We start from the raw sequence: 57,671 nt of genomic DNA, 5'->3' as shown, positions 1-57,671 counted from the left end.
ATGGTTTGGGTTCGATCAGTGTTGCCGGCCAAACGATTACGGCTGCCGCTCTTAACAATGCCTCAACCACAAACATCACGGTCAGTAATGGTAACGGCGCTTTAACCATCACTGATTACAACTCGGCAACGGGCGTGGTGACGTATAACTACGATCCGGCGGGTACCTCGCAAGATCACAGCGGTGCCGAAGTTGTTCACAACTTTGCTATTGTTGTCACCGACAGTGACGGCACGACGGCCAACGACAGTCTCGATATTTTAATCACCGACACCGCTCCGGTTGCCAACGCGGATACCGATTCCACCGATGCAGACAGCAACGCAACGGGTAATGTGAGAACGGATGTTGGCGGTGCTGATGTGGATGGTGCCGACGCGGCTGAAATTAGCGGTGTTGCGGCAGGCACACAAACGGGCGATATCTCCGGCGGTGTAAACACAGCCATTGCTGGTACCTTGGGTTCGCTCACGATTCAAGCCGATGGTTCTTATACCTACACCCCAGGTGCGGGCGCCGCAGCATTGGCTGAAGGCGCCACCGCTACCGATACGTTCAGCTATACGCTTAAAGATGACGACGGCAGTTTCTCAACCACAACGGTATCGATTACTGTCACGGGAACAACCGATGGTTTACCAACCGTCACTATTACCGACAACAACGCCGGTGCAACGGGTGATGAAAGTGTTGCTGAAGATGAAACCGCGACAGGAAATACGTTTACGATCACAGCACCGGACGGTTTAGGCTCATTGAGCATTGCTGGTCAAACAATTACTGCGGCAGCACTCAATAATGCGTCAACCACGAACATCACCGTAAATACCCCTGAAGGGGTGATGACAATTACTGGTTATAACTCTTCGACCGGTGTGGTCACCTACAACTATGATCCAAGTGGTACCGCTAAAGATCATAGCGGTGGTGAAATTGTCGATAGCTTGGCGGTTGTCGTAACCGATAGTGATGGAACCACAGCCAACGGCACTTTGGATATTTTAATCACCGATACCGCACCGGTTGCTAACGCCGATACGGATTCTACGGATGCGGACAGCAATGCTACGGGTAATGTTCGTACCGACGCCGGCGGTGCCGATGTGGATGGTGCTGATGCTGCAAGTATCACCGGCGTAGTTGCGGGCACACAGACGGGCGATATTTCCGGAGGTGTGGGAACCGCTATCGCGGGCAGCTTGGGTTCGTTAACACTCCAGGCTGATGGCTCTTACACCTACACCCCGGGCGCAGCTGCAGCTGCACTGGCCTTGGGGGCAAGCGCTACGGATACTTTCAGCTATACCTTGAAAGATGCGGACGGCAGTTTCTCAACAACAACCGTCACCATTACCGTAACTGGCACCAATCAGGGGCCGCAAGCGGTTGCGAGTTCCAAGTCGGGTAACGAAGATGTTGCGATACCGTTAGGCAGTTCCGACTTTGGTTTTTCTGATATCGATACGGGCGATCAATTGACCTCAGTGCGGATTGATTCATTGCCTGCTGATGGCACCTTGATGTTAAACGGCGTGGCGGTAACCGCCGGTCAGGTGATTACCGTTGCGGAATTAAATAACACAACGGCGCCAAATACGGGGCTTCAGTTTGTACCCGATCAACATGAGTCGGGTTCCGATGCTTATGGTGGAAGTGGAACTGGCGATCAGCAAGCGGACTATGCATCGTTTACCTTCAGCGTAAATGATGGCAATGCCTGGAGTTCAACACCAGCAAGCTTTACGCTCGATGTCACACCGGATGCCGATCCCGCATTGATCGACACATCTCTGGTGAACTACAACAATGGCAATAACCAGCATATCGACTTGGTTGAAATTCCAAGCTCCGACCGTTTCACTCGTGAGGTATACAACAACGCAGCGACCGGTCCTCAGGCGGGGAATCAGCTGGAAAATATCAGCGCGGGATTAAGCGGAACCGTCAGCACACCAACGCAACCTTATAATGCCTCGGGCAACAATGGTGCAACCAACATTGGTGCGCGACAGCTGCAAAAAGTAACGTCTTTAATTTATCTTGAGGAAGGGCAAACTGTTTCCTTCTCGGGGTATATGGATGATGCAGCTAAGATCGAACTCGGCGGCAATGTCTTGTTCCATACCAGCGGCAATACCTGGGGATCTTACAGTACAGCAACGGCTCAAACCGTTTCCCAAGGTGCGGGATCTTATACGGCAGCGGGTACTTACACGGTTCCAGCGACGGGCTATTACACCTTGGAAACCTACGTCTATAACCATTCGGGGCCGGGCGACTTTTCCATTCGAATTCATCTTGATGGTGGTGGACCGCAAGCTTTGAGCAGCAGCAACGTTGTTGTGTTCAGGGATGTCGATACGTTGGAAGCAACCGGTGCTCAGTACTCTGAGTTTGTGCCTGGTCCAACAGCGGGTAACTCAAACCATAACAGTAATGTCGGCGGTTATTATCCGATTGAACTGAACAAGGGTGGCGAGGGTGCGAAGATCAAACTTTCGGGCATTTCAGTTCAGTTGCAGGATACCGATGGATCAGAATCGATCGCCTCCATTACACTGGGTAATATTCCTGATGGATGGGAAGTGTATGACGGGAATACCTTGTTGTTCACCGCCGGCGGCGGAAACAACAGTGTTGATATTACCAGTGCGGATCTGAATAACCTGTTTGTACGAAGCACGAATAACGCTGCGAATGGTTCAACGGTAGACTATGATTTGCAGGTCACAGCGGTTGTAAATGAAACTGCTAATGGTTCTGTAGTGGATTCAGAAAGCAGCACCGGAACACTGACCGTTTCAATCTTTGATACGCAAAATGTATCTGCCTCGCCGCTAAGAAAAGCACCGGAGCAGTCGCAACAAGATACCATTGATGATGCTCAGGAAAGCTCTCAGAGCACGCCGAAGAAGAAATCTACCGTAGGGGGCTTGTTGGCTGAGCAAGACGATCTGCTGTTTAACGAACCGACGGATGTTGATTCAAAGGCTGAGTTTAATTTCGCCTCAAGCGATGGAGCTTCCTACGCCGTTGAACTGCAGGATGTTCTGGCTCTCGATAAGATCGAGCAAAATCTGGATGTCTTGCTACCAAAAGCTCTGGAGGCAGAATCGATGGAACCGAAGTCTCTGGCTGCGGGCTCTCCAGGCGCTAACGAAAGCCCTGAGATTCTGGTCTGGAATGATGCCATGGCTGAGCTGCCGGATATCAAATCTGAAAGTGATTTGGTGGATCTTATCTGAATCCTATCAAGCGGGTGATTGGGGATGGCCTAATTACCCGCTTGATACAGCCGGGTGTCTGCCCCGGTTTGCTTCATTCTTCATATCTCCCCTCCTTGACAGGAGCTGGGCATACGGTCTTTGCTGTGCTCTGAAATCACACTCAAACGAGGTTGGCAGGGCATGGCGCCGCTAGGGCAAACACCGTACAATGCCGCCTTTTTCGCCAACAGGCAGGGCGACAACTCGAAACACTATGAGTAGAGCATGAGTACAGCACAAAACGATGGGCGTCAGGCCCGGGTAGAATTCAATAAACTGCAGAAGCGTCTGCGCCGCAATGTGGGTAATGCCATCATTGACTTCAATATGATTGAAGAAGGCGACAAGATTATGGTGTGCTTGTCGGGCGGTAAAGATTCCTACGCAATGTTGGACATTCTGATGAACCTCCAGCGTACCGCTCCAGTGAACTTTGAGCTGATTGCCGTGAATATGGATCAGAAGCAGCCGGGTTTCCCGGAAGAGGTTCTGCCCAACTATCTGGAACAGCTTGGGGTGCCGTACCACATTATTGAAAAAGATACCTATAGCGTGGTCAAAGAGGTTATTCCTGAGGGGAAAACCACCTGCAGCCTCTGTTCCCGTTTGCGTCGAGGCACCTTATATGGATTTGCGGAAGAGATTGGCGCGACCAAAATTGCATTGGGTCATCACAAGGACGATATTGTCGAAACCCTGTTTTTGAATATGTTCTACGGCGGCCGCCTGAAGGCCATGCCGCCAAAGCTGTTAGCCGATGATAAGCGCAACATCATTATTCGTCCGTTGGCTTACTGCCGTGAAAGTGATATTGCGACCTATGCGGAATACCGTGAATTTCCGATCATTCCCTGTAATCTCTGTGGGTCCCAGGAAAATCTCCAGCGTCAGGCTATCAAGCACATGCTGCAAGATTGGGATCAGAAACAGCCAGGTAGAACGGATACCATTTTCGCGGCCATACAGCGTGTTTCGCCCAGCCAGCTGGCGGATAGAGATCTGTTTGACTTTGTGTCACTTGAGCTGGATCGCACTGGAGAGCCTCGAGCAGAACGAGACGATAGTGATCTATTCGGCACACGGATTGAAGAATCTGATAAGAAAGACCCAGGTGTTCAGATCATGGAAATAATGCCTTCTTCTTAATTTTACCCAGCGGCAAGTATTATGTGATGCGCTTCACAATGATTGTGTTAGCTTAGGCCCAATTTCCCGACATCGGGCATTGGAGCCATCAAGCTAACTCATCTGAAGCCATGAATGCGAAAGAATTTGAATACGCTGTAATCTTCCATAATACCTGTCCTCAGAATCGTGAATCTGAATTGGTTTTAGAGCGTATTCGCATGCGCTTTGGCCTTAATGGTGAGAATTTATCCATATTGGCACAGGGCGCGCCGGTTATCGTTAAGCGACACGCTGATTTGGTGGTTGCAAAAAACCTTCAGAAATTACTTGCTTGCCTGGGGGCGGTATCCTGGATTCAAAAGGTTCGCAGGGGCACGGAATACCGTGATCGGCGGGCTCAGAAACGCCGCCAGATTCCCGATCGCCGCACCGCCTATCGCCACACTTTGTCCATTCCTGAGCGTCGTTTTGGCGGTGGTCGCCGTCGCACCGACATTGGCATCACCGGCCGGGAATATTGGCGCGGCTTGGTCGTATAAGCGCTGTTTACCGCGTCGGCCTGGTGCTTGTAACGGTCCTAGCGGTTGTAGTGCACGGGAATCTCCAGAGTTTCCTTTACCTGTTCCATCACCACATAACTTGTGCATTCCTGAACGCCCGGCAGGGTTAGCAGGGTTTCTCCATAAAACTTTCTGTAGGCATTCATATCAGCCACTCGGGCTTTGATCAGGTAGTCGAAATTGCCTGAAACCAGATAACACTCTTGAACCTCGGGCAGGGCGGCGGCTGCGGACCTGAATTCTTCAAAGATATCCTGTGCGGAGCGCAGCAGGCGGATTTGCACAAAGACCACCAGGGCGGCGTCCAGATACTCAGGGTTAATAATCGCGCTGTAACCCTGGATCACATTGTCTTTTTCAAGCTTCTTAACCCGTTCCATACAGGGTGTGGCGCTTAGGCCAACTTGCCGGGACAATTCGGCATAGGTACAGCGCCCGTTTCTTTGCAATACACGCAAAATATTACGGTCAATCGTGTTGAGTTCTCGACTTCGTTTGGTCATATCAACCTCGGCGTCATTTTATAGTTGAATTCGCTGACTATAACCCAAAAACAGATGAAAACACTAATTTTACGGATTTAGAATAGCGGCATCCTCTATTGAGGCCGAGCTGACTAGGTCTGTTTCCCCTCGAGCAGACCACTAAATAATTTTGGAGAAGCGATATGTTGATCGGTGTACCTAAAGAGATTAAAAACCACGAGTACCGCGTAGGTCTGACACCAGCCTCTGTTAAAGAGCTGATAAACAACGGCCACGACGTAATTATTGAAACCGAAGCCGGCAGCGCGATCGGTTTCGACAATGAGCAGTACATTGCTGCCGGTGCTTCCATTTTGGATACCGCCGAAGAAGTCTTTGCCAAAGCGGAAATGATCGTGAAGGTAAAAGAGCCTCAGCCAAACGAGTGTGAGATGCTGCGCCCAGACCAGATTTTGTACACTTATCTACATTTGGCTCCAGACCCACGTCAAACCGAGCTGCTGGTTAAGTCCGGCGCTATCTGTGTGGCCTATGAAACCGTAACGGCTCCAGACGGCACCTTGCCTCTGCTGGCCCCAATGAGTGAAGTTGCTGGTCGTATGTCTGTTCAGGCTGGCGCCCACCACCTGGAAAAAGCCCAGGGCGGTCGTGGTGTTCTGTTGGGTGGTGTACCGGGTGTTGCTCCAGCTAAAGTTCTGGTTATTGGTGGTGGTGTTGTTGGTGATAACGCCGCAGCAATGGCTGTTGGTATGGGTGCTGATGTAACCATTATGGATCGTTCACTGCCGCGTTTGCGCCAGCTGGATACCGAGTATGAAGGCCATGTGAAGTGTGTTTACTCTACCGGTTCTGCTATTGAAGAATATGCGCTGGAAGCTGATTTGGTGATCGGTGCGGTATTGATTCCAGGCGCAGCTGCACCGAAACTGCTGACCCGTGACATTATCAGCCGCATGAAGACGGGTTCAGTGGTTGTTGACGTTGCGATTGATCAGGGTGGTTGCTTCGAAACTTCTAAAGCGACTACCCATCAAGAACCCACTTACGTTGTTGATGGTGTGGTTCACTACTGTGTTGCCAACATGCCGGGTGGTGTTGCTCGTACCTCAACAATGGCACTGAACAATGCGACTCTGCCATACGCTTTGGAGATTGCCAATCGTGGTGTGAAAGAAGCACTGGAACGTGATCCTGGCTTGATGGCTGGCTTGAACGTATGTCGCGGTAAAGTGACTTACAAAGCCGTCGCTGACGTTTTGGGCTACGACTATGTAGAACCAAGCGCCGCTTTATAAGCAAGTCGTCGCAAAGCTTTGAAAAAACCGCCATTTTGGGCGGTTTTTTTCGTTCTGGGATGTTCTTTTTATAAAAAGGGCGTTATGTTCTGTGGTCGCCAGTCGACATAGTTAGTAAGGAATAGCTTTACTCCCTTTGTTGTGCGACAGCGCCTATAATTACAATCGACAGCGGACAAGCAAGTAGCTGGTAACTTAGTACTATATTTTGCAGGGTTTTTGTGCCATTTTTTTTCTCCAGTATCTCATTTCGAATGATGCGCATCAGCGTACTGTTAGCGATGGTCCTAGGCCTGCTAACAGCGATGCTGCAATTCTATTTGGATTACAAAGAAGAAGCGGAAGGGCTTGATGATCTGGTTGAGCGCATCATGGAAGCGTCTCGCCCGCCCACGGCCAAAGCCATTCACACTCTGGATCACGAACTTGCCACGGAAGTGGTCAACGGCATACTGAGTTACGACTTTGTTCAACGTGTTGTGATTCGCGATGAAATGGGAATGATCCTGGCTCAGGGGGAGCGTCCGCCCCGTCAAAGTAATACCCGCTGGTTGACGGCTCAAATTGCAGAGCCAAGCAAAAATTATGAAAAGCTGATTCGTTTCCCCGTTTTTGACAAGCAAAGCCATGGCAAAATGGAGCTGAGTGTCGATGTTGATTTGGCACTGGCTGGTTTCTATCGCCGTTCCGGTTTGGTGGCCGGCGCCGGCTTTTTACGCAACTTGGTTTTGATTCTTTTACTGTTCAGCGTTTTCTATCAGATTCTCGCAAAACCTTTGGCGAAACTGGCCCGGGAAATTAAATCCATCAATCCGGATCACCCCGGGGAAAAACGCCTTACGCCCATCAAATTCAGTGGTGAACATGAACTCGCCCAAGTGATTGACAGCTCCAATAGTTTATTGGATGCGGTGGACTTGTCACTGGCCAAGCGCAGGGCGGTGGAACTGGCGCTGCGCAAAAGTGAAGAACACGTCCGTCAGATTATCGACAGCTTGCCCGTGCTGGTAGGCGCCCGCAATCGCGAAGGTGTTTATATTTTTGCCAACCATGCTCTGGCGAAATTTCTTGGCAGCACTGTGGAAGACATGCAGGGGCGCAGCGTCCACGATTTTTCCGAATACTACTTGTCTGATGTGTCTCGTGTGCAGGCTTTGGATTTGAAGGTGATCGAGTCTGGCAATGGGCTGGAAGTGATCGAAGAAATTTACGTAATCAATGGTCGGCAGAGACACTATTTGCAAACCCATATCATGCCGCTGGATTTCTACGACGAGGTAGTTTCTCTAGCGGTGTCGACCGATGTGACCGAACAACGCCGGGCTCAGGCCAAGATGGAGCATATGGCCTATCATGATTCGCTAACCAATCTGCCGAACCGCTTGCATCTGGTTGAACGCCTTGAACATGAATTGCGCCGAGCCCAGCGTCATCATTATTTTGGTGCGGTACTGTTTATCGATCTGGATCAGTTTAAGAATATTAATGATTCTCTTGGACATCCGGTGGGCGATGCTGTACTCAAAGAGATGGCCGCTCGTCTGTTGGATTCCGTACGCCAGGAAGATCTGGTTGCCCGCCAGGGCGGCGATGAATTCGTTGTAATTCTGACTGTGCTCGACACGGATTCTGGCACCGCGGCGATCAAGGCTGGAGAGGTGGCCGAGAAAATTCGCCAGCAGCTTTCTGCACCGTTTTACTATGGTGATATGGAATTGCGTGTCACCTGCAGTGTGGGTGTAGTGGTGTATCCGGACTTTAAATCTTCGGTACATGAGTTGCTGAGTTTTGCCGATACCGCTATGTATCAAGTGAAAGACAAGGGCCGTGATGCGGTCGAGTTCTTTAATGAAGATATGGCCGACCAGGTCAGCCGCCAGCTGACTATGGAAGGGGATCTGCATCGTGCGATTGAAACCCAGCAGTTTGAATTGTATTTCCAGCCCAAGGTGGATACGGAAACCAATCGCATCGTTGGTGCTGAAGCTTTGATTCGCTGGCATCACCCCAGTGATGGCATGGTTTCGCCTGCGGTATTTATTCCGGTACTGGAAACCTCAGGGCAGATTATCGATGTCGGTAACTGGGTTATCGAACAGGCCTGCGTGAAATTGCGTGATTGGTTTGATCGAGGATTGTGGGATAAGGATATGATCCTCAGTGTGAATATCAGCCCGCGCCAATTCCGTCATCAGGGTTTTGTGGATGATGTTTGCCAGATTCTGGAAGATGTACAAATCCCTCGCGGTGTTTTAAGTATGGAAATCACTGAAGGGGTGGTGATCCAGGGTGTTGAAGAAACCATCAGTACAATGAAGTCCTTATCGGTATTGGGGGTAAGCTTTTCCCTTGACGATTTTGGAACCGGTTATTCCTCAATCAGCTATTTGAAACGTTTGCCGGTTGCGACGCTGAAAATTGATCAGAGCTTTGTGAGAGACATTCCAGAAGATCGCAGTGACCGGGTGCTGGTTGAAACCATTGTCGCCATGGCCCGTTTGTTGGGTTTGAATGTGGTTGCGGAAGGCGTAGAGACACGTGAACAATTGGATTTGTTGCGTCAGTACGGTTGTCACCAGTATCAGGGTTTTTACATCAGTCCTCCGGTGCCGGAAGCGGAGTTTCTCAAGCTTTTGAGCGAAAGCCAAAATCGGGTTGAAGATGAAGAAATGAATCTGGGATCTTCCTGAGTATCTGCTTCTGAATCCTTGTACCGAGCTCTTATTCTCTCCCTGTTATTCTCTCGACTTTCTACGGCTAACTGAGCTTGGCCAGTAAAACCGGCACTGCGGTTTCTACTCGCAAGATCCGGGGCCCCAAAGACAAAGGCTGCATGCCCGCATCCTGCAACTTTTCTACCTCATATTCGGTAAAACCGCCTTCAGGGCCAATAGCAAGATAACATTCTTCTTGTTGGCATTGAGCGGTATCGGCATCCGGACTGGGGTGAGCGACAAAAGCCTTTTTGCCATCAACCAGGCCCGGCAGAATGTCTTCTGCAAAAGGGCGAAAACGCTGATGTTTATGAATGTGTGGCAGAACAGTGTCTACGCCTTGTTCAAGGCCCAATAATAGCTGTTCGTGCAGCTCTTCATCATTTAGCTGAGGCGATTGCCAATAGCTTTTTTCCACCTTATTGCTGTGAATCAGGTGGATGTCCTTTACCCCCAAGCTGGTGGCGGTCTGCAGAACACGCTTGAGCATCAGGGGGCGTGGCAGCGCGAGTACCAGTGTAATCGGATTGGGCTTGGGAGGGGCCAGGGTCAAGCAGACTTCAATGTGGGTACTGCTTTCATCCTGTGCGCTGATAGTTGCTCGGCCCATATTTCCGTTGATGAGGCCCACTTGCAGCTCGCGGCCCGGACCCAGTTTCTGAATATTGACGATATGCTCATGCTGGCGGCCGGTCAAAGAGGCCAACAGCACGTCACCCGACGCATCGCTTGAACGGGAGACAATGTCAGTATCTTGAATCAGAGCGAGGTTCATAGTGCTGCTTAAACTGGGGAGATAAGTTGGCTTAGGGGCCTAATTTGGCGCCCCCGGCTGGAATCGAACCAACAACTAAGTCTTAGGAGGACCCTATTATATCCATTTAACTACGGGGGCAACGGGGCGCTATTCTAACAACTGTATCCCCAGATTTGAAACCTCTGTGAGGATTTGGCGATTACGGCCTATACAATAAATGGGTGATGATGAAAAAACAGAAAACCTGAATACAAGAAGCGAAGCAGTGGCGTTACAATGCTATCGCCTAATCAAATAAGTATTAACAGGCCTGACCCTGACGAGGACGATTTTGAAAGATTCCCGTGAATTATTACTCCCCAGCGATTTTCCGGCCATTCGGCGTGCGGAACTCAACACTCTGCAGCTGAACCTGGGGTACTTGTGCAATCTGAGTTGCACCCATTGCCATGTAAACGCAGGGCCTAAACGTACCGAGTTGATGAGTACGGAAACCATCGATCTGGTGATTGAACTGCTTGAGAAGGGCGAAATCCAATGCCTGGATTTAACCGGTGGTGCGCCCGAGATGAACCCTGAGTTCCGGCGCCTGGTTCGCGCGGCGAGAGCCTTGGAGGTCACTGTCATCGACCGCTGTAATCTTACGATTTTACTGGAGCCCGGTTATGAAGATTTGGCCGAATTTCTCGCCGAACAGAAGGTGGAAGTTTGCGCTTCCCTGCCTTGTTACTCGGAACAAAATGTGGATGCCCAGCGGGGAAAGGGTGTTTTCGAGGAATCCATCGAAGCGCTACAAAAACTGAATCAGCTGGGCTACGGCAACGGTTTACCCCTGAGCCTGGTATACAACCCGGGTGGTGCGTTCTTGCCGCCGCCTCAAGGTGATCTGGAACGCGATTATAAACGTGAGCTTAAAGAGCAGTACGGCATTGTGTTCGATCATCTGCTGACCATAACCAATATGCCAATCAGCCGCTTTGGTGCAGTTCTGCACGCGAAAGGTGAATTCCAGAATTATCTGCAGCTCCTGAAAGACAACTTCAGCCAGGACAACCTCGCAGGGGTTATGTGTCGCCAACTGGTGAGCGTAGACTGGCAGGGCAATTTATACGATTGCGATTTTAATCAGATGCTCGAGATGCCGATTCACGCTTCACGTAAACAGGATGCTTTGATTGCCAGCGACCAGCCCATGCATATACGCGATCTTCTTGGACTGTCCCTGCAACATATCCCCATCAAAGTGGCTGAACACTGTTACGGTTGTACCGCCGGACAGGGCAGCAGTTGCAGCGGAGCGTTGTAAGCGGGTCACAGTGAAGCAGTTCAACGGTCCGGAAAAAAATAGCGATCAGAAAATGGATGCGGAGAAAGCCGGGAACAGGCCGCTTCTGTCGGTTGTGATTCCTGTCTATCAGGAAGCCGGAAATTTATTGGCTTCACTGGAGCATTTTCAAACGCTACGGCACAATGGCGCAGAGTTGATTGTGGTTGATGGCTATAGTCGTGACGACAGCCATCAGCTGCTGCAAACTCATTCTGAACTCTGGGATGTTTGTGTATTAGCGGGACCAGGGCGGGCGAGACAAATGAACGCGGGCGCTCACTGTGCCCGTGCAGATAAGCTGTTATTTCTGCATCTCGATTCCCGATTTCGCTCAGATTTTCCAGTCCATCAGTTAAGTGCCCTGACTGATGAAAACAATTGGGCCTATTTTCAGCTGGCCTTGTGCCGCAAGGACTTTCCCTACAATGTCATCGGGCGCTCAATTAATTGGCGTTCAAAAGTCAGTGGCAGCGTAACAGGGGATCAGGGTATCTGCCTTTCAAAGTCCTTGTTTGAGCGAATGGGTGGCTATCCCGATATTCCCCTGATGGAAGATATTGCGCTGAGTGATGCCTTGCGCAAACATAAAGCACCGTTGCCTTTCAATTACGAGCTGGAGACTTCCAGCCGGCGCTGGCAAAAGCACGGTGTTTTTAAAACCGTGTTATTGATGTGGTGGCTGCGTGCTCAGTATCGTTTGGGTGTCAGTCCCTATAAACTCGCAAAAAAATACTATCCGCATTTTTCGTTCAGTAAAGTGCAGGATAAACCGTCGCAGCCATTAGAGAAGTATCTTAAGGACACCGGCGCATGACTAAGACAACAACATCAGCGCGCTCATCTACACGGGTGGTGGTGCAGTTCGCGAAGTGGCCTGAGTTGGGTAAGGTGAAAACACGGATGCAGCCGCATTTGAGCGAGGCCCAGAGCGTCGATTTGCATCAGCAGCTACTGAGCCATTGTTGCAACACACTGTATGACATCAAACGTTGGGATTATCAATTATGGTTGGCGGGCAGTGAGCACCTTTGGTGCCCTGAAAATGCACGCGATGCTTTGTCTTCTCTGGGCATTCGACAGGCACCGAAACTGCATGGTCAATGTGGCGGTGATCTCGGTGATAAAATGGCCGACGCCGCGAGGCAATCCTTTGCGCATTATCAAAATGTGGTGATCATTGGCAGCGACTGTCCATTTATTTCCATGTTATATCTTGAGCAAGCCTTTGCTTGTTTGGAAGCGGGCAGTGATATTGTGCTTGGGCCGGCCAATGATGGAGGTTATGTGCTATTGGGATTAAAAGCCGGATTGGGTGATGCGGGTTTCTCTGCCTTGTTTGAAAACATGCCATGGAGCCAAGCCGAGTTACTGGAAGTAACGCTGGAAAAAATACATCATTCCAAACTCTCGGTTCAGCTTTTGGAAACCCTAAGCGATATTGACCGGCCCGAGGACCTGGACCTGCTCGACACCTTGTCTACTGAGCAGGTCTGGTTCAAGTAAACCTGATCAAGCTTGAATGGCTGAGCTGTTTATTGACCCGGAGCTATTGGTCTGGCCACTGGCCGTATAGAGGTTTTGATTGGCATCCTGACCGCGCAACAGCTGCATTAAACTCTGAACCGTTTGCTGACTGCGGGCAATAATTTTGCCGTTGATTTCGTTGAGCTGCTGGCACTGGGCAATGGTATCTTTCAAAGACTGCCAATGATCTTTCAAATCGGCATCGCCCATCGCATCGATCAAACTTTCCCAGGCATACTGATCATTCGGCTGTTGTAACTCGCGAAGGATTTCGGCTCTTTGTACCGAGCCGGCGTCCAAAGTATTCAACAGAGACGTCTTTTCTTCCAGCAACTCACGCAGATACTCGTGATCGCGTTCTTGCAGGGCTTCCTGTTCCTTTTCCAGCAAATGGAGCAGGGCAAGGCTGCTGGTCAGATCTTGATCCACCAGATCAGCAATAGCCAAAGTAGAAGCACTCGCAGCGCGCTTGTTCTGATTTTCTCGGGCGAGCGGGTTTGACATGGTAAGTCTCCTATAGAGCATTTTCTTATGCGCTTGGCGCAACACTATCCTTTATGTCTGGCCGGCCGAGCGAAGCCGGACCAGTTTGAACGAGGTAACACGAATTGTTTACGGAGTCTTAGCCGAACAAATCTTCCTGTTGCAGCATTTTGGCTGCAATACGCTCAGGGTTTACCTCAAATTTGCCTTCTGCAATGGCCTTCTTGATATTGGCCACTTTCTCGCTATCAACTTCAGGGGCTTTTGCAACTGCTGCTGACAGCTTGCCAAAGGATTTTGCCTCTGGGCTCAGCATGACTTTGTCTCCCACGTTGCCCAATTTGCTCTCCTGTGCGGGAGCCGGGGCCTTGGCGTTACTTTCTGCATTGCGTTCTACGCCATTACGTTCTCGTGCGGTATTGGTCTGATTGGCATTGTTAACGCCGTTGTTTGAGTTGATGACCATAGTAATAAGCCTCTGATATATATCGTGTTTTTCGCTCGTTAAGGTGTTACTTAAAGGACTCAGCTGCTCTACTGAGAGTTTTCCTTACCTGTGTTGTCGGCCGCTCTAGAGCAATCTTTAGCTTTTTTTTGCAAATAATTTGCGGGCCGGTAAACAGGGGAAAATCGCTCCTTATAGTACGACCTCCACCCGACCCGGTGCCACGACGCGTGCTTTCACGATTTGCTCAGATCGGTTGTTTTTTACTCGAATTTGTTCGCCCACTTTGCCGTCTGCCAGGGCCGTCGCTGAGGTGCTTACACTGGCACTGCCCAATCGCGCCGCCAGGATCAAATTGTCGCCTCGGCGAATGACCCTTGGCGGTGTCAGGAAATTTGCCCGTATGGCTTCACCTTGGGGAAGGGCGCGTTTTAGTTGCTGTCCAATCAACTGATGCTCTTGCAACAGAGTGTGATTGGGGCTGACCGCCTTACTTTGCCGAATAATATCGTCTTTTTCGAGGATTTGGCCCCTGACCAACGGCTGCGCAGCTACCAGAATTTTGGCATAAGCTGAAATACGGGCACTTATAAAGATGGCCCAGGGCTTAGGTGCAGAGCAACTGACACGCACGCTGGCCTGATTGCGCAGGGTGCTCGGATTGCTCTGTTCGAAATTAAGCGGTGCAGAGCAGGGGGTGAGTCGTAGGCGGCGATCAACGGCGTTTACCCGCACATCGACGCGTTCATAACCCCGTTGTAACAGCTCAGTGTACTGCTTCTTTAAGTAATGCTCGGTTTCTTGTTTAAGCACCGAGTTGTAATCCGGTTGTGCCGCTGTCAGTCCACTGAACAGGAGTGTACTGCCAAGTGCAAAGGGATATAGAAGCTGACGGAATGTCATGGCATTAATCCGAATCAATTTTTACGTTAAAGAGTTGCTCCACGCCGCCGTTATCTTTGCTAATCGCTGTACCACTCCAGCGCGGTATTAACGGCGTTGGAAAATTGACACTTTCGGCTTTAGAGAGCGATTTTCCATAGTAAAAGCAATAAGTGTGCCCATATGGCGCTAATGATTGAACCGATAACCTGAACCCAGAGTTTCCGAAGGAATACAAAATGACGAGATCTACAGCAGCTTATAAAGAAGCAATTAGTGCAGTTGGCAACACTATCGAGGTTCTGCTGTTTAAGCTTACCGGCGATCAGCTGTATGGGATTAATGTATTTAAGGTGAAAGAGGTTTTGCCTTGTCCTCCTTTAAACAGTATTCCCAACAGTGACGACAGTGTTCCCGGTTGTGCTCACATTCGTGGGCAGACGATTCCGGTGATCGATTTAGCCCAGGCGGCTGGAATGGGTGAATTGACCGATCTGGAAGACCGTTTTTTGATTGTGACCGAATACAGCCGTTCGATTCAGGGCTTTTTGGTTTACTCGGTCGATCGCATCGTGACGTTGCAGTGGAGTGACCTTTCAAAAGCACCTGCCGGTGTGGGTGAGGACAATTATTTGACAGCCGTTGCGAAAATCGACGAGAAGTTGGTTGAGATTATGGATGTCGAAAAAGTGCTGGATGAAGTCAATCCAGTCGACGAAGAAATTCAGGAAGACATTGTGCCTGATGAGATCATGCATGAGGAGCACGACCGCAAACTGATGATCATTGACGACTCGGCAGTGGCTCGCAAACAAATCAAGCGCGTTGCTGACAAGATGAATATCGAATCGGTACAGGCAATTAATGGCCAAGACGCGCTGGATTACCTCACTAAGCAAGCGGCGGATGGCCATAATCTGAATCAGGAAATTTATGCCGTTGTCTGTGATATCGAAATGCCAGGTATGGACGGTTATACCTTTGCGACCAAGGCGAAGGCCGATGAACGTTTTAATCAAATTCCAATCCTGTTGCACAGCTCACTTGGGGGTGTGTTAAACGAGGAGTTGGTGAAAAAATCGGGAGCGAATCAGTTTTTGGCGAAATTCGAGCCAAACGAACTTGCGAAATGGATCAGTACGCAGGTGGTCGCTCGCGGAGGTACTGTAGAAGAAGCTTAATCAAGGATGACATCCAATGTGGGCATTGCGGACGACAACAATGCCCCTTACACGGCTGTAGTAGCCAGTACTGATAGGGTATATGGGGATGGAGGAAGCATTGGCGATAGCACCGGGAGATACGCTCGTATTTGAGCGGTTCCGAGAATTTCTTAAAACAGAATGCGGAATTCATCTGGCTGAGAATAAGCAGTATCTGGTGCAAACGCGAGTCAAACAAATTCTAGAGCACAATAAGCTGTCCAGTTTGTCTGATCTGATCAGCCGAGCCAGCTTATCGCCGCAATTGCGTCTGGAAGTTGTGGATGCCATGACGACCAATGAGACCTATTGGTTGCGGGACAGTTATCCGTTTGATTTGTTGCGAGAGAGATTGCTCTCGGAGATTCAGACAAAAAAAGGCACCTCGCAAGGACGGATACGAATCTGGTCGGCGGCTTGTTCTTCCGGGCAGGAACCGTATTCGATCAGCATGTCGGTTCAGGAAACCCAGGGCATTCATATGCCGGTGGAGATTGTCGCGGGTGATATATCCCCAACCATGCTGAAAGCCGCACAGCGCGCAGAATATGACAGCCTGGCGATGTCTCGCGGGCTAAGCGCGGAGTATAAACAGCGTTATTTCACCCAAGTGGGTGAAGACAGCTGGCGGGTGAACCCTGATATCAGCCGACGTGTAAGCTTCCAGACCTTAAACCTTATGAGCAGTTACACAGCTTTGGGTAAGTTCGACATTATCTTTTGTCGCAATGTGCTGATTTATTTTGATCAGGCCCTGAAGCAGGATATTTTACGACGCTTTCACAGCTGCCTGAATCCTGGAGGCACTCTGTTCCTGGGGGCTTCGGAGGGTATCACCGGGGTTGAGGATTACTATGAAATGATCAACTGCCGTCCCGGGATCTGTTACATCGCAAAAGATCTCAAGGCTTAATTCCTCCAGCGGCAAGCAACTGTGCCTCTCCCTGATTCTCAGGGGAAACCTCTTGCCGCTTTGCTTTTCTTTCCGCTCATTGCTGTGTTCTTCAAGGTATTGCTCAGGGTACTAAAGTCTTTAATTCCTATAAAAATCAATACCTTATGTAAATTTTCTGTAGTTGGCCCAGCTCTTGCAATCTTTACTGGCAAATGAATAGCAACGCCCAATGGTGGGCAACGCTAAGCAGGAGAGACCCAGGTGGCCATCAGCTTTCAAAACGCATTAGGCATTCACGATTCCGCACTGCGCATTCGCGCTCAGCGTGCCGAAGTGATCGCGGAGAATCTGGCAAATGCCGATACCCCGAATTACAAAGCTCGCGATGTGGATTTTCAGGACATGCTCCAAAATGCCCACCAGCGTCAGAGTCGTGGTCTGGAAATGAACGTGAGCAATAACAAACACGTTTCCGGCGGCGCAACCATGTTCCCCAGTGATGAACTGATGTATCGCAATCCACTGGCGCCTTCGGTGGATGGCAATACGGTGGAAGCGCATGTGGAACATGCAAAGTACATGGAAAACTCCCTGGCATTCCAGAGCAGCTTCACGTTTCTCAATGGCAAATTTAAAGGCCTGATGTCGGCCATCCGCGGCGAATAGGATTAATAATCATGTCTCTGAATAATGTATTTAACATCTCCGGTTCCGGCATGAATGCCCAGAGTGTTCGTTTGAACACCACCGCCAGTAACTTGGCTAATGCTCAATCGGCAAGCGCCAGCATTGATCAGGTATATCGCGGTCGTCACCCGGTATTTGCAGCGGCGCAGCGCGATGCCATGAACATTGATTTCGATACGCTGGACGACGGTTTACCCGCCGCGGCTGGTGTACAGGTGATGGGGGTTGTTGAAAGTGATGCGCCGTTACAGCGTCGCTACGAGCCGCATCACCCTGAATCCGACGAAGAAGGTTATGTGTACTACCCCAACGTCAATGTGGTGGAAGAGATGAGCAATATGATTTCGGCCTCACGTTCTTTCCAGGTCAACGTCGAAGTCATGAACTCGGCCAAACAAATGGTGCAACGCGTTCTGACCCTCGGTCAGTAAGCGGATTTGTAACGTAGTTGGACACAGGAAAATACCATGAGTACGGTAAACAACAGCATCCAGGACAATCCCTACTTAAAGAATCTGGTGATTGGGAACACTTCCCAAACGACGCAAAGTACGGGTGCAGCGGAACCTAATAATGAATTAGGGAAGGATGCGTTCTTGGAATTGATGGTTGCGCAGTTAAAAAACCAAAGTCCGTTGAACCCGACGGAAAATGGCGAATTTGTGGCTCAGCTAGCGCAGTTCAGTAGCGTGGAATCTCTGGATAATTTGAACAATCGCTTTGACAGTTTTGCGACCAGCTTCCAATCCAATCAAGCCTTGCAGGCATCGTCACTCGTGGGTCGATCGGTAACCGTACCAGCGTCGCAAACTCAGTTACCAGCCAACGGCGTGGTGTCGGGTGTTGCCAAGATGCAGACCGCTGCCAGTGAAGTCCATCTAACCATTTCTAATCCATCCGGTGCCGTAGTAGACCAGATTCCGTTGGGTAGCCTGCCGGCGGGAGACCATAACTTCCGCTGGGACGGCAAACAGCTTGAACTTAACGGTCAGTTGCTAGATTGGCAGTCCAGTAACGAGAGTGTTCCACCGGGTGAGTATACCTTCCGTGTGAACGGCACCAGTGGTGATGGCAGTGAGCAATTTGATACCTCTCTGAGTGCTCAGGTCAGCAGCGTAACCATGGGTGCCGACAATAAACTGACTTTAAATTTGAAAGGAATGGGCTCGGTCGATTTCGATCAAATTGAACAAATAAACCAGTAATCGGGCACGTTTTTTGAAACCCGATTACACAACAACGTGTTTAAAAAAGAATTTGGATCAGAGCGGCAATGTTTGTCCTCTGTCAGAGCGAGACGGCTAAAGCGGCCGTTTCGCGAAATTTCAGGAGTGTATTATGTCATCGTCATTCAATATTGGTCTCAGTGGTATTCGTGCAGCGAACTCGGACTTGTCGATTACCGGTAATAATATTGCTAACGCCAGTACGGTGGGTTTTAAAAACTCCCGGGCCGAATTTGGCGATGTGTATTCCAATCAATTATTTGGTTCGGCTTTGAACCGCCCGGGCTCCGGTGTGAGCTTGCAGTCTGCCGCCCAGCAGTTTAATCAGGGCAGCATTAACAGCACCTCGAATGTACTTGATATGGCGATCAGTGGTGACGGCTTCTTCGTGGTCAATCAGGGGGGCGAGCAATTGTACACGCGTGCGGGTACCTTTGGTTTGGATAACGAAGGGAATGTGATCACCAATTCCGGCGCGCGTTTGCAGGGTTTCGGCGTTGATGAAAGCGGCAAGCCTAACGGTATTTTGAGTGATCTCACCATTGATGCCAGTTTGCAACAGCCCAAACAAACCAGCTCTGTTGAATCCGGTGTAAACCTCGATGCGAATGAAGAGGTACTGGAGCGTATCGGTAAAAAATTCTCCACCGATGGTAACTCTGTTGCTGTAACCCAGGTAGGTATTGCAAACCCGACCCGAACCCAGGTGGATGGTGCATCTACTGCCTTTCCTGCAGCGGGCTTTGATTTTTCTACGGATGATATTACCTTCGATATTACCTTGGCTAATGCTGAATCCGGCAATAACGGTACGGTGAGTATTAACTTGAGCACGGCCCAGGGCTTACCCGCGAACGTCGATAACTACAACGATGTGCGCACTTTGGTGAACGTGATTAACGCGCAGATTTCTTCACCGACATTGCCGCAAACAGCTATTGACGTGCAAGCGGTGGCGGTGAATGACGGCGGCGGTGATTTCCATATCGAGTTCCGTGCACTGCGCGATGGTGAACCTTCCCAGATTACCATCGACAATGGTAACGGTAATGAAACCCAAATTGGTCTGGCAACCTTGCCAGCGACGGATAACTCCGGTGCACCCGCGGTCAATAATGGTTATCCCGCCCAGTCTATTGATGTAGTCGGGCCAGACGGCAGCACGATTACCTACAACAGCACCAAGTGGGCGACCGCTGCGGCCACTTCGTCCGAGTTGAATGCGTTGGCAGGGGTTACCGCCAAGGCGTCAACAGAAGCAAGAATTACGGCAACCAACTTTAACAACCCCGGTAATAACATGGTGTTGGAGTTGAACGATGTCGCTCTTGATGCCGATGACCTGGCCGGTTTGGCGACTCAGATTAATAATTTGAGCGATACCAGTTTGTCCGGGATCAGCGCAGAAATTGTTGGCGGTGATCTGGTGATCAAATCCAGTATTGGTCACGATTTGAAATTCGCCCTGACCGGGGGTGATGATGAGACTGCCGTGCAAATTATCGGTAACGCGGATGCACCAGAGCAAATTTTGGAAATTGATACTGGCGGTGGCCTGGCCATCGCAACCGCAACCAATGCCGGTGGCAATGCCATTGTGGTAGGCGGCAAAATAGACATTCAATTGGAAGATGGTTATGAAGTGAATAACCTGAATCCTCCGGCTTTGGGTCTGTTTCAGCCGTTTAACGCCAACAGCTTTACTGATGTCGTGTTGAACCCCTTCGATCCGAATGACCCGAAGAGTTATAACCACACCACGGCCGTTAAAGTCTTTGACAGTCTGGGTAATGAGCACACTATGAACCAGTACTTCATTAAGCAGAAGTACGATCCGGCAGTAGCGGGCAGCTCGCCTAACCACTGGAAAATGGTAGTGACCATCGATGGAAAAGAAGTGGGCGATCCAGATACCTCATTGCCAGCGCCGCAGAACAAAGAACCAACCCGTGCAGAGTTTGATTTACACTTTAAGGAAAATGGTGACTTCAACACGGCTCTGTCGGACGATGTGTTGATTTCCAACTGGACACCGTTGGATGCGCAGGGTCAGCCTTTGGGCACTTTGAAACCTCTGCCCGTATTGGAAGGTGGTGTTGCGCCGGTGCCCCAGCCATCGACCACATCAAACTTCACTATTGATATGAGTAAGTCCAGCCAGTTTGGTGACAAATTTACGGTGAAGTCGGTGGATCAGGATGGTTTTGCCACCGGACGTCTTACCGGTCTGACCATCAGTGAAGAGGGCATTATCTTTGCGCGCTTCAGCAACCAGGAATCCGAGGCTTTAGGGCAGGTGGCTCTGGCCAACTTTACCAATAATCAAGGTTTGCAGCCCCAGGGCAACACCATGTGGGCTGAGAGTTTTGACTCTGGCGTGCCGAGCATTTCTTCCCCCAAAAGTGGTGGCCTGGGTTCGGTAACGGCATCGGCACTGGAAGATTCCAATGTGGATTTATCCACGGAGCTGGTGGACCTGATCATTGCCCAGCGAAATTATCAGGCCAATGCCAAAACCATTGAAACGGCTAACCAGGTAACTCAAACCATCATCAATTTACGCTAATGACAGTGGCGGCAAAGCATTGCCTAGGGGCTTTGCCGCCATTGCTTTTTAAGGTCTCTGTTGCATTTCAAGCGAATTCGATCGTATTTTCAAACCTTACCTTTCCTCTCTATCTAATTGAATTTTAAGTAGTTTTCATTAGTTGGTCCTTTCTGTTTCAGTTCTGGCATTCCATTTGCAGTTATCCGTGTACGTGAGTAAATGCGGCAAGAGTGTCGATTGAGTGACGCTTTCCCGATGATGTTTTCAGGGGCTTATTTGCCGCCACAGCAGAGAGATAGCAATGGATAGAGCGCTTTTTACCGCCATGACCGGCGCCAAAAACAATATGTTGGCACAGAGCAATCACGCCAATAACTTGGCTAATGCCAATACTCAGGGTTTCCGCGCTGACTTCACCCAGGCTCGCAGCATGGCGGTTTACTACGGCGAAGGGCATCCCAGCCGAGTGTTTTCACTTACGGAAAATCCCGGTACCGATTTTCGTCCTGGCCCTATCGATTACACCGGACGTGAGCTGGATATCGCCATGAATGGCGAAGGCTTTTTTGCGATCAGTGCACCCGATGGTACCGAGGCCTATAGCCGGGATGGTGCCCTGAGCATCGATATCAATGGCATTTTACGCAACAGTGCGGGGCACCCGGTTTTAGGTGATGGCGGTTTTATTGCGATTCCGCCCGCGGAAAAGATCGAGATTGCTTCGGACGGAACCATCTCTGCCGTGCTATTAGGGCAGGGTGTTGATCAACCGGTTCAGATCGATCGCATCAAAATGGTGAGTATTGATCATCAGGATTTGGAAAAGTTTGAGGACGGTCTGGTGCGTTTGCGCGAGGGCGGTTTGGAAGGCGCCACTCGCGATGCGGATGTCAATCTTCGTTTGCAGTCGGGTTATATCGAAGCCAGCAATGTAAACCCGGTTGAAGAGTTTACGGATTTGCTCAGCCTGGCCCGCCAGTACGAAGTGCAGGTCAAAATGATGCGCACTGTGAAAGAAAATTCGGAAGCGTCTGCACGACTGCTCCAAAGCTCTTAATCATCTTGTACGGTTTGCTTAACAGCGAAAAAGAATAGGTAACATTATGCACGCAGCTCTTTATGTCAGTAAAACCGGTTTGGCCGCACAAGATAAGCAGCTGACCACCATTTCCAATAACTTGTCGAATGCATCAACCATTGGTTTTAAACGTGATCGGGCGGTGTTTGAAGATCTTCTGTACCAAATCCAGCGCCAGCCGGGTGGTCAGTCTACCGTCGACACCCAGTTACCTTCGGGTTTGCAATTGGGTGCCGGTGTGCGTGTTGCGGGTACCAGTAAGGAGTTTACTGAAGGCAGCTTGCAGGTCACGGACCAGACTCTGGATGTTGCGATTAACGGCCGAGGTTTTTTCCAGATTGTTCAACCGAATGGTGATGTTGCCTACACCCGTAATGGACAATTCAGTTTGAACCGCGATGGCCAGGTTACCGATGTTAACGGCTTGTTGCTTGAGCCGGCGATTACCATCCCCCAGGGGACCAATCGAGTAACAATCGGCACAGATGGTGTTGTCACGGCTTATACCGATGGTCAGGTGAATGGCCAGCAGTTGGGCAACATTCAGCTGGTGGATTTTGTGAACCCTGCGGGTTTGCAGGCAATCGGCAGCAATATGTTCTATCAAACCGCAGCCAGTGGTGATCCGATTAATTCCATTCCCGGCCAGAACGGTATGGGTTCTCTGCAACAAGGAAGCTTGGAAAACTCCAATGTGGACATCGTGGAAGAGATGGTCAATATGATCACCACCCAACGGGTTTATGAAATGAATTCAAAGGTGGTTTCCACGGCAGATCAGATGCTGCAGTTTGTTTCTCAGAATATTTAATCCCAGAGCCTGGATCGCGTTATGAATAAGAAAAACCTGAACATGATCAATCGCTGCTTCGCCATTATGGCGGCGAGTTTCAGTTTGAGCGCCTGCGTTATTCAGCAGCCCGTTCAACCGGGTGAAGCGGCTTTCGCGCCCGCACACGATGTGCCTGCGCCGCTGCCGGCGCCGACTGCAGGTTCTTTGTATCGCGAAGGCGCTGGTTTGGCTTTGTATAACGATCGTAAAGCCCATCGTGTCGGTGACATTATTGAAATCATTCTTTCGGAAAGAACGACCTCTACAAAATCCTCCAGTGTTGTGACCAAGAAGGAAAATACCGTTGATATCCAGGAAGCTCAGGGTGGGGTAGGCACGATTCTGGGCAGTAATATTTCAGCATCCAATTTGAGCTTGTTAACCGACCTGGTTGGCAAACGTAATTTTAGTGGCAACGGTGATGCGGAACAAAATAACAGCTTGAGCGGCAGTATTACGGTGACGGTTTCCGGTGTGCAAAGCAATGGAAATTTGTTGGTGCGCGGCGAAAAGTGGATGACCCTGAACCAGGGTGATGAGTACATCCGTATCAGCGGCATACTGCGCCCTGATGACATTACGCCGAACAATACGGTCGCTTCCACCAAACTGGCCAATGCCCGAATCACTTACAGTGGACAGGGCGTCGTCGCGAACTCCACCAAAATGGGTTGGTTATCGCGATTCTTTAACAGTGAATATTGGCCGTTCTGATGGGTTTAGGTATCAAGTTTATGAAACACATTTGCTGTTTATTGTTGCTGAGTCTTGTTAGCCCGCTTTCATTAGCGGATCGTATTAAGGACTTGGCGTCGGTTGCGGGCGTACGCAGCAACCAATTGGTAGGTTATGGCTTGGTGGTCGGTTTGGATGGAACCGGTGACCAGACCAACCAGACACCTTTCACCACCCAGTCTTTCCTCAGCATGATGAAACAATTTGGTGTCACCGTACCGGAAGGCGAGCGTGTGACCTTGAAAAATGTTGCCGCCGTAGCGATTCATGCCGAATTGCCGCCTTTTGCCAAACCCGGCCAGACTATTGATGTCACGGTATCCTCATTGGGTAACGCCAATAGCCTGCGAGGTGGCAGCTTATTGATGGCCCCTTTGAAAGGTGTGGATGGAAATATCTACGCCCTGGCACAGGGTAATTTGGTGGTTGGTGGTTTTGGTGCTGAAGGCGCCGATGGTTCACGCATTACTGTAAATGTTCCGGTTGCAGGTCGTATCCCCAGCGGGGCAATTGTTGAGCGTGAAGTGCCCAGTAATTTCAACAGCGGTCAACCACTGGTGTTTCATTTGAAGCGTTCAGATTTTACTACGGCAAAACGTGTGGCCGATGTCATCAATACAACCCTGGGGCCGGGTGTTGCACGGCCTATGGATTCTACGTCGGTAGAAGTGGATGCACCGATTAATCCTTCTCAGCGTGTTAGTTACCTCTCTATGCTGGAAAACCTTGAGGTTACACCAGGTGAAGAGGCGGCCAAAGTCATCATCAATTCCCGTACGGGCACCATTGTTGTGGGTAAACATGTGAAAGTAGATCCGGTTGCCGTAACCCATGGCAACTTGACTGTTACGGTATCGGAAAGTGTTGAAGTCAGTCAGCCCAATGGTCTGGCGGCGGGGACCACGGCTGTGGTGCCTGACAGTCAGGTGTCTATCGAGGAAGAAGACAATCCGATGTTCAAATTTGCGCCTGGACCCTCACTGGAAGATATTGTTCGCGCCGTTAATAACGTGGGCGCTGCGCCAGGCGATTTGATGGCAATACTGGAAGCCCTGAAACAGTCCGGTGCTCTGAAAGCAGAACTGGTGGTGATTTAATGAAAAATCTCGATACCTTATCTCGCCCCAGTCTGGCCAATGCAGGGGTTAACTATAACGACCTGAACTCCCTGAATTCCATTAAGCAGGCCGGGCGGGACAAAGACCCTGAATCCCTGCGCAAAGTGGCTCAACAGTTTGAAGCGATGTTCATCCAAACCATGTTGAAAACCATGCGCCAGACCAATGAAGTTTTTGGCAAGGATAATTTTCTTAACAGCAGCGAAACGGCGCTGTATCAAGGAATGCTCGATGACCAAATGAGTTTGTCCTTGAGCAATGGCCGTGGACTGGGCCTTGCGGATGCCTTCTTTCAACAGATGAATCGCCAGTACAACTTTTCTCGTGGAGAAAACGCTGGGGAAGGTGGCGACCAACGATTGGGCAGTTCCATGACTTCCCACACAGGTCAGCTCAATTCGAGCAATCAATTCCAGGGCGACATTAATTGGCAGGCCGTTACTCGTGGTTCAGCCTTTGAGGGAATCGATCTGGCAGCTATGCGCATCAAGATGGAACACGCTGCAGAAGCACGTCGAGCATTCATTGACGCTGGCGCCAATAAGGCTCGTGAGGTTCAAGGCGGTTTGACTCAGTCGATGGCCAACAGTATTGAGAACTTTATCGAGCAGTTGGCACCAGCGGCTAAACGCATCGCGAATTATCTGGGTGTTGAAGCCAAAGGCATTATCGCCCAGGCGGCATTGGAAACGGGTTGGGGCCAGCACATCATTCAGGATGATCGAGGCCAAAGCAGTTTTAATCTGTTTAATATCAAAGCGCGTGGTGGAGAGCCCAGCGTTGCTGTGAACACGCTTGAGTACCGCAATGGACAGGCTGTTCAGGAAAAAGCGGAATTTAGAAAATACAACAATATTCAAGAAAGCTTCAACGACTATGCGCGTTTGTTGAAAGAAAATCAGCGCTATGAAAGCGCCTTGGCTGAGGGTAAAGATGCCGGAAGTTTTGCAGAGCAATTGCAGCAAGCCGGTTATGCGACTGATCCTAACTACGCTGACAAGATTAAGCAGATCCTGCAGCGTCAAGAATTTAAGTTGCTGGATAAATAGTGCGACTTGAAGTGGAATAGATTATGAGCAACGGACTTTTAAATATTGGACGTACCGGCTTACAGGTCAGCCAAAACCAATTAAATACCACCGGTAATAATATTACCAATGCCAATACGCCTGGCTATAGCCGCCAGCGTGTCGATGTGGCGACACAGGACAGTTTCCTGACCTCGGCGGGTTATATTGGTACTGGTGCCAAAGCCATTGATATTGAGCGGGTCGTCAATCAGTTTGTTATCGAACAAGTCCGTGTCAGTGGCTCAACCTACAGTCACTTGGATGAATATTCCAATAAGCTTTCCCACCTGGACAATCTGTTAGCTAACAAGTCCAGTGCCATGTCCGAAGTGTTGAATACCTTTACGGCCTCTGTGGCAACCGCATCGGATGATCCTGCATCCCTGCCGGCGCGGGAGTCGGTTCTGGCCCAGAGTCGAATTCTGGCTGAGCGATTTAATACCCTGGATAAAACCATGTCGGATATTGCTTCCGGGATTAACGATGAACTGGAAAGCATCACTCAACAAATCAATATTCTCGCGAACGCCATCGGTACTTTGAATAAGCAGATTGTGGAATCCAGCGGAAGTGCCAGCATTCAAGGCCCCAACAGTTTATTCGACCAGCGCGATGAGTTGATGAAAGAGCTCTCCAGTCTGGTGAATGTGTCGGTGGTGAATGAGAATGATGGCAGCGCGAATGTATTTTTCGGTAATGGCCAAAGCCTGGTAGTCGGTGCGACGACGTATGAACTGCGTACCATTCAGGGTAAAGCGGACCCCTCGCGTGCGGATCTGGTGATTCAAGATGGCGCGACTCTGAAAACCATTACCCAGGATGTCACCGGTGGCAAAATGGGCGGATTGTTGGAGTATCGCAAGAACTTTCTCGATCCGGCCATCAATGAACTGGGTCGAATGGCCATTACCATTTCCGACACCATGAATCGCATTCAAGCGGGTGGTTTGGATCTGGAAGGGCATTACGGTTCGGACTTATTCCGTGATATCAACGATCGCGAATCGGTGTTGTCACGCGTGGCCTATCACGTTGAGAATGAGTCGCCAAACGATCGCATCATCAGTGTTGAAATTACCGATACCAGTAAACTCAGTGCCGATAACTTTGAGATGCGCTTAACCGGCGGTGCTCCCAGCGTTTTTGAAATTCTGGACAGCAAAGGCTCGGTGGTAAAAACCGGAGGTCTTGATGGCGTTTTCCCCCAGACCATTGAAATGGATGGTTTTAAAATCACCCTGGAAAGCGGCAACTTCAGCAATGGCGACAGGTTTATTATCAAGCCCACCCACAATGGCGCAGGCAATATCAGCTTAACGGGTATTCAGGCGGATGGCCTGGCCTTTGCGCAACCAATTGTGACCGGTACCTCTTCGGGAAATACCGGCAATGGCAGTATTTCCAAAGGTAATGTGGTATCGGCGGTGGACCCGAAAACCGGCGAATTGTTACCGACCTTTCAAAAGTCGGGTGCGTTGGCACCGCCCTTGCTGATTCAGTTTACGTCGGAAACTTCCTACGATGTTTTGGACAATACCGATCCGTCAAATCCGATAAGTCTGGTTCCCCCATTGGAAAACCTCAAGTTCACACCGGGCATCAGCAATGAAATCCTGCCCGGTAACGATGGCCAGACCTTTATGATCAGCGATGGCTTCAATGCCGCTCGTACTCCTATGGCAAATGAAGTGGTATCGGGGCCAATCGGTACCGAAGCACCCAATGCCATTGTGGATGAGGTGATCACCATTTCGCGGACTTTGGACAATGGCAGTATTGATAACCAGAAGTTGGTGATTCCACAGGGACAGTCGGCGCAAGCGGCAGCGGCCTTGCTGAGTGAAGCCGACGGTGTGAGTGCGACGGCGTCCAGTTACGCGGAATTTAATGTTCAGGATAACGGAGTCGGTACTGATTTCGAATTTTATTTGAATGGAAAACAACTGACACTTTCCCAGCCCAATCTATTGGGAACATTGCCTTCTCCGATGACCAATGATTATCTGGCTGATGCGATTAATACGGACGGTAATCTGCAGGCGCAGGGCATACGCGCTGTGAGTGATGGTAAAAGTGTAAAGGTATATTCCAATCAAGGCGTGGACTTGAAATTCCAGGTCGAGGGTGGCACCGGTGACAGTGTTGAATTCAAAGGGAAAGCACCGGCTTCAGCATTGGGCACTGTGAACGTTAACAATCCCGTGAACTTTAATGCTGGTGGTCCGAACAGTTTCAGTCTGGATCTGTTTGATGGTCCTGCTGGGGCCAGTAATCCTCGTACCGTTGAGTTGGAAGGCAGCTTCAGCGATACCAAGCTGCTGTTGGAGCATGTGCAGACACAAGTCGATAAGGCCTTTGGTGAGGCCGGCAAGGTCACGGTCGCTCAAAACCCCGATGGCACTATTCGTTTTGACACTGTTGATAATGATATGGCCACCCGTCTTCGGGTGACTGGCCCGTTAGGTGCAGACCCCCTGGGTTTAGCGGCTGCGGTTGCGCAGGGCACTCAGCGTCCCGATGATATTCTTCAGGTAAACGGTGTCGGTGCGGGTAACGTTCAGGCCCTGACCTTTGCGGGGCAGGTATCCGTAACCATGGAAGACGGTTACACGCTGGGAACGGACGCGGCCTCGCGGGGTAACTTCTTTTCCCAGAGCAGCAGTGCCCAGCCTGCCTTTATGGGGTATGGATTAAACATCAGCGGGAACCCGGACAAGGGCGATAAATTCACAGTCGATTTCAATACCGATGGCAGTTCGGATAACCGCAATGCCCAGGCATTGATTCAGCTAATGGACCAACAAACCGTTGGTGGACAGGCGAGCTTCCAGCAGGCTTATTCCCAAATTGTGGAAAAAATTGCGACTGAAACCTTTGAGGCAAAAAGCAATCGCGATGCTGCCAAGGTAGTGCATGAGCAGGCCGTGAGCCAGAGGAACAGCATTTCCGCAGTGAACCTTGATGAAGAAGCGGCCAACTTAATTAAGTTTGAGCAAATTTATAACGCTTCTTCCCAGATCATCAATGTATCAAGGCAGACATTTGATACCTTACTCGGCATCTTCCGATAACGTAGGTTGAGATTATGCGTATATCATCTATTCAAACCTTTACCACCAGTGTGAATCGAATTGTCGATTTAACCGGGCAGGTGGGTAAGACCCAAAGCCAAATCTCGGCCGGTACACGTATTCTCCAGCCTTCGGATGACCCGGTGAATGCCGCCAAGATTCTGGATTTGCAACGAGAATTGGATTCACGCGATCAGTACATCAAAGATATTAATCTGTTGGAAAATCGGGCCAAGCTGGAAGAGGCGACGCTAAAAACCGTTAACGATACCTTGATTCGTGTGCGCGAGTTGACTACCCAGGCCGGTAACGGTGCTCTGATTCAGTCGGATAAGGAAGCCATCGCAGCGGAATTAAAGCAGCGCCTTGATGAGCTGAAAAACCTGATGAACACCAAAGACACTTCCGGTGAGTACTTGTTTGCAGGTTACAAAGGCAATACCGAGCCTTTTGTGGATACCGGTAATCGAAACTTCTTGTTTGAAGGCGATGAAGGTCAACGTTATATTCAGATTTCCAATACGGTAAGTATTCCAGCAAGTGATTCAGGTAAAGACATTTTTGTGGATATCAAAAGTGCTCAAAATACCTTTACAACGCTGGCCAGCGATAGCAATACCGCGGTTCCTCCGGCGACGGTTTCGGTGGGTGTTGTTGTTGATCAGGAGGCCTACGATGAATTTTATCCGGAAGATATTATTATTGAGTTTCAAAATCCTGATGAGCGTACGCTGGTAGGGCTGCCAGCACAGGCAAACTTCAATATCATCTCCAAATCCGATGGGCGTGTACTGAAGGAAAACCAGCCCTTCATCTCGGGCAAGCCCATCGAAATCAACGGCGTTCAGGTGCAGATCGAAGGCAATCCTAATACCGGTGATACTTTTCTGATTGAATCGTCTGAAAACCAGGGTTTGCTGACCAGTGTCAGTCGTTTGATTTATGGCCTGGAAACACTGGGCACCTCGGATGAAGACAAGAAAGCCTATAATCAGCTGATTGAAGATTCCATTAACAACTTAAAATCCGCTGAAAACAGCATTCTGGAAACTCGTGCCGAAATAGGTGCACGTCTGAATACCATGGACAGTACCCGAAAGCTGCATGAAGATTTGAAGCTGGTCAGTACTGAGTTGCTGTCGGATATTCGTGATCTGGATTTTGCCCAGGCAAGCAGTCAATTGTCTTTTGAATCTTTCGTATTGCAGGCGGCTCAGCAAAGCTATGTGAAAATTGCGGGTCTCTCTTTGTTCAACAGTCTACGATAAATTTCTGTTTATATATCTGTCTCCGACACCTACCTTCAAGACATAAAAAAGCCGCCTGAATAAGGCGGCTGTGTCGAAAACAAACATTCTTCTTTGTCGAAACACTCAAGAACAAACTGCAGATATTTCGATGCTATTGCTTGCTGCTGTTCAGTTGCGTACGTAAAACTGGTACATGCCACCGAAGGTTAATGGGTTTCTCTCTTCGTAGGCTTCCCAGTAGCCCAGGTTGCGCATGCGTTCATCGAGAGGGTAAGTCTTGCGATAGGTCTGATAGTGTTTGGCTGGTACCCGAACAAAACCAAGAAACTCCATGTCCAGATCTTCACAAAAGGCCTCGATTTGCAGTGGTGTAAATCGGTGCTCCTGCTCATGAAACAGAAGATCACGGCAGCCGCTCAGGCTATAGAAATCTGGTGATGACAATACAGCAGGCCATTGTTCCGGGCGAGAGAGAATTTGCCTTCTCAGTTCGCGCATATCTTTCGGACGACTTTGCAGTTGCTGTTCTGCAATCATTTCGCGACACATTACAACTTCAGAGCGAGCCCGTTCGCTGTACAAGCCGATTTTCATAATACCGCCAGGCCTGAGCAGCTGTTTTAGAACTCTGGCGCCTTCCTGGGGAGAATTCATATGATGCAGTACGCCGCTGCATTCAATAATATCGAAGCGCTTCTTGATATTTTGTAATTCCAGAATGTCCGCTTGAAGAAATTCGATATTGTTTAGCTGATATTGATCCGCTTTCACCTTGGCGTAAGCCAAACTGGCATGACTGATGTCAATCGCGGTTACCTGAGTGTTTCTGAAATAACGCGCACACTGTAGGGCGTGCTTACCCGTGCCGCTGCCGGCCACTAAAACCTGGAGGGTTTGCCCTTGCTGTTTGGGGACAAAACCATGCTCGGGCAGAGCGGTGTCCAGAGCCTGCTGATATTCTGTTGGCGTTTGATAGGGCAGAGCCAGCCAACGAGGATAAGGGTTTTCCTCGTATTGAGCTTTGACTCGGCAAGATACGCTATCGCTGATGGTGCCAAGGCTTTCGATGCGAATTTCTTTTTCCGCCTGACTGAAGCACAACTTCAGCAGTTGTCCGAGATTCGTCAGCAGGGCGCCGCCGGTATTAATTGCTGAAGCCGTATCAATCATATGATTGAGCATGGCGCCGTTATATAAACTGGGAAAACAGCTGCTGGGCTCGTACATCACCAGACTGACCCAGTTATCCAGCAGAGTCAGCTGTTGCTGCTGGTCCAGCTCTTTATGCTGGAGAATCAATTCAGATTGCTGGATTCGGCCTTCCAAAACCAGACGCTCACTGTCGTCGTAAGCCATAACATGTTCATTGTTAAAGGCCTGGATCGCGAGGCAAATCTTCAAATTCAATTCGTCGAGATTGCAACGCCGGGCAAACAACAAATGCTGTCTAACCGAACTGTTCAAATCCTCAATCAAATCCGAACTGAAAATGACGACCTTAAGGGCCTGTAGATAAAGTGTGTCCTTGCTCAGCTGGGCAATATCGACTTGGCTGTTTTTGTCACTTAGCTGGTAGCGGTGCGCCAGCAAAGACGCAATCAGACGTGATAGGTCACTGTGGTCGACATCTTCCAGACCCAGATAGAACCGCAGCTGCTCGTCGAGTTCCGGAGTATCCGTGTCCGCAGTCAGCTGCTTTAAACAGGCAAACAGATTACTTTTAACATGGGGATCATCAGGGTTTTGATGAATCAGGCGCTTATAGATGTTGAAGGCGCTGACGATTTCCCCTTGATGGAAGCAGCTGTAAGCATAAGCCGCCTTCGCCCGGAAGTGGCTGGGTTCGAGCTTTACTGTTTTCTGAAAGCATTCACGGGCTTTCTCGTGTTCGTTTTCGGCCAGATATACGTGGCCCAGGCTAAACCAGCAGACGCTGGCATTGGGGGCATACTGTAGGGCTTGGCGGATAAACTTCTTGGCTTTCCTCAGCTCATTACAATCCAGAGCGATACGTGAGAGTAGGGCAAGAGCATCCGCGCACTGGGGGTAGATATGCAAAATATTTTTGCAATACTCCCGACAACGCTGGCGTAACTGAGCGACCTTTTGTTGTGAGATTCCCGGTGCCAGACTCTCGCCGTAACAATCGGAAGATTTTCTCAAAAGCTTGTTGAGAATTCTCCATTGCCCGTGACTGAGATTCAGCTCGGTATGATGTTCGCTTTGTGCCCTGGACGGGGTCTGCCTTATCGCTGCTTGTGTCACAATTTAGCCTTCCCAATTCTAATTCAAGCGTTTTGCTACAGTGCCAATTTCTTAACGACTTTCTGCAAACGCTGTTGAGTATTTAGGGAAAATGCAAATACCTTGCCAATCGCAGCAAAAATACTGATGGCTGAGCATGTTTGGGTAAATTTCAATAAAATCAGTATCTTATTAGGATGTCTGGTAAGAGGTTTAAGCAAAAAAGAAAGCCGCAGGCTCGGCTGCGGCAAAAAATTGCCATTGTGGCAATTGGGGGGAGTAGTTCGTTTTTGGCTTCCGCCTGGCTTGGCGGAGGCCGGAAATTACTTGGCGACACTCAGATAGCTGATGGCTCCACGCTTGGCTTTATTCAGAGCATCGGCCTGCTTGCTCAGATCTTCCTGGCGCTGCTTTAGATCCTCAATCACAGATTGGTAGCACTCCAGAATACGACCGAGTTCGAGAATATCTTGTTCGGTGGCGACACCCTGGCCGGCAATTTGTCCCCCGTCCAGGATCGTTCTCAGCTGCTGGTCAATATCGAGAAGTTGATTCCAGCTTTCTTCTTGCGCGGCATCAATGATGGCCAGGCGCAGATTGCGAATAGCGCTCATAAAAGTCCTGTCTTTGTGTGCTGGGGCAGTGTGCCCTAAATTCTGTTCCACGGTGCTGTCCTTTTTCACTGCCGGTTAAAGCAAGTGTCAATCTAGCAAATAGCGAGTTAGCAAATAGCAGGCCAGCCTTAAGCTTCGATTTCCTGCCAAGCGGCATAAATGCCATGCAACAAGCTATACACTTCTTCAATCATTGCTGGACTGTTCTCTGCGTTGGCGCTGAACAAACGAAAGGTCATATAGTCGTACAACTGCTCAAGGTCGCGGGTCATATCTGGATTGTGCTTGTGGTCCAGTGACTCGCGCAGACAGTCAATCATCTCGGTGGCTTTACCAATAAAGCGGCTGCGTTGCTCGTGTTCGCCGCGTTCGGCATGACCTTTGGCTTTCGCCAAGCGGTCTAAAGCGCCCCCCATGAGCAAACTGATCAGTTTATGTGGCGATGCATCCAATGCGCTATAGCTGTTGTTTCGCTGATATTGCGCTGCTGCAGAACCTGAACCGTAAAACATAATATACCCCGTGTGTTTTTAACGATGCGTCATCGCACAGATGTGTTATGTAAATGTTTTCGGCCAGGGGCAGGGTGGCTTTAATAAAATCCCGGAAATTTATCTGCCGTTGGTCGAGCGGCAAATTTTCGTTGAATGGCAAGGGAAGGAGCGGAAGTGAGTTGCCGTATGTCATTAATATTTCGAATTTTTTCCGCCTTCAATTTATCGAAGGTTGTATGTTTTTTGTTCGTGCTTAGAGGGCGCTGTACCTCCTTCTTTAATATAAGAAGGTTGAAACCTCGGCCAAAAAATCAATATTTTGCGTCTGAATTGGGATCAGGAAAAATAACGATGAAAAATATGACAAACAAATTTTTATTGTCTATATATAGAAACCGTAATCATTGTCTTATCTGGTATAGCCACGATTATTTCTGATAGGCCAATGAGTGCTCAATAGACTGGAAGCCCGTTATTTAAGGGCTCCTGGCGAATTTTAAGGATGTTCCTGAGAAACCGATTTGCTACCCCTCCTTATTAGAAACCCTGATCTTTATGGGTTCTCTGTTTAAAAACGCGACAAGCGGTCAATATCCCGTTAAAGCATTTTCCCCTACTGCCGTTAAGACCATTGAAACATTTTGCTTTGGCAAATATGGATCAGGATGCAGGTGCCAGCTTTGGTACAGATTGTGCAACCGGTGGTTTTCCAATTTCGGAAGTATCAAAGATTGAACAATCATCTTCGTCAGAATGCACGATTGGGCGTCTTGGTCAAAAAGGTCGCGAGCTTGCTTAGGCAGGAACGCAGGTAATCTCTAAGGAGTAATGATATGGCTTCGGTTATTAATACAAATATGGCGTCGCTGACAGCGCAACGTAACTTGAGTAGCGCTCAAGGTGCTCAAGCGGATGCCATGCAACGCCTGTCTTCAGGTCTACGAATTAACAGCGCAAAGGACGATGCTGCCGGTTTGGCAATCTCCACTCGCTTCTCTTCACAGACCCAGGGTTTGGCGGTGGCAATCCGTAACTCGGGTGATGGTATCTCTTTGGCGCAAACCGCCGAAGGTGCTTTGGGTACCATGACAGAATCTTTGCAGCGTGTACGTGAACTCGCTCTGCAGGCAGCGAACGGTACGAACTCCGCTTCTGACCGTGAAGCTCTGAACGCAGAAGCTCAGCAAATGATTGCTGAAATCACACGTACCGCAAAAGAAACCAACTTTAACGGCCAGAAGCTGTTAGATGGTACCTTCGATACAAAATTCCAGGTAGGCGCCAACGGTGGTGAGACCATCGATGTTCAGGTTTCAGACTTGAGCGTAGACAAGCTGGGTGTGTCGGACCAGGCAGGTGTCTCTGCTGTCGGTACTGACTCAGCATTGGGTAACGGTGATTTGATCATCAACGGTGTTTCAATTTCCACTTCATCCGCTGCTGATGACGATGCCTCAACTGATAACGCAGGTGCTTCTGCGATTGCTAAAGCAGCCGCAATTAACAAGCACACTGATGAAACCGGAGTGAGAGCAGTTGTAGACGAAAACAATGTGGCAGGTTCTGTGCAAACAGCGGGTGCCATTACAGGTCAGAGCTTGACTTTAAATGGCGTCTCCATTCAGGTCGACACTACCGGTGACGCAGCGACTACTCGTGCTGCAGTAGCTTCAGCAATAAACGCCGTCTCTGAGCAAACTGGTGTTAAGGCTGTTGATACTGAAGATGCGGCAACAGGTGTTACTTTGCAAGCTGCTGATGGTCGTAATATTGAACTGGACTTCGGGGCGGGTGGTTTAACCGCTGCAAATACAGGCTTGGCTGCAGGTGGCACTTATGAAGGTGGCTTTACGCTGATCGCCGAAGGCGACACTAAAACCATCGATATTGATGGTGGTAATGGAACTGGTAATGGTGATATTGCTAACGCCGGTCTGGCGAAGGGCGAATACACACCAGGCGTGAGTGCAGTAAGTGCTTCCGCTAAAACTGGTGACGTAGGTACGGCCGCTACAGCTGCGACGGGTACAATTGATTTGTCTAACTTCCTGGCGGATAACTCAGGTGGTGGCCCTCACACCGTAGTAGTAACGGTAGATGGAACAGACCAGACTTGGACATTTGATGCGGATTTGTCCGGTGCGGGTGCGGACAATGATGACATTATTGCTGATTTGGCTGGCCAGAGTGGCATAACCTTAACCGCAGTTAACGGCGGTGCTGCGCAGGATGGTTTGTTTACCATTACATCCAGCTCAACCGGTGCTACTTCCACATTGGCAACAGGTGCAACGGCTGGTAACGGTGCGGGTACTGCAATCACTGGGTACACGGCTGGTGCAGACTTGGTTGGTCCTTCTGACCGAGATTTGGATGCCGGTGATCTTGTGATCAATAACGTTGCAATTAAAGCTGCGCAGGCTGGTGATGATACGGCTTCTTATGCCGATGCTGCGAGTTCTTCCAAGCAAGCTTCCGGTATTTCGATTGCTGCGGCGATCAATAAGTCTACGAGCGAGACAGGCGTTTCGGCTGAAGTGAATGCTACTGAGTTTGTGGGTGGTTCCAGCACCACGGCACCAGCGGCAGCCGGTTCGGCGGGCGGTGTAGGTAACACCGGTGCCGTATGGGTGAATGGTGTTGAAGTTAGCTTGACTGTTCAGGCAGACGCCGGTTCAAGTCGTGCCCATGCCCTGGAGCAGATCAACAAAGTATCTGGCCAGACAGGCGTTACTGCAGCCGACAACGGTGAGAGTTTGACTCTGACAGCGGCTGATGGCCGAAACATTGTATTGGCATTCGATACCAATGATACGACTCCTGCTGATGGCGTAACAGCAGCTCACTTTGGTTTGGGTGGAAGTGATATTTCTTCCTCAGACCTGGCAAGTAAGACCGATGCCGATGCTGCAGCGGTTACGACATACTCAACCGTAACCCTGACAGGCGCTGGTGATATCGAAGTAGGTGCGGGTATCAATGGCAGTACTGCTCTGGATGAGTTGGGCTTCACAGCCGGTAACTTCGGCGGCGGTGAAGACGGTACTTTCTTGAAAGATATCGATCTGACCACAGTCGATGGTGCAAATGCGGCTCTGACTGCAATCGATAACGCTCTGGACACTGTGAATGCTCAGCGTGCAGACCTGGGTGCGATTCAAAACCGCTTTGAAACCACCGTGAAGAACTTGCAGGTGAATGCTGAGAACCTGACGGCTTCGAACTCTCGTATTCGTGACGCTGACTTTGCTGCTGAAACGGCTGAGTTGTCCCGAGCTCGAGTTCTACAGCAGGCAGGTACGTCAATCTTGGCCCAGGCCAATGCCCTGCCAAACCAGGTGTTGTCACTGCTCCAGTAATTCAGGGGTAGGTAACCTAGAGGAACGGGGAGTCACAGACTCCCCTGACCAAGCAGCGGCCTGAGGAAGATATTATGAACGAAATGCAAACCTCTTATACAGCGACCCAGCTAAGTGTTAAGCCTAGCGAGCCGGTTAAGCCTGTAGCGAGCAATGCTGGTGTTCAGACTCAGGTGTCTGCTGAACCTTCCATTGAACAGGCAGCGCCCAGTTCAGAGGCGGTACAGCAGGACTTGGAAAAGGCCGTTTCTCGTTTGAATGATTATGTGCAGTCCACTCAGCGAGATTTGAAATTTTCCATGGATGAAGATACCGGTCAAACCGTTATTACGGTAACTGATCGCTACACATCCGAAGTCATTCGCCAGCTGCCGGATCAGGTGGTTTTAGATTTGGCAAAGAAGTTAAACCAGGAAGAACCTTTAAAGCTCTTTAGCGCTCACGCATAAATTGACCGGTCAGCTGAATTATGTTCGGTTGACCGGTTAAGCTAAGCAAAAAAAGACAAACGGTTTTTCAACGTTACCAGAGGATTTTTAAAAGAGACATTTAACGATACCGTAGTTCGATAAAAGTCATAAGTTTCAAGAGATTAAATATTTTTGTTAGCCATAACAAACACCGATTCGAACGCATATTTAAACCCTTGAAATAAAAATTCTTTAGAGAACGCGATCTGTTTCATTCGATGAATGGTTTTATGGCCGCCTAAATTTTCAACGATTAAGGCCGCCAAACCAAGAGAATCGGATGTAAATGGGTTGCGTGCTCGCGTTTGCGTGTACGCCTTTTTTGACAAAGGTGTTTGTTATGGCTTCGATCATTAATACCAATATGGCGTCGTTGATGGCGCAACGTAATTTAAGCAAGTCGCAGGGTGCGCAGGCTGAGGCCATGCAGCGCCTGTCTTCGGGTTTGCGCATAAACAGCGCAAAGGACGATGCGGCAGGACTTGCAATTTCCACTCGTTTTTCTTCTCAAACCCAGGGCCTTGCCGTTGCAATACGTAACTCCGGTGATGGTATTTCTCTGGCTCAAACCGCCGAAGGTGCCCTGGGCACGATGACGGAATCTCTACAGCGTATCCGCGAACTGGCTTTGCAGGCAGCGAATGGGACTAACTCAGCTTCGGACCGGGAAGCACTGAACGCTGAAGCGCAGCAAATGATTGCTGAGATTACCCGCACAGCAAAAGAAACCAATTTCAATGGCCAGAAATTGCTGGACGGAACTTTTGATACCAAATTTCAAGTGGGTGCCAATGGTGGCGAAACCATTGATGTTCAGGTGGCCGATTTGAGCGTGGATAAACTCGGTGTGTCGGACCAGTCGGGTGTTTCGGCGGTTGGTACCGATTCCGCGCTTGGAAATGGTGATTTGATTATTAACGGGATTACCATTTCCTCATCGTCAGCAGCCGATGACGATGCCTCGACGGATAATGCCGGTGCATCAGCCATTTCTAAAGTGGCGGCAATCAACAAGCACACGAATGAAACCGGTGTAAGGGCGGTGGTGGATGAAAACACGGTAGCAGGTTCGGTACAGACTGCCGCTGCGGTTACCGGTGACAGTTTGACATTGAATGGCGTCGCCATTCAGGTAGACACAACCGGTGACGCCGCGACAACTCGCGCGGCAGTCGCGTCAGCAATTAATGCGGTTTCTGAACAAACCGGTGTAAAAGCAATCAATACCGATGATGCCGCAACCGGTGTAACTCTGGAAACCGCTGACGGTCGTAATATTCAACTGGATTTTGGAACGGGTGGTTTAACGGCTGAAAATACCGGTCTGGCTGCAGGTGGAACCTATGAAGGCGGGTTTACCTTGGTCGCCGAAGGCGATACAAAAGTGATCGGCATTGATGGCGGAAACGGTACAGGCAATGGTGATCTGGCGAATGCCGGCTTGTCGAAAGGTGATTATTCCCCAGGGGTTAGCGTTGTCAGTTCATCTGCGAAGACGGGCACTCCGGCGGGAACTTCGGGTGGAACAGCGGCGACGGCGGCAACCGCCACGATTGACCTTGCTGCTTTCGCCGGCGCGGCTTCTGGCTCGGATATAGAACAGACGATCACTCTGGATGGTTCGGAGATAACGCTGACTAAGGTGGACGGTACCGCAGCGTATGCCGATGACACGGCCTTGATTGCCGATTTGGCTTCACAGTTTACGGCCGCGGGATATACCTTGACGGACTCGGGGGGTGATGATGATAAGTTTACGATTACCGCAAATACTACGGGCGCAACCACAACGATTGCAGCGGGTACCACCGGGACGCCGATAACGATTGATGCGAGCACAGATGGTACAGACGCCGTTGCTGGCACCCCAACGGTACCGGATCGAGATTTGGATGCGGGTGATCTGGTGATCAACAACGTTGCTATTAAAGCGGCTCAAGCAGGCGATGATACGGCGTCTTATGATGACGCGGACAGTTCAACCAAAGAAGCATCCGGTATTTCGATAGCAGCAGCGATTAATAAGTCCACTGGCGAAACCGGGGTCAGTGCCAATGTGAACGCCACTGAATTTGTCGGCGGCTCAAGCACTACGGCGGGTACGGCGGGCAATACTGCAGCGGTCTGGGTGAACGGCGTTGAAGTGTCCTTAACCGTGCAAACCGATGAAGGCTCGAACCGAGCCCATGCTCTGGAGCAAATCAATAAAGTCAGTGGACAAACCGGTGTCATTGCTACCGATAATGGTGAAAGTCTGACTCTGTCTGCAGCGGATGGCCGCAATATTGTGCTGGCCTTCGATACCAATGCCGGTGGCACTGGAGGGGTTGCCAGTGATTTTGGGCTGGCGGGGTCGTCCGGTATTTCTTCTTCTGATATCACTACCGCAGGCGGTACCAAAGCTGACGCTGATGCCGTTGCGGAAACCACCTATTCAACAGTAACACTGACCGGTGCTGGTGATATTGAAGTCGGCGCGGGCATAAACGGCAGCACTAAACTTAATGAACTGGGTTTCACCGCTGGCTCTTTCGGTGGCGGGGAAGACGGTACCTTCCTGAAGGATCTTGATCTCACCACCGTGGAAGGTGCCAATGCGGCCCTAACGGCGATCGATAATGCTTTGGATACGGTCAATGCCCAGCGCGCTGATCTCGGTGCCATTCAAAACCGTTTTGAAACAACGGTGAAAAATCTGCAGGTCAATGCTGAAAACCTGACGGCCTCGAATTCGCGTATTCGCGATGCTGACTTCGCCTCCGAAACGGCAGAGTTATCGCGTACTCGGGTTTTACAGCAGGCCGGTACTTCAATCCTGGCCCAGGCTAATGCCTTGCCTCAACAAGTGTTGTCACTGCTTCAGTAAGGGTTGGCAACAGGAGAGGGGAGTCTTGGTCATTCGTACCGGGGCTCCCAGGTATCCGCAAGAAACTGAGGAATAGGCTATGAACGAAGTGCAATCCAGCCATGCTGCCATGCCCAGCCGAACTTCAGCCGTTAGACCGGTAGAGAAACCGACCAATGGCGGCAAAGATTTGCCTCCCGGGGATGGAGAGACTACAGAAATCGTTAAGGAGGCCGTTAACCATAATGAGTCTGTACAAAAGGATTTGGCGCAAGCGGTCTCTCGTTTGAATGAGTATGTGCAGTCCAGTCAACGAGAGTTGCAGTTTTCAATGGATGAAAGCACCGGGCGCACGGTCATTACGGTGATTGACAGGAATACCTCCAAGGTAATTCGTCAGTTACCCGATGATGTTGCCCTGGACTTGGCCCGAAAATTGAATGAAGAAGAGCCGATAAGACTGTTCAGTGCTCATGCCTAGGTTGCCCACAAGGCGAACGGGCAAAGGGTTCATCAATACCCGGAGTCGTCGCAGTCCATGGCCCGCAAGGGTCTGTTTTCAGTGATAAGCCCCACCCCTGGGGCTTGTCGCGGTTAACACCACATAAAATCAGAGATTGGAATATCGCTCGGTATTCGGGGAGTTAAACATGGCCAGTATTTCCTCCGTTGGTGTGGGATCAGGCGTTCTAAATAATGATTTGATCGATCAGCTGATCGAGGCGGAACGCAGCCCGACGGATAAGCGTCTGGACACTGAGAAAGTTGACCTCGAAACTAAAATTTCCGAACTGGGTAATATCAAAAGCGCCGTATCGAGTTTGCAATCGGCGGTGAGTTCTTTAACCCTGGCGTCCTCTTTTGAAACCAATACCACGTCAAGCAGCGATACGAACAAGCTAACCGCGACAGCCAGTAGCTTGGCCAGTGCCGGTGTCTATACGGTGGAAACCACGCAACTTGCCCGTTCCCAAACCCTGGCGTCAAAAACCTATGGCAGTCTGAACGATGTCGTAGGGCAGGGCACTTTGGTGTTTAAATTCGGCGAGGTGGAAACCACGCTTGCTGCGGATAAGAGTGTTACCAGTTTTGACAGCTTTACCCAGGACAATGCGCAAGCCAGCAAAAGCATCACTATTAATTCCGGTAATCACACCCTCGCGGGTGTCCGCGATGCAATTAACTCGGCCAATATGGGTGTCCGCGCTTCTATTGTCGATACCGGTGATGGTTTTCGTTTGCTATTTGAATCTGAAAAAACCGGTGCAAAAAATGGTTTTACCATCGAAACCCAGAACGCCAACAATGGCTTGGACGATTTTAATTTTAATCAGTCTGACAGCGATAATGTGTTGCATGCAACCAATGCGGTTGACGCAAACCTGACCGTAAATGGTTTGGAAATCAGCCGGGAATCCAATCAGGTTACGGGTGTAATTAACGGCGTTACATTGAATCTGCGTCAGACTTCTGTAGGCGAGCCGGTGACCTTAACCGTTGAAGCGGATATGGAAACCATCAATAAGCGCATGCAGGATTTTGTAACGTCCTATAACGAACTCAAAACCCTGACAAATAATCTGACGGCTTATAATGTTGAAGAGCAATCCGGCAGTATTTTTACCGGGGATCCCAGTGTCCGAAATTTGGAAAACCAGCTCAAGCGTATTTTGAGCAGTGCGATACCCGTAAGTGCCCAGGGCAGCATTAACTCCCTCGCGGAAATTGGAATCAAAACCGATAATAAAACGGGCATCATCAGCTTCGATTCCACTGAATTTACCAACTATGCCAGGAACGAACCCGAGGCCTTAACCAAATTATTTGGCACAACCGGTGTGGGTGCTTCCAACGTTGAATATATTCGTGGCAACAATCAAACCAAATCTGGTGACTACGATGTGGTGGTGACCCAGTTGGCCACACAGGGCGAGTTCAGTGGTAATGCGACAGCCGGTGGCTCCTATATTATCAATGCCCAGAATGACGACTTTAATATTAATATCGATGGTGTAACGTCCAACAGCATCACTCTGACCCAAGGAACCTATACCGGGTCTGAGTTGGCCAATCTTCTGCAAACCCAGATCAATGCCGACGAAAAATTGAAAGACAATGCCAAATCTGTAGCCGTCGAATTTGATAGCAGTAACAACAGTTTCAGCATTACCTCGGCCAGTTTCGGCTCCAAATCTTCCGTATCGTTTAGCAGTATCGACAACAATATGGCGGCGGAACTCGGGCTGTATACGCCCGGACAAGGGCCTAGAACTCTGGACCTGACCAGTGCGTTGAGCACTACCACCGATCTAAACAGTGCAGTGGTCATTGATAGCAGCAATGACAATTTCACCTTGAAGGTTGCCGGTATTGAAAGTGGCAATATTGCCATTGCCCAAGGCAGCTACGGTGACGGGGACAGTTTGGCGAGCGCCATTCAAAGTGCGATCAATGCGGACAGCAACTTGTCGGGTGAAGGCCTGGTTGCATCTGTCAGTTACAGCGGTGAGCAGGACGGTGGCCAATTCACCATCAGTTTTAACGATGATGAAACCTACCAATTGCTCTCGGCTGATACGGGGCTGGCGTCTTTGGGAATTAATGCCAATGTGTCGTCCACCAGTAAAGCGGATGCTCTGGCGAGTGCAGATACATTAGCGACGCCTTTCGTGGTTGATGCGAATAACGATACGTTCAGCTTGAGCTTAAATGGCACAAGCTACGATGACCTGCAAATTGCCCAGGCCACGTATACCACCGGTGCAGCATTGGCGACGGCGGTACAGAATGCGATAAATGCCCAAACCGGAACCGGAGAAACCGCGCAAACCTCTGCGGGTAGTGTGGATCTTTCCAGCCCGATTGATTTCAGTGCGGCTAACCGCAGCTTCACAGTGTCAGTTGATGGTGGTGCCGATGTTGAGGTTGTTGTAAATCAAAATGCTACGACAGATCTCAATGGGGATACCCAGATTGATGAGAACGACAACCTCAAGGCTATTCAGGATGCTCTGGATTCGGCATTAGGCGGCGGTGTTCTTACCGCGTCACTGGACTCCGGCAATCTGGTGTTGACAGGCAGCACCATTGGCAATAGCGGCAGCATCGATGTTAAACAGGATGGTCGCCTGGCGAGCTTGAGTGCAGGAAGTGTCGATACCAGCACCTTTGACAATACCACCGATTTTACGGGTGCAGCCTTTACGCTCACTTTAAATGGCGGAAGCCCGGTGAATGTCGATCTGAGTAGCATCACGGTACCCGCTTCCGGCCCCACGACCCTGCTTGCTGACATTCAGGCCCAGCTTGATACGGCGCTAGGCACCGCAGGCTTATCGGCCGGGGATATTGTGGTTAAGCAGAATGCCTCCAATCAGATCTACTTTGAAGGCATCAATGCTGCCGACGGCGAAACCCTGGCAATCAGTGGTATCAGCAATGACTTACTTGGCCTGACGGGAGTGACGGCTACTGCGGGTCTGGATGGCTTTGGCTTGAGTTCCGGTGTTAGCAATGGTGTCGACGGAAGTAATGCGACGGTCAGCTTTCAGGGAGGCAACCAGGAAGGTGGTTTGCGTATTGCCTTTGGCAATGGCGACAGTTTCAGAATCACCGCTGCGGAAGAGGCCATGGCCAGCAGCTTAGGCATAAAGGCCAGTGATGGTAGCGAAACCGATGTGGTCAAAGGCAAGGATGTGGCCGGTACCATCAATGGTGTTGCTGCCGTTGGCAGTGGCCAGCGTTTGACCGGACCTGAAGGAAACGATGCCTATGGTTTGGCTCTGCGAATAACCGGCGATGCTATTGGCAAACGCGGTACGGTGAACTTCAATTTGGGGTTGGCAGAGCAAACCGAGCGTTTTCTTGAGGCCGCACTCAGTACAACAGGTTTCCTGACGGAAAAGGAATCAGGCTTCCAGGCTTCCTTGAAGGAAATTTCCGAAGAGAAGGCAAAATTGGAAACCCGGATGGAAACCCGTCGCAGTTCCTTGAGTCGACAGTTCACTTATTACGATACGTTGGTTGCCCAGCTGAACTCTTCACTGGACTTTATCAAAGCGAACTTCGACGCCCTCAATGCCCAAAGTAACAATTAGTGCGGTATCGGATTTTTTCTTAAAAGCTGCCGCATTTTTCATCGATTTTTAGCGTTCTGCTTTAAATTATTGATTTTTCCTGTCATTTAATTGACTCCCGCCAAGGTATTGACTATTAATTACCATATGATTTCTGCGCAGTAATCGTGGTCAACTATGTGACAGTGACCACGGACTGGGCAAAAAATGTACGTAGGTAATGAGGAAGCAAGACAATGTGGCGAGACATCAAAGTGTTAGTGGTTGATGATGATGGGGAGCGGCGCCACAATTTGAAAGTGATATTGGACTTCCTTGGTGAGCCCAGTATCGCCACGTCTTTATCCGGTTGGCGAACCTTTATTGACAGCAGCGGCGAGCAGCCTGAAGAATTTGTCGCGGTGTTGCTTGGTGATTGCCAGGCCGACAGTCCGGCTCAGGAACAGATTCAGGAAATTCACGATTGGGACGCGAACCTGCCGATTATTGTTCTCGGTAAGAAGTCCGCTGATCTTGAAGCCTTGCGCGAAGGCCTGTCCAGTGAATTGCGACACAGCGTTGTTGCCGCCATTCACACACCACCAACGTATAATCAGCTGCTGGATACTCTGCATAGGGCTCAGCGTTATCGCGAAGCCAAACGCATGGCGGCCAGCTCAAATGGCCAGCGCCCTTCACATTTGTTCCGCAGTTTAGTCGGCACTTCCCGTGAAATTCAAACCGTTCGTACTATGATGTCCCAGGTCGCGGATAAAGATGTATCGGTGTTGATTACGGGAGAATCCGGTACCGGCAAAGAGGTGGTTGCTCGTAATCTGCATTACCATTCAGATCGTCGAGAAGAGCCTTTTGTACCTGTAAACTGTGGTGCGATTCCGCCAGATTTGTTGGAAAGCGAATTATTTGGTCATGAGAAAGGGGCTTTTACCGGAGCCATCAGCTCGCGGGCAGGGCGCTTTGAAATGGCCGAGGGTGGCACTTTATTTCTTGATGAAATAGGTGACATGCCCTTGAATATGCAGGTGAAAATTCTGCGGGTTTTACAGGAAAAAACGTTTGAACGTGTTGGTGGAAACAAGAGCATTCCCACCAATGTTCGGATCATCGCTGCGACCCACCGGAACTTGGAGAGCATGATCGAAGAAGGCAGCTTCCGGGAAGATCTGTACTATCGCTTGAATGTCTTCCCCATTGAGATGCCTTCTTTGCGTGAGCGCGATGAAGATATCCCGCTGCTATTGAACGAGTTGGTCTCTCGCCTTGAAAGCGAAAATCGCGGCTCCATTCGTTTTAATTCCGCTGCGATTTTGTCCCTTTGTCGTCATCAGTGGTCGGGCAATGTTCGCGAATTGGCGAATCTTGTTGAGCGCATGGCGATCATGTATCCCTATGGTGTAGTGGGGGTGCAGGACTTGCCGACAAAATATCGCCACGTTGAGGTGGAAGAGGAAGATTTCGGTATTGCGGAGGAATCCGGACCTCGCCAAACCAATGTCGTGAGCATGTTCGACACCACTTTATTGCCTGAAACCGGCATTAATTTGAAAGAATATCTGGCCAATCTCGAAAAGAGTTTGATTGAGCAAGCACTGGATGATTCCGGTGGTGTTGTGGCGCGAGCCGCAGATCGATTGACCATCCGTCGCACCACTCTGGTTGAAAAACTGCGTAAATACGGATTACAGCGCGGTTGAATCAGCAATAGAAACTCCACTCAAAAGGCCCGATTCTCGGGCCTTTTTTCGTTTTAAATCATCGTTCTCCGGTATCTTGCTGGCCTCTGATCGAGGTTTGTAGCTTGGGTATATTCTCATAGTCATTTGATTGTTTTTTAAATTGGCACTGGCTTTGCAGTAACCCGGTATCTGCGAAGAGTCGCCAGTTTTCCGGCACCTCGCCTGGTTTTTATTTGCTTGGGGTAAGAATTCACGATGCCTTCACCGACCGCTTTGGATGTTTCGGCGCTAGCGAAATCAAACATTGCCTTTGATTTTAATCCCGATGTCGCACGCCTTCAGGAGGCATTTACTCAGTTTAATGAGCTGTCCCAGCACTTGGCTGAATCCTATCAGTTGCTGGAAGACCGCGTCACTGAACTCACTGATGAACTGAACAGCGTCAGCCAGCAACGCATACAGGAGCTGGCGGAGAAGGAACAGTTGGCCAGCCGATTGGAAACGCTTTTGTCGGTATTACCCGGTGGCGTAGTCGTGCTCGACGATAAGGGGCTTGTACGCCAATGTAATCCTGCTGCGACATTGTTATTGGGTGAAGACATCAACGGTCGCCTGTGGCGGGACATCGTTCAGAATTGTTTTTCACCCCGGCAGAATGACGGGCATGAAGTCTCGACGCGGGACGGCCGCTTCTTCAGTATCGCGACTTCGTCCATCGATGAAGGAGGCCAGATTATTCTCCTGACTGACCAAACCCCAACGCGTAAGTTGCAGGCAGAGCTGAGCCGGCATGAACGACTTTCGGCAATGGGGCGTATGGTATCTGCTCTGGCCCATCAAATTCGCACGCCCCTGTCTACCGCGATGCTGTACGCGGGGCATTTGTCGTCCGGACAACTGTCTCCTGAGAAAAGTAATCAATTTGCTAATAAGCTAATGGGACGCCTGAGTCATTTGGAACAGCAGGTACAGGATATGTTGCTGTTCGCCAAAGGCGAACTGCCATTGAACGACACCATAGATTTAAACGATTTGTGCCAGGGCGTTCGCGAAGCAATGGAAGAGCCTTTGTCCAGCAGTGAGTCTCACTGTCATTTTATTCCTGCGGAGAATGAATGCTATCTGCGTTGCAATCGCGAAGCGCTGATTGGTGCCATTTTAAATCTGGCTAACAATGCCATCCAGGCCGTGACCAAAAACGCTCAACTGACGGTAGAGTTTATTGTTGGCGAAGAAGCTGTGCAGATTGTGGTGAGCGATCAGGGGCCTGGGATCGAACAGGCCGATGTGAAAAAAGTGCAGGAATTATTTTATACCACCAAATCCCACGGCACCGGTTTGGGGTTGGCGGTGGTGCATTCCGTTGCAAAAGCCCACGGTGGTCATTTTGAGCTGAGTTCAGCGTTAGGGCAGGGAGCGTCAGCAACGATCCAATTGCCATTGCTGCAACATTCTTAATGGAAACTCCAAAAGCAAAACAGTATTCAGAAAGACAGAAAAGAACACGAGATAGGCAGGCGAGTTTATGATGGATAATCACAAAATCCTGGTAGTTGAAGATGATATGGATCTGCGCGAAGCACTCTGTGACACACTGGAGATGGCCGAGTATCGAGTAGTCGCTGCAGAAAGTGCAGAGCGTGCTTTACAGGAACTGGCTCTGCACAGTGATATTCATATGATTGTTTCAGACGTGAATATGGGGGGTATGTCGGGCCACGAACTGCTGGTACAGGTCAGGCAGCAATATGCTCACATCCCGATGTTATTGGTTACTGCCTATGCCAGTGTCAGCGATTCTGTTGAAGCCATGAGACTGGGGGCTGTGGATTATCTGGTGAAACCGTTTCAACCGAAATTGCTACTGGATACCGTGGCCAAATACGTGCGTGGCGCCGCGTGTTCTCAATTGGATGCGCCCATTGCCGAATCGGAATCGAGTCAGCAATTGTTGCGATTGGCCAGCCGTGTGGCTCAAACCGATTCTACGGTGCTGATTGTGGGTGAATCTGGAACCGGTAAGGAAGTCCTGGCTCGTTATGTTCACGATCAGTCTCCACGCGCCAGCAAGCCTTTTATCGCCATCAATTGTGCGGCGATTCCTGAAAACATGCTGGAAGCCATGTTGTTCGGTCATGAAAAGGGTGCGTACACGGGGGCGACCAGTTCTGCACCGGGTAAGTTCGAACAGGCAAATGGCGGTACGTTGCTCCTGGATGAAATTTCTGAAATGGATTTGGGTTTACAGGCCAAATTATTGCGTGTCTTGCAAGAGCGGGAAGTGGAGCGCCTGGGCGGTCGTAAAACCATCAAACTCGATGTGCGCGTTATTGCGACCTCTAACCGTGATATGCGCCATTATGTTGCCGAGGGTAAGTTCCGTGAAGATCTCTACTACCGCTTAAGCGTATTGCCTCTGCAGTGGGCGCCGCTGCGTGATCGTAAAGAGGATATTATCCCTCTGGCGAACAAGCTGTTGGAACGCCATGCCGAAAAACAACATCGTCATGGTATGGAACTGACCGCTTCCGCTCAGGATGCCATGCTGAGCTACGCTTGGCCTGGCAATGTTCGCGAGTTGGATAATGTTATGCAGCGTGCACTGATTCTTCAGGCTGGAAATCAAATTGTGGCAGAAGATCTGGGGCTGGAGTTTGCGAATCAATACAGCCCGAAACCTGATATTTTACCAGCGAATGTGAGTTCGCTTGAGCAAAAGGTTTCTACTCCGGGAACACATGAACTGTTTGATGCACAGGAAGATGAATTGAAAGAGGAGGTCGCGGAAGATCTTCATTCTGCAATGTTAGGTGATGACCTGAAACGCCGGGAGTTTGAAATCATTGTGCAAACTCTGAAGCAAGAAGGTGGCAGCAAAAAGAACACGGCGGGTCGACTGGGTATTAGCCCAAGAACCCTGCGTTATAAAATTGCACGCTTTAAAGATCTGGGGTTGAATGTGGACGCTCAGTTGGCTTGCTGATTGCCCAGCTTAAACTTTTCCATTAAAAAAGGGGCTATTTAGCCCCTTTTTTATTTCTGACGTACTGTGGCTTTAAATAATATCCAAATCCTGCTGTGCCATATGCTGACCCAGAAGTTCTGCGAGATCAGGACTGGCCTGATAGAACGCATCAATGCTCTGTGTGCTGATGTGATTGGATATCTGATCTGAGGAATCGAGCAGGCTGCTTCGGTTAAAGCTGAAATCTGCATCGATAAAGACATCACTGAGATCAATGTGGTCGAAGCCATTGCCACCGTTCAAATCCGGCAGGAGATCTACCGGTGTGGCAAGCGAGGTAAGGCCGGTTTCGTTTTCAAGAACAACTGTCTCCACATCATTGTTGCCGTCAGAATTTTCAGCTGCTGTTGAAGCCGTGGGCTCTCCAGAATCGACAACACTTGGAATGGCATCGTCGTCACCCAGTAAATTGCCGGCTTGGGAATCAGAATCTGTATCCGCTGAGGCGGTTACCTGGCCAACTTCAAAAGCAGGACCGGTGGCATTGTCTTCGGCATCAAACTGTTGCCCCCAGACTGATGCCCGGCCGTTCTGTGTCTGTTGCTCGCCCCAGGTAATCAGGTAACCGCCATCTTCCAAGGCAACGATGTGCGGCTCGGTTTGAACCCCTTGTTCCTGATGGTTGATCAGTCGGTTCTCGTAAATCGCATTGCCATCCGCGCTGTAGCGCGAAGCAAACACACCCAGTTGGTCCCCATCCTGAGCCGTCCAGGTCACGACGATATCACCGTTGTTCAGGCCGGCAACTTCGGGTTTGGCACTGAAGGCGTTTTCTGAGCTGTGAACAACAATGGCGTCGTTCAGAAGACGGCTACCATTATGGTCGTAGCGCTGAACCATGACCTGAGCTTCATTATCCTGACTGACAGCTAACCAGCTCACGGCAAAGCCACCATCTGCCGTAGCACTGATATGCGTTTGGAATTGTGGATTGCTGGAATCGGACAGGCTGAATTCTGCGCTCAGTGCATTGCCTTCACTATCAAAAAGTTTGGCTGTCGCTTGTGGTATGCCATTGGCATTTTGAGCATCCCAGGAAACAATGAAACGGCCATCGGATAGGGTCGTGATGCTGGGGTTTGCCTGATGGCCAATTGTGCTATCGCTTACTCGAACATCACCGCTGATGGCTTCACCGGCGGCATCAAATACGCGCATATAAACACCTTCGCCGCTACCGTCCTGGCCGTGGCTCATCCAACTGATGACATAGCCCCCATTGGGCAAATCACTAATGCTGGGGGATTGCTGATTGGAGTCGGTATAAACATTAATTTGGGTTTCCGGTCCCACTGCCTGATTGTTCTCATCATACCGCTGGGCATAGATACCATTCAGGTCGCCATCCTGATCCCTTGACTGCCAAGTGATGACGTAGCCGCCGTCGGCCAGTCCGATAACATCGGAGTTCACCTGATCGCCTTCTGTAAAGCTGTTGACTTTAAAGCTTTCACTGTGAGGATTACCTTGGGCATCGTATCGCTGGGCAAAAACATCAAAACCATCTTCGGCGGTTTCTGAAAGTTTGAGGTAGGTGACGATATAACCCCCGTCGGCGAGTGAGGCAATTGGGTCGATAATCACAGAGTTCAGCGCGGTACTTTTCTGGTTGCCCGCCAAATCTGTCAGAGTGGCGTTGAAGTTAAATCGTCCCTGTGAATTCAAGGTGGTATCGTCTGCACCTACAGAAACGTTCGTTGATGTGCTTCCTGTCGCAGTAATGTTGGCTTGCTGGTTCCAACCCAAAAATTGCCAGCCAAAACTCCAAGGCGTGTTGGTCTGTTCAATAGTGTAGTCGATCTGCTCATTGGTGGTGATGTCAAAACGCAGATCCGATAAATTATTGAATCGATTTGTCGCGAGGTCGACCGAAGCATCGACAACCGTGTCTACATAGACCGATAAAGAAGGAGAACTTCGGCTGACGTTGCCGTCGGAGCTTTCTACATGAAAGCTGTAGGCATCATCAGTCAGCTGGCTGCTGGTGATGGTCCATTGGCCGTTTGAGTCCGCAACCGTTTCGCCTACTTTGATGCCGTCACCAAAAAGAACCACGGTGCTCCCGGCGCTGGCGGTTCCCGTAAAGGTGGGAGTGGTGTCATTGGTGATGTTATCGTTATCGAATTTCCCGCTGTCGCTGCTCGCAATCAAATCTATGGTTGGTTCGGCAATAGGTGGCAAAACTTGAAGTGTCACGGTCGCGGTGGCGACGCCGCCTTTCCCATCGCTGACTTCGTACGTCAGGGTATCACTGACCGTATTGCTGTTTTGTCCGTTGGGTGTGTACACCAATTCGCCAGACTGATTGATGTGAGCCGTGCCGTGATTCCCCTGACTGACCACTCGAGTCACGCTGAGTGTGTCATTGTCTGGATCGCTGTCGTTGGCCAGCACGTCGAGTGTTGCAACTCCGTTGACGGTAAAGCTGTCGTCATTGGCAATCGGGCTGGCATTCACATTGGCTTCAAATTCAAAATTGACGGACGGTGCGCTCTCATTACCGGCTGGATCTACTTGAGTCGCCGTAAAGGTGTGCGTACCGCTAGTGAGTTCATCCGTCAGTTGGTAAGACCAGTTACCTTGATCATCCGCCGTAACCTCAGACAGAACCTGGCCATTCAAACTGATGGTGATTTTTGCGTCGGGTTCGGCTGTGCCCACAACTTCAGGCAAAGGATCGTCAGTCGTTTCACCGGCTTGAATGTTGCCAGTACCGCTGCCCTGATCATCAACTAAATGCGTGATAACAGGTACTTCAGCACTTGTATCAATGGTCACTTCAAAGCCTGAGCTTTCTGTACTGGTATTGCCTGCCGCATCAATGGTGTAAGTCGTAATATTGTGTACGCCATCGTCAAGAGGCGCGTTGGGTGTAAAGGTCCAGGTACCATCGGGCTGAACATTGGTAGCCCCCAGAAAGGTACCGCCGTCGTATACGGTGATAAATTCTCCTGGAGTGCCGGTGCCTTGAAGGGTAATTTCGTTATCGTCCGTCGTGGATCCGCTATCGATGTCGCCCTGATATAAACCGACATCATCAACTGCATCGTTAATGATTGGAGCCGGGGAGGCTTCTGTATCAATCGTGAGACTGTATGCGGAGTAGCTTTCGCCAAAGCTGTTGACTGCCCGGGCCCTGAAAACAGCTTCTCCCTCTGGTAGCGGCGTTGTAATTTGCAGCTCCCAGTTGCCCTGATTATCTGCATTGAACGGACCATAGGTGTCGCCATTTACTGAAACCGTTACCGTTGCATTGGGTGTGGCGGTTCCGCGAATGACGGGCGTGTTGTCGTTGGTAAATCCACCATTTTGGATAGGAACCCCGGGAGGCAAGATGACTTCCGGTGGCGTGCTCAAGGTGTTGACAGAATTTTGAACGCTGGCATTACTGTCGACTTCAAGGCTGATTGCGTTTGACGCCGGGCTTGAATTGCCTGCTTCGTCGACGACCACGGTACTGATATCGTGCTGGCCATCCGGAAGATCGAGATTAACTTGCCACAGGCCATTGGCATCAGCCTGGGTGCTGCCAATTAGCTGACCGTTGTCATAAATGTCGATGCGGGCATTTTCTTCAGCCTTGCCGCTGAAATTGACGCGTCCATTATTAGTGCTTCCGCCACTTTGTAATAAACCGCTAATACCTTCTATTTGAAGATCGCTTGCGACAACAGCGGTTTGATCCACATTGACCACATAAGCCGAAGAGGGAAGGGACTCCACACCTTGTGTGTCGACACTGCTGGCCGTGAAACTGTGGCTGCCTTCGCTGAGTTGGTTGGCGGTATAACTCCATTGACCACTGGAATCGGCCGTCGTCTCTCCGATGAATGTCCCATTTTGATAAATTCGAATGGTTTCGTTTGGATTGGATGAGCCGCTCAGCTCCAGGCTGTCGTCGTCACTTTTATTTTGATGTTGAATCTGACCGGTAATGCTTCCTGCATTATCCAGAATGGCTGCGATGCTGGTCATAATCGTTACCTGATTTTTTTAATGTCGTTGCGCATATAAAGGTGGGTGGAGCAAACAGACGTCCATGCTCCCAGCATTTAATGTTGTGGCGATAATACGAGATTTGTGAAGTTGTTCCATATGCCAGCTGAAAAACCATAATTAGTCATTAATCTAGTTTTAATTAATGGAATTGGTCTGAGTAAATAGTGTTAGCAGACCTTCTGATTTGCTGTGGCTAAGGTATGGTTAATTGATGCTTTGACAGTTCGGGCTTAATCAATAGTGAATGACAATGAATGGAATGCTGGATTGAATCTAATCCTTTTAGCTCTTAAGTATGAGTATATGGGTGCCAGGAATGAGAGAAAAAATAAGCCGAATTGAACGATTCCATGTCACATTACTGTCACTGTCGCTGGTTAGATTTCTATTGACGATAAAGCGCCGGAGAGGTAACTTTTCCCTTGCAGGCAGGCCTGCTGGGAGCGGTGAAAGGCCGGATTTTTATCATCGTCCCCCACTTTTAGACAACGTGCGCAGTATGCATATCGCGACAGGAGTATCGGTATGAGCTATCAAGTCTTAGAAGAACAGCATGATTTTGACCCCCAGTTGGAGTCAGTCATTTGTCCGACCGTTGAAATACTGGACGCCCGCAGGCGTTTGGAAGACCGTCTGGAGGAAGCGCGTTTGAGGCGTGAAACCCAGGAATTCCCATTTGATTTTGAGTGATACCGTTCGCTAGAACGCCGTAGTCCCTTTTTCTAGGCATCGTTGCCTAAGAAGAGCAAATCCCCTCGATTGGCGGTGTCGTGTTAGGCGACACCGCTTCCAAGCCCCCTTTGTGCCTAAACATGCATTTCCTTGGTCGGTAGGGGAGTCTCAAGCTTTTCTTCTGTCTATAAGCCATTACGGTAACTTTTCGCCGCCCCATTCGAACGGTGGCAACTTTTGGCCCACTTTGTGCTTGATATCGGATGTGGAGCTGGAACTGCCAGCTTTTTGTCACTTTTTTATCGCAAGTTTAAGGCCCTGTCATGACAGACCGAGTAGATATCAATCGCCTACTGGTGGAAATGCGAACCTTGAAATCACAGACCCAGGCGTTCAATGGCCCGGCCTCTGTAGACCAGGTCGCATCTACTGTACGCCCCGGCGTCAAGGTTCAGCCCACGGAAGACGTTCCGTCCTTCGGAGACATGATGAACCAGGCCATCGACAAGGTGAACAGCGTGCAGAAACAATCGGCAGCCCTTGCAACGCGCTATGAGCAGGGAGATAAGTCTGTGGACGTCACAGATGTCATGATTGCCTCGCAAAAAGCATCCGTCAGTTTCCAGTCAATGTTGCAGGTGCGCAACAAACTGGTTGATGCCTATCGCGATGTTATGAATATGCCAATGTAAGTGCTGAGGTCTGGCTATTATGTCCACTGCAGAAACTGATATGGGCGATTTCGCGGACGATGGCGCGGCGGAATCCGGTAAAAAGTCTTCATCCGATCTAGTCGAAGGTTTTAATAATCTTAATTTAATGCGTCAGGTCGGCTTGATGGTCGGTTTGGCCGCCAGCGTTGCTATTGGTTTTGCAGTGGTACTCTGGACGCAGGAAGATAACTACCGTCCATTGTTTGCCAGCTCCAATATTCTGGACGTTCCCGAAATTGCCCGTCTTTTGGAAGCCAGCGAGATTGATTACAAGGTCGACCAGAAAAATAACACGATTCTGGTGGCCGAACAGGATATCTATCAAGCCAGAATAAAATTGGCGGAAGTGAATGATGCCAGTACCGACGGCACCGGCTTTGAATTGCTCGATCAGGAACAACCCCTCGGCACCAGCCAGTTTATGGAAAGCGCTCGTTATAAACGCAGCCTGGAAGGTGAACTGGCGAGAACCATCACTGCCATTAAAACCGTTAAAAACGCCCGGGTGCATCTGGCCATTCCCAAACGTTCGGTGTTTGTGCGCGATGCCCGTGAGCCAAGAGCGTCGGTATTTGTTGATCTATACGCAGGCCGCAGCATCAAAACCGAGCAGGTAAAGGCGATTGCCAATCTGGTGGCGTCCAGTATTCCCGAATTGAAATTGGAAAATGTGACGGTTGTTGATCAGAGTGGCAACTTGTTGTCCCAGGGTGAGGACAATGAAGAGTTGATCATGGCGGCCAAGCAGCGTGAATTTACTCGCAAGGTCGAAGACGATCTAACCCGTCGCATTAACAGCATTCTGGAACCCGTCGTGGGTCCCGAAGGCTTTAAAGCCGAAGTGAGCGCGGATGTCGATTTCACTCAGGTTGAACAGGCCGAAGAGGTATTCAACCCGGACTTGCCCGCGATTCGCAGTGAGCAAACCCTGAATGAGCAACGCGGTAATGATCTGGTCGCTGGTATTCCGGGCGCTCTGACAAATCAGCCGCCCGGTATGGCCGAAGCACCGGAACAGGCCGATGGTCAAAACCCCAATGTACAAGGTGCGAATGAGCGTGTGCGCAGCCAAGCGACGCGCAACTATGAATTGGATCGCACCGTAAGCTATACCCGTCACCAACAGGGCAATATCAAGCGATTGACCGTTGCTGTTGTGGTTGACGACAAGGTCAGTAATGCCAGTGGTGAAAGCAGTCGAGTGCCCTGGACACAGGATGAGTTGGATCGCATGACCATTCTGGTACGCGATGCCGTTGGCTTTTCCTCGGCCCGTGGCGACAGCGTCAATGTTTTGAATTCGCCCTTCATTGCCAAGGATGAAGAGGTTCTTGAAGAACCACCGGTCTGGGAGCAGGCCTGGTTTGGTAACCTCACCAAGCAGGCTGTGGGTTTGTTGATTATTCTTATTCTATTGTTGGGCTTGCTGCGTCCTCTGTTGAGAAATCTGGCGGAGTCGGGCCGCGAACGACGTGAAGCGGAAGAGGCGGCTCAGTTGGCTGAATTGGCTGCTGTTGAAATGGAAGGCTACGACTCCCTGTCGGATGATGCGGTTACCTTAACTGGCGGAGAAACCCTGGCGTTGCCAAGCCCGGATGAAACTTATGAAACCCAGCTCAATACTGTGAAGGCGCTGGTTGCTGAAGATGCCGGACGTGTAGCTCTGGTAATTAAAGACTGGGTGACTGAGGAAGAATAATAATGGCTGAAGACGATAAGCAAATAGAAGGCAGCTCGACCCGTACGGAGATTGAACAGGCCGCCATTTTATTGATGGCACTCGGTGAAGCCGATGCGGCTGAAATTTTGAAGCACCTTGGACCGAAAGAAGTACACCGCTTGGGTTCGGTAATGACGGACTTGGGGTACATCCACCAGAAAGAGGTGGAAGTGGTACTGGGTAAATTCCTGGATGATGTTAAGTCTCTGACGGGGCTGGGTGTTGGCTCCGACGATTACATTCGCAAGATGTTGGTCGCCGCTTTGGGTGAAGATAAAGCCGGTAGCCTGATCGACCGAATTTTGATGGACGGTAATACAGCGGGTTTGGATACCCTGCGCTGGATGGAGCCACGTTCCATCGCCGACATTATTCGCGACGAACATCCGCAGATTCAGGCCATTGTGGTGGCGTATCTGGATTCGGATCAGTCTGCGGAAGTGCTGAGTTTTATGCCGGACAAAGTTCGCCTGGACATTATGATGCGGGTGGCTTCACTGGAAACTGTTCAGCCTTCAGCTTTGCAGGAATTCAACGATATTCTCGAGAAGCAGTTCTCTGGCAGCGCAACCAGTCAGGGCAAGGATATGGGTGGTCTGCAGGTGGCGGCCGAGATTATGAACAACCTGGGTGGTGCGGTCGAAGGCGAATTGATGGAATCCATCAAGGAAATCGACGAGCAGATGGCTCAGCAGATTCAGGATCTTATGTTCATCTTCGACAATTTACAGGATGTGGACGACCGTGGCATTCAGGCCTTGCTGCGTGAAGTTTCCTCGGAAATGTTGATTGTTGCCCTGAAAGGTGCCGATGTGGCGCTGCAGGAAAAAATCTTCAAGAACATGTCGAAACGTGCTGCCGAATTGCTGCGTGATGATCTGGAAGCCAAGGGGCCAGTTCGATTGTCCGAAGTGGAAGCGGCCCAGAAAGAAATTCTGGTTATCGCCAGAAAAATGGCCGACGCTGGCGAAATTATGCTGGGTGGCGGTGGCGAGCAGATGCTCTAACGTTTGGGCTGGATATCGGGTCAGTGTGTACCTAAAACACGAATACATTTAGCGACAGTAATGACAAAAAATGGGTGAACAAATTTCCACACAGGATGCTGAAGAGTTTGTCAGTTGGACGTTGCCGTCCTTTGATCAAAACACTGGCGCTATTATTTCCTCCGAAGAAAAACTGGCGC

At 50.0% G+C, this 57,671-nt stretch carries 43 protein-coding genes and 1 tRNA gene (2 of these 44 cut by a window edge); 34 read left to right on the top strand and 10 right to left on the bottom strand.

Going from position 1 to position 57,671, the window contains the following annotated elements; translation table 11 throughout:
• The 3 genes from G8768_RS18845 to G8768_RS18835 form a co-directional block, all read left to right on the top strand.
• Window positions 1–3,245, top strand: partial view of a VCBS domain-containing protein gene (locus tag G8768_RS18845; RefSeq protein ID WP_341801035.1) — the end only. Its footprint begins 5,455 nt before the window's first position; 3,245 of the gene's 8,700 nt are visible here — the last part of the coding sequence; its start codon lies beyond the left edge, outside the window; its stop codon occupies window positions 3,243–3,245.
• A 246-nt stretch (window positions 3,246–3,491) separates the two neighbouring features.
• Window positions 3,492–4,412, top strand: coding sequence for a tRNA 2-thiocytidine(32) synthetase TtcA (gene ttcA, locus G8768_RS18840; protein ID WP_166847635.1), 921 nt, complete (start codon window positions 3,492–3,494; stop codon window positions 4,410–4,412).
• Between the two features lie 110 nt (window positions 4,413–4,522).
• Window positions 4,523–4,933, top strand: coding sequence for a hypothetical protein (locus G8768_RS18835; RefSeq protein WP_166847638.1), 411 nt, complete (start codon window positions 4,523–4,525; stop codon window positions 4,931–4,933).
• Between the two features lie 38 nt (window positions 4,934–4,971).
• Here the strand turns inward: G8768_RS18835 and G8768_RS18830 are convergent, their stop codons facing one another.
• Window positions 4,972–5,457: an Lrp/AsnC ligand binding domain-containing protein gene (locus G8768_RS18830; RefSeq protein ID WP_166847641.1), complete on the bottom strand. Its 486-nt coding sequence runs from the start codon at window positions 5,455–5,457 to the stop codon at window positions 4,972–4,974.
• 164 nt (window positions 5,458–5,621) lie between these two features.
• On the opposite strand from G8768_RS18830, the gene ald reads away from it, so the two are divergent.
• Together ald and G8768_RS18820 are read left to right on the top strand one after the other, a co-directional pair.
• Window positions 5,622–6,734, top strand: coding sequence for an alanine dehydrogenase (gene ald / locus G8768_RS18825; RefSeq protein ID WP_166847643.1), 1,113 nt, complete (start codon window positions 5,622–5,624; stop codon window positions 6,732–6,734).
• 254 nt (window positions 6,735–6,988) lie between these two features.
• The gene (locus G8768_RS18820; RefSeq protein WP_208020264.1) at window positions 6,989–9,424 is read left to right on the top strand and encodes a putative bifunctional diguanylate cyclase/phosphodiesterase; all 2,436 of its coding nucleotides are present in this window, start codon (window positions 6,989–6,991) and stop codon (window positions 9,422–9,424) included.
• Between the two features lie 67 nt (window positions 9,425–9,491).
• Here the strand turns inward: G8768_RS18820 and G8768_RS18815 are convergent, their stop codons facing one another.
• Both G8768_RS18815 and G8768_RS18810 read right to left on the bottom strand, forming a co-directional pair.
• Entirely contained in the window at window positions 9,492–10,223 is a 732-nt protein-coding gene (locus tag G8768_RS18815) for a 16S rRNA (uracil(1498)-N(3))-methyltransferase (protein WP_166847649.1), read from the bottom strand.
• A gap of 45 nt (window positions 10,224–10,268) precedes the next feature.
• Window positions 10,269–10,343 (bottom strand) — tRNA-Arg (locus G8768_RS18810).
• A 193-nt stretch (window positions 10,344–10,536) separates the two neighbouring features.
• On the opposite strand from G8768_RS18810, the gene arsS reads away from it, so the two are divergent.
• The 3 genes from arsS to G8768_RS18795 are packed head-to-tail and all read left to right on the top strand — an operon-like array spanning window position 10,537 to window position 13,035.
• A complete protein-coding gene (gene arsS, locus G8768_RS18805) occupies window positions 10,537–11,511 on the top strand; it encodes an arsenosugar biosynthesis radical SAM (seleno)protein ArsS (RefSeq protein WP_166847652.1) in 975 nt (324 codons plus the stop codon).
• Window positions 11,512–11,521: 10 nt separating this feature from the next.
• A complete protein-coding gene (locus G8768_RS18800; protein ID WP_166847655.1) occupies window positions 11,522–12,346 on the top strand; it encodes a TIGR04283 family arsenosugar biosynthesis glycosyltransferase in 825 nt (274 codons plus the stop codon).
• Window positions 12,343–13,035, top strand: coding sequence for a TIGR04282 family arsenosugar biosynthesis glycosyltransferase (locus G8768_RS18795; RefSeq protein ID WP_166847658.1), 693 nt, complete (start codon window positions 12,343–12,345; stop codon window positions 13,033–13,035). Before G8768_RS18800 ends, G8768_RS18795 begins: the two co-directional genes overlap by 4 nt.
• A 6-nt stretch (window positions 13,036–13,041) precedes the next feature.
• Here G8768_RS18795 and G8768_RS18790 read toward each other — a convergent pair whose 3' ends face one another.
• The 3 genes from G8768_RS18790 to flgA form a co-directional block, all read right to left on the bottom strand.
• Window positions 13,042–13,560, bottom strand: a complete 519-nt coding sequence (locus G8768_RS18790; RefSeq protein ID WP_166847661.1) for a flagella synthesis protein FlgN — start codon at window positions 13,558–13,560, stop codon at window positions 13,042–13,044.
• Window positions 13,561–13,678: 118 nt separating this feature from the next.
• A complete protein-coding gene (flgM, locus tag G8768_RS18785; RefSeq protein ID WP_166847664.1) occupies window positions 13,679–14,005 on the bottom strand; it encodes a flagellar biosynthesis anti-sigma factor FlgM in 327 nt (108 codons plus the stop codon).
• Between the two features lie 171 nt (window positions 14,006–14,176).
• On the bottom strand, window positions 14,177–14,887 hold the full coding sequence (gene flgA, locus G8768_RS18780) for a flagellar basal body P-ring formation chaperone FlgA (protein ID WP_166847667.1): 711 nt from the start codon (window positions 14,885–14,887) through the stop codon (window positions 14,177–14,179).
• 218 nt (window positions 14,888–15,105) lie between these two features.
• On the opposite strand from flgA, the gene G8768_RS18775 reads away from it, so the two are divergent.
• From G8768_RS18775 to flgL, 13 genes are all read left to right on the top strand, one after another.
• Complete coding sequence (locus G8768_RS18775) at window positions 15,106–16,047, top strand: chemotaxis protein (protein ID WP_166847670.1); 942 nt, start codon at window positions 15,106–15,108, stop codon at window positions 16,045–16,047.
• 88 nt (window positions 16,048–16,135) lie between these two features.
• Entirely contained in the window at window positions 16,136–16,981 is an 846-nt protein-coding gene (locus G8768_RS18770) for a CheR family methyltransferase (protein ID WP_208020263.1), read from the top strand.
• 243 nt (window positions 16,982–17,224) lie between these two features.
• Window positions 17,225–17,629: a flagellar basal body rod protein FlgB gene (gene flgB, locus G8768_RS18765; protein ID WP_166847673.1), complete on the top strand. Its 405-nt coding sequence runs from the start codon at window positions 17,225–17,227 to the stop codon at window positions 17,627–17,629.
• Window positions 17,630–17,640: 11 nt separating this feature from the next.
• Entirely contained in the window at window positions 17,641–18,081 is a 441-nt protein-coding gene (gene flgC / locus G8768_RS18760) for a flagellar basal body rod protein FlgC (protein WP_166847676.1), read from the top strand.
• Window positions 18,082–18,117: 36 nt separating this feature from the next.
• On the top strand, window positions 18,118–18,855 hold the full coding sequence (locus G8768_RS18755) for a flagellar hook assembly protein FlgD (protein WP_166847678.1): 738 nt from the start codon (window positions 18,118–18,120) through the stop codon (window positions 18,853–18,855).
• A 133-nt stretch (window positions 18,856–18,988) separates the two neighbouring features.
• Window positions 18,989–21,442: a flagellar hook-basal body complex protein gene (locus G8768_RS18750; protein ID WP_166847681.1), complete on the top strand. Its 2,454-nt coding sequence runs from the start codon at window positions 18,989–18,991 to the stop codon at window positions 21,440–21,442.
• Between the two features lie 283 nt (window positions 21,443–21,725).
• Complete coding sequence (locus G8768_RS18745) at window positions 21,726–22,481, top strand: flagellar basal body rod protein FlgF (protein WP_166847684.1); 756 nt, start codon at window positions 21,726–21,728, stop codon at window positions 22,479–22,481.
• 46 nt (window positions 22,482–22,527) lie between these two features.
• Window positions 22,528–23,313, top strand: a complete 786-nt coding sequence (gene flgG, locus G8768_RS18740; RefSeq protein WP_166847686.1) for a flagellar basal-body rod protein FlgG — start codon at window positions 22,528–22,530, stop codon at window positions 23,311–23,313.
• A 21-nt stretch (window positions 23,314–23,334) separates the two neighbouring features.
• Window positions 23,335–24,048, top strand: coding sequence for a flagellar basal body L-ring protein FlgH (gene flgH, locus G8768_RS18735; RefSeq protein ID WP_243749605.1), 714 nt, complete (start codon window positions 23,335–23,337; stop codon window positions 24,046–24,048).
• Window positions 24,049–24,068: 20 nt separating this feature from the next.
• Window positions 24,069–25,166: a flagellar basal body P-ring protein FlgI gene (locus G8768_RS18730; RefSeq protein ID WP_184679400.1), complete on the top strand. Its 1,098-nt coding sequence runs from the start codon at window positions 24,069–24,071 to the stop codon at window positions 25,164–25,166.
• Entirely contained in the window at window positions 25,166–26,236 is a 1,071-nt protein-coding gene (gene flgJ, locus G8768_RS18725; RefSeq protein WP_166847690.1) for a flagellar assembly peptidoglycan hydrolase FlgJ, read from the top strand. Before G8768_RS18730 ends, flgJ begins: the two co-directional genes overlap by 1 nt.
• A 23-nt stretch (window positions 26,237–26,259) precedes the next feature.
• Window positions 26,260–29,328, top strand: coding sequence for a flagellar hook-associated protein FlgK (flgK, locus tag G8768_RS18720; RefSeq protein ID WP_166847693.1), 3,069 nt, complete (start codon window positions 26,260–26,262; stop codon window positions 29,326–29,328).
• A gap of 14 nt (window positions 29,329–29,342) precedes the next feature.
• Complete coding sequence (gene flgL, locus G8768_RS18715; protein WP_166847696.1) at window positions 29,343–30,596, top strand: flagellar hook-associated protein FlgL; 1,254 nt, start codon at window positions 29,343–29,345, stop codon at window positions 30,594–30,596.
• A 150-nt stretch (window positions 30,597–30,746) separates the two neighbouring features.
• On the opposite strand, the gene G8768_RS18710 is transcribed toward flgL, so the two are convergent.
• The 3 genes from G8768_RS18710 to fliS form a co-directional block, all read right to left on the bottom strand.
• Window positions 30,747–32,843 (bottom strand): methyltransferase domain-containing protein, encoded by a 2,097-nt coding sequence (locus G8768_RS18710; RefSeq protein WP_166847700.1) that lies wholly within the window; start codon window positions 32,841–32,843, stop codon window positions 30,747–30,749.
• Between the two features lie 302 nt (window positions 32,844–33,145).
• Entirely contained in the window at window positions 33,146–33,436 is a 291-nt protein-coding gene (locus tag G8768_RS18705; protein WP_166847703.1) for a hypothetical protein, read from the bottom strand.
• A 128-nt stretch (window positions 33,437–33,564) separates the two neighbouring features.
• Window positions 33,565–33,948: a flagellar export chaperone FliS gene (gene fliS / locus G8768_RS18700; protein WP_166847706.1), complete on the bottom strand. Its 384-nt coding sequence runs from the start codon at window positions 33,946–33,948 to the stop codon at window positions 33,565–33,567.
• Between the two features lie 815 nt (window positions 33,949–34,763).
• On the opposite strand from fliS, the gene G8768_RS18695 reads away from it, so the two are divergent.
• The 8 genes from G8768_RS18695 to G8768_RS18660 all read left to right on the top strand — a co-directional run bounded on the left by G8768_RS18695 (window position 34,764) and on the right by G8768_RS18660 (window position 49,339).
• Window positions 34,764–37,289: a flagellin N-terminal helical domain-containing protein gene (locus G8768_RS18695; protein WP_166847709.1), complete on the top strand. Its 2,526-nt coding sequence runs from the start codon at window positions 34,764–34,766 to the stop codon at window positions 37,287–37,289.
• 74 nt (window positions 37,290–37,363) lie between these two features.
• Complete coding sequence (locus G8768_RS18690; protein ID WP_166847718.1) at window positions 37,364–37,738, top strand: flagellar protein FlaG; 375 nt, start codon at window positions 37,364–37,366, stop codon at window positions 37,736–37,738.
• Between the two features lie 361 nt (window positions 37,739–38,099).
• Entirely contained in the window at window positions 38,100–40,625 is a 2,526-nt protein-coding gene (locus G8768_RS18685; RefSeq protein WP_166847721.1) for a flagellin N-terminal helical domain-containing protein, read from the top strand.
• Window positions 40,626–40,704: 79 nt separating this feature from the next.
• Window positions 40,705–41,085: a flagellar protein FlaG gene (locus G8768_RS18680; protein ID WP_208020262.1), complete on the top strand. Its 381-nt coding sequence runs from the start codon at window positions 40,705–40,707 to the stop codon at window positions 41,083–41,085.
• A 169-nt stretch (window positions 41,086–41,254) separates the two neighbouring features.
• The gene (gene fliD, locus G8768_RS18675) at window positions 41,255–44,701 is read left to right on the top strand and encodes a flagellar filament capping protein FliD (RefSeq protein ID WP_166847725.1); all 3,447 of its coding nucleotides are present in this window, start codon (window positions 41,255–41,257) and stop codon (window positions 44,699–44,701) included.
• A gap of 215 nt (window positions 44,702–44,916) precedes the next feature.
• Window positions 44,917–46,374, top strand: coding sequence for a sigma-54-dependent transcriptional regulator (locus G8768_RS18670; protein ID WP_166847729.1), 1,458 nt, complete (start codon window positions 44,917–44,919; stop codon window positions 46,372–46,374).
• A gap of 237 nt (window positions 46,375–46,611) precedes the next feature.
• Entirely contained in the window at window positions 46,612–47,814 is a 1,203-nt protein-coding gene (locus G8768_RS18665) for a sensor histidine kinase (protein WP_166847734.1), read from the top strand.
• 67 nt (window positions 47,815–47,881) lie between these two features.
• Entirely contained in the window at window positions 47,882–49,339 is a 1,458-nt protein-coding gene (locus G8768_RS18660) for a sigma-54-dependent transcriptional regulator (RefSeq protein WP_279546325.1), read from the top strand.
• A gap of 72 nt (window positions 49,340–49,411) precedes the next feature.
• On the opposite strand, the gene G8768_RS18655 is transcribed toward G8768_RS18660, so the two are convergent.
• On the bottom strand, window positions 49,412–53,356 hold the full coding sequence (locus G8768_RS18655) for an Ig-like domain-containing protein (RefSeq protein ID WP_166847738.1): 3,945 nt from the start codon (window positions 53,354–53,356) through the stop codon (window positions 49,412–49,414).
• A gap of 549 nt (window positions 53,357–53,905) precedes the next feature.
• On the opposite strand from G8768_RS18655, the gene G8768_RS18650 reads away from it, so the two are divergent.
• The 5 genes from G8768_RS18650 to G8768_RS18630 all read left to right on the top strand — a co-directional run.
• On the top strand, window positions 53,906–54,070 hold the full coding sequence (locus tag G8768_RS18650; protein ID WP_166847743.1) for a PA3496 family putative envelope integrity protein: 165 nt from the start codon (window positions 53,906–53,908) through the stop codon (window positions 54,068–54,070).
• Window positions 54,071–54,375: 305 nt separating this feature from the next.
• Window positions 54,376–54,744, top strand: a complete 369-nt coding sequence (gene fliE / locus G8768_RS18645; protein WP_166847747.1) for a flagellar hook-basal body complex protein FliE — start codon at window positions 54,376–54,378, stop codon at window positions 54,742–54,744.
• Window positions 54,745–54,763: 19 nt separating this feature from the next.
• Window positions 54,764–56,464: a flagellar basal-body MS-ring/collar protein FliF gene (gene fliF / locus G8768_RS18640; RefSeq protein WP_166847751.1), complete on the top strand. Its 1,701-nt coding sequence runs from the start codon at window positions 54,764–54,766 to the stop codon at window positions 56,462–56,464.
• A gap of 2 nt (window positions 56,465–56,466) precedes the next feature.
• Window positions 56,467–57,492, top strand: coding sequence for a flagellar motor switch protein FliG (fliG, locus tag G8768_RS18635; RefSeq protein ID WP_166847754.1), 1,026 nt, complete (start codon window positions 56,467–56,469; stop codon window positions 57,490–57,492).
• 70 nt (window positions 57,493–57,562) lie between these two features.
• Window positions 57,563–57,671: the start of a FliH/SctL family protein gene (locus G8768_RS18630; RefSeq protein ID WP_166847758.1), read on the top strand. 767 nt of this gene lie beyond the right edge of the window; the window shows 109 of its 876 coding nt (coding positions 1–109); the start codon lies at window positions 57,563–57,565; its stop codon lies off the right edge, out of view.

Origin of the sequence: Pseudoteredinibacter isoporae (assembly GCF_011602085.1) — a bacterium.
Lineage (GTDB): Bacteria > Pseudomonadota > Gammaproteobacteria > Pseudomonadales > Cellvibrionaceae > Pseudoteredinibacter > Pseudoteredinibacter isoporae.
The sequence above is the reverse complement of the archived record's forward strand: the minus strand, read 5'-3'. Positions and strand labels throughout refer to the sequence as shown.

Coding starts and splice junctions, on each gene's coding strand:
- ttcA (WP_166847635.1), top strand. CDS start 3,492: ATGAGTACAGCACAAAACGATGGGCGTCAGGCCCGGGTAGAATTCAAT.
- G8768_RS18835 (WP_166847638.1), top strand. CDS start 4,523: ATGAATGCGAAAGAATTTGAATACGCTGTAATCTTCCATAATACCTGT.
- G8768_RS18830 (WP_166847641.1), bottom strand. CDS start 5,457: ATGACCAAACGAAGTCGAGAACTCAACACGATTGACCGTAATATTTTG.
- ald (WP_166847643.1), top strand. CDS start 5,622: ATGTTGATCGGTGTACCTAAAGAGATTAAAAACCACGAGTACCGCGTA.
- G8768_RS18820 (WP_208020264.1), top strand. CDS start 6,989: ATGATGCGCATCAGCGTACTGTTAGCGATGGTCCTAGGCCTGCTAACA.
- G8768_RS18815 (WP_166847649.1), bottom strand. CDS start 10,223: ATGAACCTCGCTCTGATTCAAGATACTGACATTGTCTCCCGTTCAAGC.
- G8768_RS18795 (WP_166847658.1), top strand. CDS start 12,343: ATGACTAAGACAACAACATCAGCGCGCTCATCTACACGGGTGGTGGTG.
- G8768_RS18790 (WP_166847661.1), bottom strand. CDS start 13,560: ATGTCAAACCCGCTCGCCCGAGAAAATCAGAACAAGCGCGCTGCGAGT.
- flgM (WP_166847664.1), bottom strand. CDS start 14,005: ATGGTCATCAACTCAAACAACGGCGTTAACAATGCCAATCAGACCAAT.
- flgA (WP_166847667.1), bottom strand. CDS start 14,887: ATGACATTCCGTCAGCTTCTATATCCCTTTGCACTTGGCAGTACACTC.
- G8768_RS18775 (WP_166847670.1), top strand. CDS start 15,106: ATGACGAGATCTACAGCAGCTTATAAAGAAGCAATTAGTGCAGTTGGC.
- G8768_RS18770 (WP_208020263.1), top strand. CDS start 16,136: ATGGAGGAAGCATTGGCGATAGCACCGGGAGATACGCTCGTATTTGAG.
- flgC (WP_166847676.1), top strand. CDS start 17,641: ATGTCTCTGAATAATGTATTTAACATCTCCGGTTCCGGCATGAATGCC.
- G8768_RS18755 (WP_166847678.1), top strand. CDS start 18,118: ATGAGTACGGTAAACAACAGCATCCAGGACAATCCCTACTTAAAGAAT.
- G8768_RS18750 (WP_166847681.1), top strand. CDS start 18,989: ATGTCATCGTCATTCAATATTGGTCTCAGTGGTATTCGTGCAGCGAAC.
- G8768_RS18745 (WP_166847684.1), top strand. CDS start 21,726: ATGGATAGAGCGCTTTTTACCGCCATGACCGGCGCCAAAAACAATATG.
- flgG (WP_166847686.1), top strand. CDS start 22,528: ATGCACGCAGCTCTTTATGTCAGTAAAACCGGTTTGGCCGCACAAGAT.
- flgH (WP_243749605.1), top strand. CDS start 23,335: ATGAATAAGAAAAACCTGAACATGATCAATCGCTGCTTCGCCATTATG.
- G8768_RS18730 (WP_184679400.1), top strand. CDS start 24,069: ATGAAACACATTTGCTGTTTATTGTTGCTGAGTCTTGTTAGCCCGCTT.
- flgJ (WP_166847690.1), top strand. CDS start 25,166: ATGAAAAATCTCGATACCTTATCTCGCCCCAGTCTGGCCAATGCAGGG.
- flgK (WP_166847693.1), top strand. CDS start 26,260: ATGAGCAACGGACTTTTAAATATTGGACGTACCGGCTTACAGGTCAGC.
- flgL (WP_166847696.1), top strand. CDS start 29,343: ATGCGTATATCATCTATTCAAACCTTTACCACCAGTGTGAATCGAATT.
- G8768_RS18705 (WP_166847703.1), bottom strand. CDS start 33,436: ATGAGCGCTATTCGCAATCTGCGCCTGGCCATCATTGATGCCGCGCAA.
- fliS (WP_166847706.1), bottom strand. CDS start 33,948: ATGTTTTACGGTTCAGGTTCTGCAGCAGCGCAATATCAGCGAAACAAC.
- G8768_RS18695 (WP_166847709.1), top strand. CDS start 34,764: ATGGCTTCGGTTATTAATACAAATATGGCGTCGCTGACAGCGCAACGT.
- G8768_RS18690 (WP_166847718.1), top strand. CDS start 37,364: ATGAACGAAATGCAAACCTCTTATACAGCGACCCAGCTAAGTGTTAAG.
- G8768_RS18685 (WP_166847721.1), top strand. CDS start 38,100: ATGGCTTCGATCATTAATACCAATATGGCGTCGTTGATGGCGCAACGT.
- G8768_RS18680 (WP_208020262.1), top strand. CDS start 40,705: ATGAACGAAGTGCAATCCAGCCATGCTGCCATGCCCAGCCGAACTTCA.
- fliD (WP_166847725.1), top strand. CDS start 41,255: ATGGCCAGTATTTCCTCCGTTGGTGTGGGATCAGGCGTTCTAAATAAT.
- G8768_RS18670 (WP_166847729.1), top strand. CDS start 44,917: ATGTGGCGAGACATCAAAGTGTTAGTGGTTGATGATGATGGGGAGCGG.
- G8768_RS18665 (WP_166847734.1), top strand. CDS start 46,612: ATGCCTTCACCGACCGCTTTGGATGTTTCGGCGCTAGCGAAATCAAAC.
- G8768_RS18660 (WP_279546325.1), top strand. CDS start 47,882: ATGATGGATAATCACAAAATCCTGGTAGTTGAAGATGATATGGATCTG.
- G8768_RS18655 (WP_166847738.1), bottom strand. CDS start 53,356: ATGACCAGCATCGCAGCCATTCTGGATAATGCAGGAAGCATTACCGGT.
- G8768_RS18650 (WP_166847743.1), top strand. CDS start 53,906: ATGAGCTATCAAGTCTTAGAAGAACAGCATGATTTTGACCCCCAGTTG.
- fliE (WP_166847747.1), top strand. CDS start 54,376: ATGACAGACCGAGTAGATATCAATCGCCTACTGGTGGAAATGCGAACC.
- fliF (WP_166847751.1), top strand. CDS start 54,764: ATGTCCACTGCAGAAACTGATATGGGCGATTTCGCGGACGATGGCGCG.
- fliG (WP_166847754.1), top strand. CDS start 56,467: ATGGCTGAAGACGATAAGCAAATAGAAGGCAGCTCGACCCGTACGGAG.